Annotated in this window: 40 protein-coding genes and 1 pseudogene; 21 read left to right on the top strand and 20 right to left on the bottom strand. The window is 71.6% G+C overall.

Features of this window, described 5'->3' with window-relative positions; translation table 11 throughout:
* Nucleotides 1-94 precede the first annotated feature (94 nt).
* Together ACZ4NT_RS28190 and ACZ4NT_RS28185 are read right to left on the bottom strand one after the other, a co-directional pair.
* The gene (locus ACZ4NT_RS28190) at nucleotides 95-406 is read right to left on the bottom strand and encodes a hypothetical protein (RefSeq protein WP_467728143.1); all 312 of its coding nucleotides are present in this window, start codon (nucleotides 404-406) and stop codon (nucleotides 95-97) included.
* Nucleotides 369-1,328: a M48 family metallopeptidase gene (locus tag ACZ4NT_RS28185; RefSeq protein ID WP_467728142.1), complete on the bottom strand. Its 960-nt coding sequence runs from the start codon at nucleotides 1,326-1,328 to the stop codon at nucleotides 369-371. Before ACZ4NT_RS28185 ends, ACZ4NT_RS28190 begins: the two co-directional genes overlap by 38 nt.
* 425 nt (nucleotides 1,329-1,753) lie before the next feature.
* Here ACZ4NT_RS28185 and ACZ4NT_RS28180 point away from each other — a divergent pair, with 425 nt between their 5' ends.
* A complete protein-coding gene (locus tag ACZ4NT_RS28180; protein WP_467728141.1) occupies nucleotides 1,754-2,401 on the top strand; it encodes a hypothetical protein in 648 nt (215 codons plus the stop codon).
* Between the two features lie 525 nt (nucleotides 2,402-2,926).
* Here the strand turns inward: ACZ4NT_RS28180 and ACZ4NT_RS28175 are convergent.
* Nucleotides 2,927-3,301 carry an HGxxPAAW family protein gene (locus ACZ4NT_RS28175; RefSeq protein ID WP_183117232.1) on the bottom strand — a complete coding sequence of 125 codons (375 nt, stop codon included), beginning with the start codon at nucleotides 3,299-3,301 and terminating at the stop codon, nucleotides 2,927-2,929.
* A gap of 94 nt (nucleotides 3,302-3,395) precedes the next feature.
* Between ACZ4NT_RS28175 and ACZ4NT_RS28170 the strand changes: the two genes are divergently transcribed.
* Complete coding sequence (locus ACZ4NT_RS28170; RefSeq protein ID WP_183117233.1) at nucleotides 3,396-3,869, top strand: MarR family transcriptional regulator; 474 nt, start codon at nucleotides 3,396-3,398, stop codon at nucleotides 3,867-3,869.
* 51 nt (nucleotides 3,870-3,920) lie between these two features.
* On the opposite strand, the gene ACZ4NT_RS28165 is transcribed toward ACZ4NT_RS28170, so the two are convergent.
* The gene (locus tag ACZ4NT_RS28165) at nucleotides 3,921-4,808 is read right to left on the bottom strand and encodes an SDR family NAD(P)-dependent oxidoreductase (protein ID WP_467728140.1); all 888 of its coding nucleotides are present in this window, start codon (nucleotides 4,806-4,808) and stop codon (nucleotides 3,921-3,923) included.
* A gap of 260 nt (nucleotides 4,809-5,068) precedes the next feature.
* Between ACZ4NT_RS28165 and ACZ4NT_RS28160 the strand changes: the two genes are divergently transcribed.
* From ACZ4NT_RS28160 to ACZ4NT_RS28145, 4 genes are all read left to right on the top strand, one after another.
* Nucleotides 5,069-5,755 carry an SMI1/KNR4 family protein gene (locus tag ACZ4NT_RS28160; protein WP_467728139.1) on the top strand — a complete coding sequence of 229 codons (687 nt, stop codon included), beginning with the start codon at nucleotides 5,069-5,071 and terminating at the stop codon, nucleotides 5,753-5,755.
* Nucleotides 5,756-5,952: 197 nt separating this feature from the next.
* Nucleotides 5,953-7,182: an NAD(P)/FAD-dependent oxidoreductase gene (locus ACZ4NT_RS28155; protein ID WP_467728138.1), complete on the top strand. Its 1,230-nt coding sequence runs from the start codon at nucleotides 5,953-5,955 to the stop codon at nucleotides 7,180-7,182.
* A gap of 185 nt (nucleotides 7,183-7,367) precedes the next feature.
* Entirely contained in the window at nucleotides 7,368-8,264 is an 897-nt protein-coding gene (locus tag ACZ4NT_RS28150) for an RNA polymerase sigma-70 factor (protein WP_121409011.1), read from the top strand.
* Nucleotides 8,265-8,437: 173 nt separating this feature from the next.
* Nucleotides 8,438-10,606, top strand: a complete 2,169-nt coding sequence (locus ACZ4NT_RS28145; protein WP_467728137.1) for an FUSC family protein — start codon at nucleotides 8,438-8,440, stop codon at nucleotides 10,604-10,606.
* A 20-nt stretch (nucleotides 10,607-10,626) separates the two neighbouring features.
* Here the strand turns inward: ACZ4NT_RS28145 and ACZ4NT_RS28140 are convergent, their stop codons facing one another.
* The 3 genes from ACZ4NT_RS28140 to ACZ4NT_RS28130 all read right to left on the bottom strand — a co-directional run bounded on the left by ACZ4NT_RS28140 (nucleotide 10,627) and on the right by ACZ4NT_RS28130 (nucleotide 13,855).
* The gene (locus ACZ4NT_RS28140) at nucleotides 10,627-11,475 is read right to left on the bottom strand and encodes a carbohydrate ABC transporter permease (RefSeq protein WP_121409013.1); all 849 of its coding nucleotides are present in this window, start codon (nucleotides 11,473-11,475) and stop codon (nucleotides 10,627-10,629) included.
* Nucleotides 11,472-12,443, bottom strand: a complete 972-nt coding sequence (locus ACZ4NT_RS28135; protein ID WP_467728136.1) for a carbohydrate ABC transporter permease — start codon at nucleotides 12,441-12,443, stop codon at nucleotides 11,472-11,474. Before ACZ4NT_RS28135 ends, ACZ4NT_RS28140 begins: the two co-directional genes overlap by 4 nt.
* 92 nt (nucleotides 12,444-12,535) lie before the next feature.
* On the bottom strand, nucleotides 12,536-13,855 hold the full coding sequence (locus tag ACZ4NT_RS28130; protein WP_467728135.1) for an ABC transporter substrate-binding protein: 1,320 nt from the start codon (nucleotides 13,853-13,855) through the stop codon (nucleotides 12,536-12,538).
* 268 nt (nucleotides 13,856-14,123) lie between these two features.
* Here ACZ4NT_RS28130 and ACZ4NT_RS28125 point away from each other — a divergent pair, with 268 nt between their 5' ends.
* The gene (locus ACZ4NT_RS28125; RefSeq protein WP_467728134.1) at nucleotides 14,124-16,526 is read left to right on the top strand and encodes a glycoside hydrolase family 2 protein; all 2,403 of its coding nucleotides are present in this window, start codon (nucleotides 14,124-14,126) and stop codon (nucleotides 16,524-16,526) included.
* The gene (locus tag ACZ4NT_RS28120; protein WP_121409017.1) at nucleotides 16,523-17,560 is read left to right on the top strand and encodes a LacI family DNA-binding transcriptional regulator; all 1,038 of its coding nucleotides are present in this window, start codon (nucleotides 16,523-16,525) and stop codon (nucleotides 17,558-17,560) included. Before ACZ4NT_RS28125 ends, ACZ4NT_RS28120 begins: the two co-directional genes overlap by 4 nt.
* 71 nt (nucleotides 17,561-17,631) lie before the next feature.
* Here ACZ4NT_RS28120 and ACZ4NT_RS28115 read toward each other — a convergent pair whose 3' ends face one another.
* Together ACZ4NT_RS28115 and ACZ4NT_RS28110 are read right to left on the bottom strand one after the other, a co-directional pair.
* The gene (locus tag ACZ4NT_RS28115) at nucleotides 17,632-18,975 is read right to left on the bottom strand and encodes a cellulase family glycosylhydrolase (protein WP_467728133.1); all 1,344 of its coding nucleotides are present in this window, start codon (nucleotides 18,973-18,975) and stop codon (nucleotides 17,632-17,634) included.
* Between the two features lie 641 nt (nucleotides 18,976-19,616).
* On the bottom strand, nucleotides 19,617-20,552 hold the full coding sequence (locus ACZ4NT_RS28110) for a GNAT family N-acetyltransferase (RefSeq protein WP_467728132.1): 936 nt from the start codon (nucleotides 20,550-20,552) through the stop codon (nucleotides 19,617-19,619).
* Nucleotides 20,553-20,696: 144 nt separating this feature from the next.
* Here ACZ4NT_RS28110 and ACZ4NT_RS28105 point away from each other — a divergent pair, with 144 nt between their 5' ends.
* The 3 genes from ACZ4NT_RS28105 (at nucleotide 20,697) to ppk2 (ending at nucleotide 22,826) form a co-directional block, all read left to right on the top strand.
* On the top strand, nucleotides 20,697-21,227 hold the full coding sequence (locus ACZ4NT_RS28105) for an SMI1/KNR4 family protein (protein WP_467728131.1): 531 nt from the start codon (nucleotides 20,697-20,699) through the stop codon (nucleotides 21,225-21,227).
* Nucleotides 21,228-21,375: 148 nt separating this feature from the next.
* Nucleotides 21,376-21,825, top strand: coding sequence for a spore-associated protein (locus ACZ4NT_RS28100; protein WP_467728130.1), 450 nt, complete (start codon nucleotides 21,376-21,378; stop codon nucleotides 21,823-21,825).
* Between the two features lie 197 nt (nucleotides 21,826-22,022).
* A complete protein-coding gene (gene ppk2, locus ACZ4NT_RS28095; protein ID WP_121409022.1) occupies nucleotides 22,023-22,826 on the top strand; it encodes a polyphosphate kinase 2 in 804 nt (267 codons plus the stop codon).
* 63 nt (nucleotides 22,827-22,889) lie between these two features.
* On the opposite strand, the gene ACZ4NT_RS28090 is transcribed toward ppk2, so the two are convergent.
* Nucleotides 22,890-23,813 carry a universal stress protein gene (locus tag ACZ4NT_RS28090; protein WP_467728129.1) on the bottom strand — a complete coding sequence of 308 codons (924 nt, stop codon included), beginning with the start codon at nucleotides 23,811-23,813 and terminating at the stop codon, nucleotides 22,890-22,892.
* A 211-nt stretch (nucleotides 23,814-24,024) separates the two neighbouring features.
* Here ACZ4NT_RS28090 and ACZ4NT_RS28085 point away from each other — a divergent pair, with 211 nt between their 5' ends.
* Nucleotides 24,025-24,540: a GNAT family N-acetyltransferase gene (locus ACZ4NT_RS28085; protein WP_467728128.1), complete on the top strand. Its 516-nt coding sequence runs from the start codon at nucleotides 24,025-24,027 to the stop codon at nucleotides 24,538-24,540.
* A gap of 662 nt (nucleotides 24,541-25,202) precedes the next feature.
* On the top strand, nucleotides 25,203-27,890 hold the full coding sequence (gene ppdK / locus ACZ4NT_RS28080) for a pyruvate, phosphate dikinase (protein ID WP_467728127.1): 2,688 nt from the start codon (nucleotides 25,203-25,205) through the stop codon (nucleotides 27,888-27,890).
* A gap of 122 nt (nucleotides 27,891-28,012) precedes the next feature.
* On the opposite strand, the gene ACZ4NT_RS28075 is transcribed toward ppdK, so the two are convergent.
* Together ACZ4NT_RS28075 and ACZ4NT_RS28070 are read right to left on the bottom strand one after the other, a co-directional pair.
* On the bottom strand, nucleotides 28,013-28,306 hold the full coding sequence (locus tag ACZ4NT_RS28075; protein ID WP_121409025.1) for a hypothetical protein: 294 nt from the start codon (nucleotides 28,304-28,306) through the stop codon (nucleotides 28,013-28,015).
* 118 nt (nucleotides 28,307-28,424) lie between these two features.
* Nucleotides 28,425-28,613, bottom strand: coding sequence for a hypothetical protein (locus ACZ4NT_RS28070; protein ID WP_121409026.1), 189 nt, complete (start codon nucleotides 28,611-28,613; stop codon nucleotides 28,425-28,427).
* A 401-nt stretch (nucleotides 28,614-29,014) separates the two neighbouring features.
* Here ACZ4NT_RS28070 and ACZ4NT_RS28065 point away from each other — a divergent pair, with 401 nt between their 5' ends.
* On the top strand, nucleotides 29,015-30,484 hold the full coding sequence (locus ACZ4NT_RS28065; protein WP_121409027.1) for a multicopper oxidase domain-containing protein: 1,470 nt from the start codon (nucleotides 29,015-29,017) through the stop codon (nucleotides 30,482-30,484).
* Nucleotides 30,485-30,567: 83 nt separating this feature from the next.
* Here ACZ4NT_RS28065 and ACZ4NT_RS28060 read toward each other — a convergent pair whose 3' ends face one another.
* Nucleotides 30,568-31,122 carry a heme-binding protein gene (locus tag ACZ4NT_RS28060; protein WP_121409028.1) on the bottom strand — a complete coding sequence of 185 codons (555 nt, stop codon included), beginning with the start codon at nucleotides 31,120-31,122 and terminating at the stop codon, nucleotides 30,568-30,570.
* Nucleotides 31,123-31,442: 320 nt separating this feature from the next.
* Here ACZ4NT_RS28060 and ACZ4NT_RS28055 point away from each other — a divergent pair, with 320 nt between their 5' ends.
* The 3 genes from ACZ4NT_RS28055 (at nucleotide 31,443) to ACZ4NT_RS28045 (ending at nucleotide 33,864) form a co-directional block, all read left to right on the top strand.
* Nucleotides 31,443-32,642 (top strand): sensor histidine kinase, encoded by a 1,200-nt coding sequence (locus tag ACZ4NT_RS28055; protein ID WP_467728229.1) that lies wholly within the window; start codon nucleotides 31,443-31,445, stop codon nucleotides 32,640-32,642.
* A complete protein-coding gene (locus tag ACZ4NT_RS28050; protein ID WP_121409030.1) occupies nucleotides 32,639-33,289 on the top strand; it encodes a response regulator transcription factor in 651 nt (216 codons plus the stop codon). Before ACZ4NT_RS28055 ends, ACZ4NT_RS28050 begins: the two co-directional genes overlap by 4 nt.
* 149 nt (nucleotides 33,290-33,438) lie before the next feature.
* A complete protein-coding gene (locus tag ACZ4NT_RS28045) occupies nucleotides 33,439-33,864 on the top strand; it encodes a VOC family protein (RefSeq protein ID WP_121409031.1) in 426 nt (141 codons plus the stop codon).
* 14 nt (nucleotides 33,865-33,878) lie between these two features.
* Here the strand turns inward: ACZ4NT_RS28045 and ACZ4NT_RS28040 are convergent, their stop codons facing one another.
* From ACZ4NT_RS28040 to ACZ4NT_RS28030, 3 genes are read right to left on the bottom strand one after another with little or no spacing between them, the layout of a single operon-like run.
* Nucleotides 33,879-34,754, bottom strand: a complete 876-nt coding sequence (locus ACZ4NT_RS28040; RefSeq protein WP_121409032.1) for a geranyl diphosphate 2-C-methyltransferase — start codon at nucleotides 34,752-34,754, stop codon at nucleotides 33,879-33,881.
* Nucleotides 34,755-34,802: 48 nt separating this feature from the next.
* Complete coding sequence (locus ACZ4NT_RS28035; protein WP_121409033.1) at nucleotides 34,803-35,861, bottom strand: family 2 encapsulin nanocompartment cargo protein terpene cyclase; 1,059 nt, start codon at nucleotides 35,859-35,861, stop codon at nucleotides 34,803-34,805.
* A 21-nt stretch (nucleotides 35,862-35,882) separates the two neighbouring features.
* Nucleotides 35,883-37,325, bottom strand: coding sequence for a family 2B encapsulin nanocompartment shell protein (locus ACZ4NT_RS28030; RefSeq protein WP_467728126.1), 1,443 nt, complete (start codon nucleotides 37,323-37,325; stop codon nucleotides 35,883-35,885).
* Nucleotides 37,326-37,726: 401 nt separating this feature from the next.
* On the opposite strand from ACZ4NT_RS28030, the gene ACZ4NT_RS28025 reads away from it, so the two are divergent.
* Both ACZ4NT_RS28025 and ACZ4NT_RS28020 read left to right on the top strand, forming a co-directional pair.
* The gene (locus ACZ4NT_RS28025) at nucleotides 37,727-38,110 is read left to right on the top strand and encodes a DoxX family protein (RefSeq protein WP_467728125.1); all 384 of its coding nucleotides are present in this window, start codon (nucleotides 37,727-37,729) and stop codon (nucleotides 38,108-38,110) included.
* A 120-nt stretch (nucleotides 38,111-38,230) separates the two neighbouring features.
* Nucleotides 38,231-38,554, top strand: a pseudogene (locus tag ACZ4NT_RS28020) (RNA polymerase subunit sigma-24); the annotation flags it as partial.
* A 57-nt stretch (nucleotides 38,555-38,611) separates the two neighbouring features.
* On the opposite strand, the gene ACZ4NT_RS28015 reads toward ACZ4NT_RS28020, so the two are convergent.
* Together ACZ4NT_RS28015 and argG are read right to left on the bottom strand one after the other, a co-directional pair.
* A complete protein-coding gene (locus tag ACZ4NT_RS28015; protein WP_467728228.1) occupies nucleotides 38,612-39,820 on the bottom strand; it encodes a PP2C family protein-serine/threonine phosphatase in 1,209 nt (402 codons plus the stop codon).
* A 411-nt stretch (nucleotides 39,821-40,231) separates the two neighbouring features.
* Nucleotides 40,232-41,677 (bottom strand): argininosuccinate synthase, encoded by a 1,446-nt coding sequence (gene argG, locus ACZ4NT_RS28010; RefSeq protein WP_121409037.1) that lies wholly within the window; start codon nucleotides 41,675-41,677, stop codon nucleotides 40,232-40,234.
* 174 nt (nucleotides 41,678-41,851) lie between these two features.
* Here argG and ACZ4NT_RS28005 point away from each other — a divergent pair, with 174 nt between their 5' ends.
* Nucleotides 41,852-43,567, top strand: coding sequence for a RecQ family ATP-dependent DNA helicase (locus tag ACZ4NT_RS28005; protein ID WP_467728124.1), 1,716 nt, complete (start codon nucleotides 41,852-41,854; stop codon nucleotides 43,565-43,567).
* A 34-nt stretch (nucleotides 43,568-43,601) separates the two neighbouring features.
* On the opposite strand, the gene ACZ4NT_RS28000 is transcribed toward ACZ4NT_RS28005, so the two are convergent.
* Nucleotides 43,602-44,792 (bottom strand): carboxylate-amine ligase, encoded by a 1,191-nt coding sequence (locus ACZ4NT_RS28000; RefSeq protein ID WP_467728123.1) that lies wholly within the window; start codon nucleotides 44,790-44,792, stop codon nucleotides 43,602-43,604.
* Between the two features lie 259 nt (nucleotides 44,793-45,051).
* Nucleotides 45,052-47,442: an excinuclease ABC subunit UvrA gene (locus tag ACZ4NT_RS27995; protein ID WP_121409477.1), complete on the bottom strand. Its 2,391-nt coding sequence runs from the start codon at nucleotides 47,440-47,442 to the stop codon at nucleotides 45,052-45,054.
* Nucleotides 47,443-47,866: 424 nt separating this feature from the next.
* Here ACZ4NT_RS27995 and ACZ4NT_RS27990 point away from each other — a divergent pair, with 424 nt between their 5' ends.
* A complete protein-coding gene (locus ACZ4NT_RS27990; RefSeq protein WP_121409040.1) occupies nucleotides 47,867-48,160 on the top strand; it encodes a zinc-ribbon domain-containing protein in 294 nt (97 codons plus the stop codon).
* Nucleotides 48,161-48,254 lie beyond the last annotated feature (94 nt).

Genomic DNA, 48,254 nt, shown 5'->3' with positions numbered 1-48,254 from the left:
TGCCAGAACCCTCCCCCCCCCCCCCCCCCCCTCTGTGTGTTCTTCTCTTTCCCCCCCCCCCCCCCCCCCCCCCCCCCCGCCACCCGCCTCGCCGTCAGCCGGCGTAGTCGCGGATGACCTGCCGCGCCAGGCGCGTCCGGGCCTCGGACAGTTCCGCCGCGATCTCGCTCACCGTCTCGCCGTCGAAGCCGACGAGCGCGGTCCGCGGCTCGCCCTCTCCGACGCAGCGCCTCCTGGCATGAGTCGGCGGGTGCGTCGAGTCGACGCTGTGGCCGCGCAGTGCACTGACCCGGCGCAGCCGCTCGTACTCCCGCTCCGGCACGGATCCGATGTGGGCGGCGAGGCGCTCCCACAGTCCCTGCCATGCGTCACGGCGAGAGGCCCCGCCGATTCCCGTCTGTGCCATGACGGACTCCCTGCGCAGTTCCACGGCCACGGAGTCGGAGACGAGGAGCAGGTCCATGAGTTCCACCGCCGCGTCGCTGGAGGCGATGCGGGCGGCGGTCCGGTCGGCGAGGTACTCGGCGCGCTGCGACGTGCGCAGGGTCAGGTGGTCGAGCAGTGCCAGCAGGCCACGGGCCAGCCAGCGCGGGGGGGATCAGCACCACATTGGCGAGACGTTCGAGGAACGGGGCGGACGGCTCGGGCGCCAGCATGTAGCACCACAGGGCGAGGGAGCGCAGGGCGCTGTCGACCGTCTTGGCGCGGCGCAGGTCTCCGTTGGCGTAGTGACCGAGTTCGTGGCCCAGCAGGGCGAGGCGCTGCCGAGGGGTGAGGATCTCCCAGAGACCGAGGCCCAGCCACAGCACACGCCGCTGCCGGACGCCCACGAGCCCCACACTCGCGTTGGCTTCGGGCCCGACGACGACGGCGTGCACGCCCGTGGTGCCGGCGGCCTTCGCGACCTCGTCGATCAGCGCGAACAGCCTCGGCGCGTCCGCCCGGCGCAGGACCGGTGCGTCGTCCGGGAGCGAGGCGAAGCGGGGCCGGAGGACGACGGCGAGGACGATGAGCACGACGCCGACCACCGGCTGCGTCACCGTGCTCCAGCCCAGCACCACCAACAGCACTCCGCTGACGGCGAGGGCCACGGTGAGGCCGTTGACGGCCCACGCGATCGCCAGCGCCAGAATGCCGGGCCAGTCACGCTTCGGCTCCGCGGCCCCGCCCCTCAGCATCTCCTCCAGCAGTTGCTGCCCGTGCCGTTCGGCCAGGCGGCGGCGCCGTGCCTCGATCCTCCCCGCCTTCGGCTCCGGCCCGCCGGGGTCCACGTTCCAGCCGCACTCGGCACACCACACGCTGAAGCGCGGATTCACCGGTACGTCCACGCCGCACTCCGGACACGCCTGTCTCCGCTCCGCAGCGGTCTGCGATCCCATTCCCCTGTCCCCACCCTGTCATCACGTTCGACGCCGCCCACGGATCACGCCGACGCGGGCGGGAGGGGGCGGCTTGCCAGCGCAGCGTAAAGGATGCCTGGTGGGAGGCGGTCCTGCCCTCGCATAACGAACACGCAACCGCGTCTCCGAGTCCCTCCACGCTCACGCTCGACACGGAGTGGTCGACACGGGTGCTCGGCCCGCGGTGCTCGACCCACGGTTCCCCCAACTCCCCTGCCGTGCGCCGGCCTTGTCCCGGCCACCGGAACAGCGGACGAGGATCCCTCGTGCGTACCGTGTCGCCCGGACGCGCGACGATGGTCCGGAGCAGTGCACGGTGACGGTGCGCGAAAGAACCCGGGGACGAGGGGGCAATGGTGGAGCGGCACGGAGGCCAGGAGGCACCCGTCGGCACGCGGCCGCTGGGGACGCGCGCCCTCGACCGCGAGGCAGGCCGGGCGCGGCACCTGCTGGCCGCGGGGGAATGGCGCCCCGCACCGGCCGATGCCACGGCGGCCGCGGCCGTCCTCGCTCGTCTACGCGCCCCACTCCCGACCCGACAGGCCGCCCCCGGGCAGACCGGGATGCAGGCCACGGACCGGGACCGGCGACTCCAACGCCTGTTGCGCACCACGATCCACCACCTCGACGCGGGCGCCGTCAGCCCGCCCGCCGCCGCCCTCCTGGCCGCCGTCGCCCGCGCGTTCCTGCCCTGGCACGGGACCCCGAACCCACCGGCCGCGGCGGCCGCCCCGCACTACGGGACGCCTGACGTCCCCGCCGCGCCACCGACCGATGCCGGGGAGGCGCTGCTCCCCGGCCTCATCGCACTGTTCACCGCGCTGGCCGCCCCGAACCCACCCGGGACCGCGCCGCTCACCCCTCTCGTCGAACCCTGGCGGGTCCGGTACACGGGTCGCTTTCCGCCGCTACGGCAGACCGGCCTTGGGCGTGTGGACGGCCAGGACGGTCGGCTGCCCGGCGTGCGGCGGCCAGGCGGGTCCATGGACGGTGACCTGTGACTGGCACACGGTCTCGCTGCGCTGCGCATGCGGGGCGGAGACCGGCGAACACGGCCTCGCCCTGTCGGAAGTCTGGTTGCTCCTCCCGGACATGGCCCCGGGGGCGTGACCGGACGGGACGGGCAGCCCGTCCCGGCAACGGCCGCCGGCGGTCACGGGGTGTCGGTATACAGGTAGAACTGTGCAGTCCATGCTGTGAGGTCCAGGGTGGACGGCCGGCACGATCATGCTCGGGGCGGGCGTGCTCCTGCTGCCCCTGACGGTCTTCGACCGCACGCTCGGGCAGGCGACGGACGGGGCGGCCACGAGCGACGCGGCGCGGACGCGGGAGTACATCACCCTTCGGGACCGCGGCCGGTCGCCGCCTCGTCGCTCCAGCCCTCGGCCGCACACGGGCTCCGCCACTCCCCAGGGCGTTGCCGCCTACCGACCCGGGCCACTCCCCCGGCCTCGGACCCCCGCGCCGCGGGGTAATCAGTCAGCACCGGAACGCGTCTCCGGCAGGCCGAGCGCCGATGGCGGACCTCAACGCCAACTCGCCTGCGGGGCAAGGGATGCCGTGGATGCCGGCTCATCACCCCGCGCACGCCGGCGGGGTCCGCGCCCCGCCGTCCGGCAGCCCACGCAGTCGAGGTGCCCCTGCGCCGCCGAACGGTCCCTCACGCGCCAGTGCTGCTCGGCCGGCGGACGCGGACCACTCGGCTTCCCCCAGCCACTCAGATGCAGGACCCAGGTCACGAGACCGGCAAAAGCGATCACGCCCAGGCCGAGCCAGAAGCCCGTCGTCCACGCGGTGATCATCGCGGCACCCGAGAGGCAGAATCCCGCGAGCGCCAGGCAGGTGCCGGTCCATCCGGCGACCGTATGGCCGAGGTCGTGGTCGCCGTGCAAGCCGCTCATGGAACTCCTCGGATCGATCTCTCGGTATCTTCGGCACGTGAGCCGGACGGTTTATCTCACGAGCTAAGTAACTTAGATGCTAAGGAGAATCTCGGTGAAGGGCAAGCCCCGCCCCGAAGCGACACCGCAGCAGGCGCTGGACGCGATGGACCAGATGATCGCGCTCGCTCTCGTCTCCCAGCACGACATCGCCCAGCGACTGGGGCTGAACGTCACCGATCTGACCTGCCTGGGGCACGTCATCGGAGCCGGCGAACGACACCTGAACGCGGGCGACCTGGCCGAGCGCGCCAATCTCACGACGGGCGCCGTCACCGGCGTGCTCAACCGCCTGGAACGTGCCGGATACGTCCACCGCCGACCCGACCCCGGCGACCGCCGCCGCGTGCGTGTCGTTCTCGACGAATCGGCCGCGGCCCGCGTCTTCGCCGTGTACGGCCCCCACTACGAGCGGCTCGGCGCCCTCTTCGCGGACTACACCCCCGACGAGACGGCCGTCCTCGCCGACTGGTTCGTGCGCGCACGGGCCGCGATGCAGCTCTCGCTGGACGAGATCAGGGAGCAGTGACCCGACGGCGGGGAAACACGCGGGCCGGCGGGCTCGATCGCGCCCCCTCCGTCAGGGCGTGAGCAGCCGGTCCTGCTCCACCGGCGGGGTGCCGTCGTGCCAGGGCAGGGCCTTGCCGAAGCGGACCAACTCCCCGTACAGCGCCGGGTCGGCCCCCTGGGCGAAGACCAGGTCGAGCACCGCGCGCGCTGCCTCGGCGGGTGACTGCGCGTGGCTGTAGTCGCTGAACCAGGGCCGGGACGTGGCGGTGTCGACCATGCCGGGGCACACCGAGGCGATCAGGGTTCCGGTGGCGAGGTCGTGCTCCCGGCGGCCGGCGGCGAAGGCGCGCACGGCGGCGACCTGGGCCACCTTCGAGGGGACGTTCAGCCAGCGCGGCCAGCCCGCCTCGGCGGCCGTGCCGTCGTGGACGGCGGTGCGCCAGACCTCGACGGCGCGCTCGACCTCTTCGAGGCTCGCTCCTTCGAAGAGGGGGTGCAGACGGGCGTCGAGGTGACCGAGTGTCCCCAGGCTGCTGGCCACCACGAGCAGTCGGCCGCCGGTCCGCAGTACGGGCCCGAAGGAGCGCAGGACGGCGTGGGTGGCGGTGTTGGAGACGTCGATGAACTCGTCGGCCCGAGCGGCCTGCGACTCATGGGGCAGCAGTCGGGCGACCGCGTTGGAGACCACGACGTCGACCCCGCCGTGGTGGGCCCGCAGGTCCTCGGCGAGGTCCGCGACGGCGCCGGGGACCGTGACGTCGAGGACCCGGCCCTCCACGCGGGCACGTGTGCCCGGCAGCCCGGAGACTGCGGCTGCGGCGTCCGTCACGCGCTGCCGATGACGACCGGTGAGCAGGACCAGGTCGTCCGAGGCCATACGGGCCGCCAGCCCCTCGACGAGGGCGCGTCCGAGCCCCTGGTTGGCGCCGGTGACGAGAGCGATGCGAGAAGTGGTCATGCCTCTTACGCTAGGAACGCCGCATCCATGAGTCCAACGAGAGTTGAGCACACCTGGTATGCGTCCACGGCATGGACGGGCTCCCCGTGGCCCACGGCGCAAGCCCCTCATCCGCACCGCCCCGGGCGGCCGGCGCGAAGTCGCCATGCAGGGGGCGGCCGCCCCGCCACGCGCGACCGGATTCCTCGGAGCGCGAGCCCCGGGCCGCCGCGCGTCCTGCCCGCGGGACGGGTGTCCGTCGGGGGCGCTACGGTCTGCACATGCTTGATCAGTGGGCGGGGATCCGGGAACGTGTCGAGGCGCTGGGCGCCCGGGCGGCGGGCAGTGCGGTGTTCGGTGCGCTGGGGCACGAGTGGGCTCTGGAGGAGCCGCTCACCGCGAGCGAACTCGCCGACCTTGAGGAGCAGACCGGCGCGACGCTGCCCGAGGAGTACCGGACGTTCCTCCTCCAGGTGGCAGCGGGCGGCGCCGGTCCCGCGTACGGAGTGTTCCCCGTGCGGCGTGTCCAGGGCCGGTGGCGCTGGGAGGGCGACGGCGCCGATCTGGCCGATCTCTCCCTGCTCGCGCAGCCGTTCCCCGAGCGGGGGCCGGACGCGGATGCCCTGGAAGAGCTCCTCGCCCGGCGCCCCGACGAGGAGGACTTCGACGAGATCGAGGAGTTCGACGACGCCATCGAGGCCTGGGACGAGCAGTGGGACGCCCTCATGTTCGCTCCCGAGCGCACCGCCGGCGCCGTCGTGATCTGCCATCGCGGTTGCGCCCTGCGCGAGTGGCTGGTCGTCAGTGGCGTCCACCGCGGCACCGTCTGGTCCGACGGCAGGGCAGACGACACGGACCTGGCGCCGCTGCTGGACGACGACAAGAGGCCGATGACCTTCGCGCGGTGGTACACCCGCTGGCTGGAGCAGGCCGAGCGCGCGGTGCCGACGGCGGCCGAGGGCGCCTGACAGGAGCCGGGGAGGCGCGCGGCAGGCCCGGCGGGTACCAGGCCGGCGCGATGAGCCACCCCGGGGCCACGGAAGTCCGCGGAGGACGGCACGGCGGACCGCGCCGGCACCCGTGACGTGACCTGCCTCACACGTTGTCACAGCCTCCGAGGGTGCGGTGTCTCATGACCGAACCCATTGGAGACGAGGGAGACACCATGGCTGACAACACTGAAGTGGTCGTGATCGGCGGCGGGTACGCGGGTGTCATGGCGGCCAATCGCCTGACGCAGCGCGACGACGTGACCGTGACGCTGATCAATCCCCGCCCGACCTTCGTCAACCGGGTCCGACTGCACCAGCTGGTGGGCGGCTCCGACCCGGCGGTCGTCGCGTACCGCGAGGTCATGGCCGAGGACGTCACCCTCGTGGTCGACACCGTGACACGCATCGACGCACCCGAGCGCCGGGTGACCCTGGCCTCGGGCGGCTCGGTGGGCTACGACTACCTGGTCTACGCCGTGGGCAGCGGAAGCGCCGACCCCGGCGTGCCCGGTGCCGCCGAGTTCGCCTACCCGATCGCCGGCCTGGAGGAGGCGCAACGGCTGCGGCCGGCCCTCGACGCCGCGCCCGCCACGGCCCCGATCACCGTCGTCGGAGCGGGACCCACCGGGATCGAGACCGCCGCGGAGCTGGCGGAGCCGGGTCGCCGGGTGACCCTCGTCTGTGGTGGTGTGCTGGGCCCGTATCTGCACCCGCGCGGTCGGCGTTCGGTAGCCAAGCGGCTCGCCGGGCTGGGCGTGACCGTGGTGGACGGACCCGACTCGAAGGTCACGGCGGTGACCCGCGGCACCGTACGGCTGAGCGGCGGCGACGAGCTGCCGAGCGCGGTCACCGTCTGGACCGCCGGATTCGGCGTGCCGGACCTGGCCGTTCGCAGCGGGCTGCGGACCGACGCCCTGGGCCGGCTGCTCACGGACGAGACATTGACCAGCGTGGACGACGACCGCATCGTCGCGGCCGGGGATTCGGCAGCACCGTCGGGCCTGCCGCTGCGGATGAGCTGCCAGGCGGCCATCCCGCTCGGGGCACGCGCCGCGGACACCGTGCTGGCGCGCCTCGCCGGGGAGGAGCCCGCGACGCTCAACCAGGTGTTCGCCGGCCAGTGCATCAGCCTGGGACGCCGGGCCGGCATCTTCCAGTTCGCCCATCGGCACGACGTCGCGCGAGGAATCCACATCGACGGCCGGTCCGGCGCGAAGCTCAAGGAGTTCGTGTGCAAGGGCATCGTGAAGCATCTGGCCGGCGAGGCGGCCAAGCCCGGTTCGTACAGCCTGCACCGCGCCTCGGGAGGCCCGAAGCGACAGGAGATGCTGCAGGCCGCGCGTGCCCAGGCGCCCGCCTCCGCCGAGGGGGCGGCGCGGTCGGAGAGTCGTGCCACCCGGTGACGTGCCCACTCGCCGAACAGGTGCGTGCATAGGATCACCGACATGACGCTGCGTCCGGTGTCCCCGCCGACCCGAAGATCCTCAAGTCACGTATCTGCACATCCTCCTGACGGGGGCTCATTCGGACACGAACGCTTCGGAGCCCGCGGGAGCAGGGCCCGGACACGCCGGGAGGACATCGAAACGTGAACCATCAGGACACCGATCCGGCGACCGAGACCTTCGTCGCCCACCGCAACCTGCTCTTCACCGTCGCCTACGAGATGCTCGGATCCGCGGCCGACGCCGAGGACGTCCTCCAGGAGACCTGGTTGCGGTGGGCCGGGGTCGACCTGGAGCAGGTGCGTGACCAGCGCGCCTACCTGGTCCGGATCACGACCCGGCAGGCGCTCAACCGGCTGCGCACCATGCAGCGCCGACGGGAGGCGTACGTCGGCCAGTGGCTGCCCGAACCGATGCTCACGACCCCGGACGTGGCCGAGGACGTCGAGCTCGCCGAGAGCGTGTCGATGGCGATGATGCTCGTCCTCGAAACCCTGGCACCCATGGAGCGGGCGGTGTTCGTGCTGCGCGAGGTCTTCGACGTCGGCTACGACGAGATTGCCGAGGCCGTGGGGAAGAGCCCGGCCGCCGTCCGCCAGATCGCGCACCGTGCCCGCCGGCACGTCGACGCGCGCCGCCCCCTCAAGGGGGCCTCCCCACGGCAGAGCCGGGCCGTCATGGAGTCCTTCCAGCGCGCACTCGAAAGCGGGAACCCGCAGGACCTCCTCGACGTGCTCGCACCACAAGTCGTCCTCGTGAGCGACGGCGGCGGCATCAAGCGGGCGGCCCTGCGGCCGATCGTCGGCGCCGACAAGGTGGTCCGCTTCTACTTCGGCGGCACCAGCAAGATCGACGCGACCCTCACCACCACCCCCACCGTGGTCAACGGCTCCCCCGCACTCGTCGTGCGCCTGGACGGCGAGTTCGAGGGCATCATGGCGATCCGCGTCGAGGACGACCGCATCACCGGCCTCTACTTCGTCCGCAACCCGGAGAAGCTGACCCGGGTCGAGTCCGAGACCACGCTCACTCTGCGATGACGATGACGGGGAGGACTCCCGCGGACCCGGAGTGATCCGAACGACACCCCCGGCCGGGCGCGGTGTCCTCCCCGCCGGTCCCCCGGGCACCGCGCCCCACGTGGCTTCCCGCGCCCCGGCAGGATCGGTGGTCCCGCGCGACACTGGAGTCACGCGCGTGGAGAGGAGCGCCCATGCCCGAGTGGCATCTGCTCCCCGCATCCGCCGAGACGCGTCGGCATGCGGTTCATGTCACCGCTGCCGCCGCTGCCGGGTTCTACCCGGCGATGTATCTCCTGGACCAGCCGGTCACCGGCGTGTACGCCCTGTTCGCGCCCATCGCCTTCGGAGTCCTGTCCCCGGTGCCGGGCTCCAGTCGGCAGCGCGCCGCCACGGTGCTGCGCGCCCTCCCCGCCGCCGCCGTCCTCGTCGTGCTCGGCACGGTCCTGGCGGTGGCCACCCTGCCCGCCGTCGCCGGGATGCTCGTCGTGGGATTCGCCCTCACCTTCGGCACGGCGTGCGGTCCGAGGATGGCGGGTACGGCCCCGGGTCTGCAGCTCTTCTACATCCTCGCCTGCTTCCCGCCCTACGAGCCCGACACCCTCCCCCAGCGGCTCACCGGGCTCGGCATGGGCGGAGCGGCTCTGATCCTGTGCACGCTCGTGCTGCTGCCGGACCGACGGGAGCCGTCGTACCGCCTCCGGGTCGCCGACGCCCTGGACCTCGCCGCCCGCACCGCGACCGCCGTCGTACGCGCCGGGGAACCGGGGCCCCGGCCGGCCGCACAGCTGCGGTCGGCGGGCCGGGAGCTGCGTCTGTCACGGCAGCCGGCCGGGGCACGCCCGACCGGGCCGGGCCGGGCCGACCGCGCCCTCGCCCAGGCGGGCTCCGCGACCCGGCGGCTGCTGGACCAGCTGGCCGCCCTCACCGAACGGGCGCCCGCGGCCACGGACATGGCGTCGGAAGATCTTCTGCGCGGCATCGCGGCGGCCTGCACCGGCACCGCGGACGTGCTGCGCGGCACCCGGCCCGCCGCCGGGGCCGAAATCCTCGAGGAGATGATCAACCAGTTCCTCGTGTCGCGCGGCAGAGCCACGACCACGCGCACGAGTCCCTCGCCGGACGTCCTGAGGCGGCAGTCGATGGTGTTGACCGCCGCCGTGTCGGCCGTCACCGCGCGCACCGCCACCGCGCTGGCGGTCGGCGGCCGCCGACCGGTGTACGGCTTGCCCCACGAACAGTTCTGGTACGCCGAGACGGGGACCGTCCGCCTCTGGACCGTCCGCATCACCGGCAACCTGACCCGGCGCTCCGTCGTCTTCCAGAACGCGCTCCGCACGGCACTCGGTCTCGCCCTCGCCCGGCTGGTGGCCGGTTCGCTGGACCTCACGCACGGCTTCTGGGTCCTGCTGGCCGTGCTCACGCTGGGGCGTACGACGGCGGGCGCCACCTGGTCCGCCGCGCGGGCCGCCGCGGCCGGCACCCTGGCCGGGGCGCTGGCCGCCGGCCTGCTCATCATCGGGGCCGGCGGAAGCACGGACGTGTACGCGTATCTGCTGGTGCCGGTGATGCTGGTGGCCTTCACCGTGGGACCCGCGAACGGACCCGCGTGGGCGCAGGGCATGTTCACGCTGGTGGTCTCCACGGCGTTCGCCCAGGTGGCGCCCGTGACGTGGCGGCTGGCGGAGGCCCGCTTCGTCGATGTCCTGACCGGCAGCGCGATCGGGCTGCTGTGCGGTCTCCTCGCCTGGCCGGCCGGCGCCCGTGCCGAGATCCAGCGCAGCATGACCGCCCTGCTCCGGGACACCGCGCCGCTGGTGCGGGCGACCACGGCCGCCGTGACCGGCCGGGGCGGCCCGGCTCCCGACGTGACCGGCCCGGGCGGCCCCGCCTCCTCGCAGGACGGCTCGGACCGGGCGTTCGCACCGATCCGGCACCGGCTGCGTCTGGCGGAGGGCGCGTACGCCCAGTACCGGACGGAACCGGCGGCACACGCCGCCGACTCCGGTCCCGACTGGCTCGCCGTCATCAACTACGGTGTGCGGGCCCTGGTCGGTGCCTACTGGCTGCCGCGCACGGCGGGCGCACACTCCTTCCCCCCTGCCGCCCTGCGGTGGATGCACGAGGCCACCGAAAAGGTGGCGACGGCGACGGACCGAGCCGCCGACTTCCCGGTCGACGGCATCCGTGTCCGCCTCGCTCAGCTGCCCTCCTCCGTCGTCCTGCGCGCCCCACCGCCCGTCCTGCCGCTCCTGACCGACGTGGAGGTCTGGCTGGGCGCCCTCGTCACCGACCTGGAGGCCGGGGTCGGCGGGCACGGCGACTCCGCCGCGGAGCCGGATTCCGTCGTGGCGGGCGGGTGACCGCGAGCATCCGGCGGGCGTCACTTCGTCGCACCCCGCGCGAAGCCGTTGTAGATGTAGCGCTGGAGAAAGAGGAACACGAGCAGGGTCGGGACGATCACCAGGATCGTGCCTGCCGAGATGTCCTCCCAGTGGGCTCCGAAGGGCCCCTTGAAGCGGAACAGGGCGGTCGAGATGGTGCCGAGGTCCTCCGAGGGCATGTACAGGAACGGGATGTAGAAGTCGTTGTAGACGGTGATCCCCTTGATGATCACCACGGTGGCGACGGCCGGCTTCAGCAGCGGCAGGATGATCTTCCAGTAGATGGTGAACGCGTTGGCCCCGTCGAGGCGGGCGGCCTCGTCGAGCGAGACCGGAATCCCGCGGATGAACTGCAGGAAGATGTAGATCGAGACGATGTCCGTCCCCATGTACAGCAGGATGGGCGCCCAGAGGCTGTTGAACAGGCCGAAGCTGTTGACCACTTGGAAGGTGGCGACCTGGGTGGTGACGCCGGGGACCAGGGTCGCGAACAGGAACAGGGCCATGACCGGCTTCTTCGCCCGGAAGGCGAAGCGGTCGATGGCGTACGCGGTCATCGAACCGATGAGGACCGTGCCGGTGATGGAGAAGAGCAGGATGAACGCGGTGTTCCCGAAGGCGGACAGCAACTTGCCGTCGGTGAACGCCGTCGCGTAGTTCCCGAAGTTGAGCCAGTCGCCGGGCGGGGTCAGTGCTCCGCCGTCGGTGACCTCCTTGGACGTCTTGAGCGAGGTGAGCAGGACGACGCCGAGCGGCACCAGGACGATCAGCGACGCGAGGATCAACGACAGGTAGGTCAGAGCCGGTGCGATCCGGCGCCGGCGCCGGACGGGCAGGGACGTGGTCATACGAGGTCCACCCTCTCGTCGGGCACGAGGCGGCGCTGGATCCAGGTGATCAGCAGGATGATCAGGAGCAGGACCACGGCGGCGGCCGACGCAAGGCCCGTCTTGTTGAACTGGAAGGCGAGCTTCACGGTCTGGATGACGAAGGTCGACGTCCCGGTCGCGCCGCCGGTCATGATGTAGGGGATCTCGAACACCGACAGGGACCCGGAGATCGCCAGGATGACGCTGAGGCTGAGGATCGGCCGGATGCTCGGGGCGATGAGATGGCGGAACTGCTGCCACCGGGTGGCACCGTCCAGCTCCGCCGCTTCGTACAGTTCGGCGGGGATCGACTGGATCGCGCCCAGGAACAGTACGAAGTTGAGTCCGGCGTAGCGCCACACGGACACTCCGGCCAGTGAGGTGTTGGCCGACGCCGGGTCCCCCAGCCACGCGTGGTCGGAGCCGGCGCCGAACCAGGACAGCACCGAGTCCAGCGTGCCGCCGTCCTGGAAGAAGTAGAGGAAGACGAACCCGATGGCGACGCCGTTGATGAGGTAGGGGAAGAACAGGATTCCCTTGAAGAGGTTCCGGAAGCGCAGGTCGAAGCTGAGGACGGTCGCGAAGTAGAGGGCGACCACGATCTGCACGGCGGAGGCCGCGAGGTAGTAGAAGCTGACGAAGAACACCCGGAACAGCTCGGGCCGGGTGAAGATCTGCCGGTAGTTGTCGATGCCGGTGACGCTCCGGTCCGGGCTGACGCCGTCCCAGTCGGTGAAGCTGTAGAAGATCATGTTGCCCACGGGCACGTAGGTGAACGTGATCAGCAGGACCAGGGGGACCGCGAGGAAGAGCCACGGGGTGAGGCGGCGGAGCAGGGGCCCGCCGCGCCGGCCGCCGCGCGGGGTCGTGGGGCGGCGTGCCGTCCTGCGGGGCGGTGCGGCGGTGCGCGGCACCTTCGCCGGTGCCGTATCGGTCGTCTCGGTCATGACGGGCCTTTCGTCGTCCGCTGATCTGCGACGGGCGGTCGGCCCCGTCCGCCGCTCCGGGCGGGGCCGTGTCGGCTCGGAGCCGGCTGAGGTCAGGAACCGGCGGCTTCGGCGGCCTCGTTCCACCTCTTGTCGAGGTCGGCGAAGAAGGCGTCGAGGGTGCCCTTCTGCGCGCCGCGGGCGACGTCGACCAGCTTCTGGCGGTAGTCCGGCTTGTTCAGGCCTATCTCGGCCGCGTTGTCGATGGAGTTCACGTCACCCGTCGCGGCCTCGGAGCGCTCCAGGAAGGTGACATCGTTGTCAACGAAGTCCTTGAGCGTGCTGGGCATGGGGGCGGACTTCAGTGTGGGAACGGCGCCTTCCTTGGCCGAGAAGCCGGACTTCTCCGTGAACCAGTCGATCCAGGCGCGCGCCGCCGCCTTGTGGTCGGAGTGGATGTTGACCGCCTGCTGGTAGTCGGAGGCGACCACGGCGCAGTACGTCGCGTCCTTCTGTGCCGGGAAGGGCATGTAGCCGATGTCGTCGGGGTCCGTGCCGGCCTTCTCGGCCGCGTCGCGCATCTGCGTGATGGCCCAGGAACCCAGGTGCATGGTGGCGACCCTGCCCTGGGCGATCATGCCCTTGGACGCTTCCCAGTTGGTGGTGCTGGGGTCCTTCTCGGAGAGACCGCCCTCGACGATGTCGTGGAGGAGCGAGTCGATGGTGTTCAGGTCGCCGCCGCGCTTCCACGGGGAGACGGCACCGGCGAGCTTGTCGTTGGCCTTGGCGTCGCAGGTGACCGAGCCGATGTCGTTGCTCCACGCGGTCAGCGGCCAGCCGTCCTTGAAGTTGGTGTAGTAGGGCACCGCGTCCGTTTTCGCCTTGATCGCCTTCAGGTCGGCGGTGAACTGCCCAGGCGTGGTGGGCCAGTCGGTGATGCCGGCCTTCTTCCAGACCGCCTTGTTGTAGAGGAAGCCGTTGGCGGTGCCGAAGCTGGCGATGCCGTAGACCTTGCCGCCGACCTCGGTCTTGTCGCTGAAGCGGTACTTGCCGCCGAGGTGCGCTGCCGTGCCGAGCGGGGCGAAGAACTTCGGGTAGTCGTTCTTGGCGATGACGCCGGGGATCATCAGGACGTCGCCGTAGTCCTCGGTGTTCATCCGGATCTTGACCTCGCCCTCGTAGTCCGTGAGGGCCTCGAACTTCACCTTCACCTTGGGATAGGTCTTGTTGAACTCGGCGGCGTACTTGTCCATCGTCCCGTTCTGGACGAGATCGGTGCGGTGCGTCAGGACCTTGATGGTGCCCGAGGCGTCGGCCGGATCGGCGGGTGCCTTCGCCGTCCCGCCGGAGGCCGCGCCCTGGCCGCTGCATCCCGCGACGGTCAGGATCGTGACGGCCAGAAGCGCTCCCGTGAGCGTCTTCCTGTTCCCCATGTGCCCAGCTCCTTCAGGTTGGCGGCTCAGCTCTGCGGGTGGGATGTCGGCACTATGTCAGCCGTGGGTTAACCGGTAAAGCTCAGATTTCCAGCACGATGCTCAATCGTTACCCGAGTCCATCAACACCCTGTGCCCACATGGGGTGATGACCCTTAATCCGTGCAGGCGCAGGACTAGACCGGTTTATGGACACGGACCGATCTGAGGGTTAGGTTGTCGGCCGTTGTCCATCCACCTGCCTGAGTCAGGCGATTGGAGCCGCACCATGAAGGACGTCACCCCGCTCACCGGGGGCTGGAGCCTGCGCCATGGCGACGAACTGCTGGAGGCCGCGGTGCCCGGCTGCGTCCACACCGATCTGCTGACCGCCGGGGCCATCCCCGATCCGTTCCTCGGCCGCAACGAGACCGACCTCGCCTGGATCGGCCGCCGGGACTGGACCTACACGCACGCGTTGTCGTACGACAGCGCCCACGAGCGGACCGACCTGGTCTTCGACGGCCTGGACACCGCGGCACACATCGCCCTGGCCGGCCGGCCGGTCGGCTCGACCCGCAACATGCACCGCCGCCACCGGTTCGACGTGACGGGGCGCACGGGGGAACTGGAAGTCCGCTTCACATCCGCTTACGACGAGGCCGCGGCGGTTCGGGCGCTCACCGGTGAGCGCCCGAACGTCTATCCCGAACCGTCGCAGTACATCCGCAAGATGGCGTGCAACTTCGGCTGGGACTGGGGGCCCACGCTGGTGACTGCCGGCATCTGGCGCCCGGTGCGGCTGGAGCACTGGTCCACGGCCCGCGTCGCCCGGGTGCGCCCCGTGGTCACGGTGGACGGGGGCAGCGGTCTGGTCGAGGTGCATCTGGAGATCGAGCGGACCGGGCAGGGGCAGGGGCGGACGCTGCGCGTCGAGGCCCGGGTGGCCGGCGCGCACGCCGAGGCCGCCCTCACCGCCGACGAGGCGGTGCTACGGCTGGAGGTGGCCGAACCGGACCTGTGGTGGCCGCGCGGATACGGCGAACAGCCCCTCTACGACCTCCACGTCGCGCTGAGCGACGAGGCGGGCCGCCCGCTCGACACCTGGCAGCGGCGGATCGGCTTCCGCACGGTCCGACTCGACCGCACGGCCGACGAGCACGGCACCGGCTTCACCCTGGTCGTCAACGGAGTGCGCGTCTTCGCGCGCGGGGTCAACTGGATCCCCGACGACGCCTTCCCCTCGCGTATCACTCCCGACCGCTACCGCACCAGGCTCACCCAGGCCGCCGAGGCCCACGTCGACCTGGTGCGGGTGTGGGGCGGCGGCATCTACGAGGACGACGCCTTCTACGACGTCTGCGACGAGCTGGGCCTGATGGTCTGGCAGGACTTCCTCTTCGCCTGCTCGGCCTACCCCGAGGAGCAGCCGCTGCGCGGTGAGGTGGAGGCCGAGGCCCGCGACAACGTTGTCCGACTGATGCCGCACCCCTCGCTCGTGCTGTGGAACGGCAACAACGAGAACTTGTGGGGGTTCCGCGACTGGGACTGGGAGGCCCCGCTCGCCGGCGACTCCTGGGGAGAGGGCTACTACCTGGGCCTCCTCCCCCGGATCGTCGCCGAGCTGGACCCGACCCGCCCCTACGCGGCGGGCAGCCCCTGGTCGGGCTCCTGGGACCACCACCCCAACGACCCCGCCCACGGCACCCACCACTCCTGGGAGGTGTGGAACCGGCAGGACTACAGCGAGTACCGGTCCAATGTGCCCCGCTTCGTGGCCGAGTTCGGCTGGCAGGCACCGCCCGCGCAGACCACCCTCCGGCGCACCCTGCCCGGCGAGCGGCTCGCTCCCGACTCGCCCGGCATGCTCCACCACCAGAAGGCCGATGACGGCAACGGCAAGCTGGACCGCGGCGTCGCCCGTCACTTTCCCCTGCCCGAGGGCGACTTCGACCGCTGGCACTACCTCACCCAGCTCGTGCAGGCCCGGGCGGTGGCGGCCGGCATCGAGCACTGGCGCTCGCACTGGCCCGTCTGCGCCGGCACGGTCGTCTGGCAGCTGAACGACTGCTGGCCCGTCACCTCCTGGGCCGCGATCGACGGCGACGGCCGCCTGAAACCGCTCTACCACGAACTGCGCCGCGTGTACGCCGACCGGCTCCTCACCCTGCAGCCCGTCGCCGAGGGCCTCGTGCTCGCCGCCGTCAACCAGTCCGCCGCTCCCTGGCGCACTGCGGTGACGCTGCGCCGGTGCGGGTCCGACGGGACCCTGATCCGCGAGAGCGTCGTCGACGTGACGGCCGATCCCCGTTCGGTCGCCCGGCTTCCCGTGCACCGGGACCTCGTCCCGGACGAGCAGTCCGCCAAGGAATTCCTGGTGGCCGACGCGGACGGGCTCCGCGCACTGCACTTCCCGGTCCCCGACAAGGACTTCGCCTCCCCCCGGCCCGCGTACGACGTCGACGTGGAGCCCGTGGCCGGGCAGCGGGATAGAGTCGATGTCGTGGTGACCGCCCGTACCCTCGTCCGAGACCTGCTGCTCCAGCCCGACCGGCTCGACCCGGCCGCCGTCTGCGACCGCGGCCCGCAGACCCTGCTGGCCGGTGAGCGCACGCGCATCCGCGTGACCGGGTGCGGCACCGTGGGCATCGAGGACGTCCGGGCCGCCCTTTTCTGCGTGGACACCGTATGAGCAGCCCGGCGGAACGGGTCACCATCAAGGACGTCGCCGCGCGGGCGGGAGTGTCCAAGGGCGCCGTGTCACTCGCCTTCAACCACAAGCCCGGTGTTTCCGCGGCCACGCGTGAGCGGATCTTCGAGGCGGCCAGGGAACTGGGCTGGGCGCCCAGCGCCACCGCGCGCAGCCTGTCCAACCAGCGGGTGGACATCGTCGGGCTGGCCCTGTGCCGGCCGGCACGGCTGCTCGGACTCGAACCCTTCTACATGGAGTTCATCTCCGGCATCGAGAGCATCCTGGCCGAGCGGTCCTGCTCGCTGCTGCTGCGGCTGGTGCGCGACCTGGACGAGGAGATCGCCCTCTACAAGGCCTGGTGGGGTGGCCGGATGATCGCCGGAGCGATCCTGGTCGACCTGCGCGAGGACGATCCCCGGCTGCCCTCACTGCAGGGAACGGGCCTGCCCGCGGTCGCGGTCGGCCACCCCTCCCTGACCGGCCCCTTCCCGGCCGTGTGGACCGACGACGCCTCCGCGGTCGCCGAGGCCGTCCGCTACCTGGCGGCTCTGGGCCACCGCCGGATCGCCCGCGTCGGTGGTCCCGCAGACCTCGGGCACAGCGCCATCCGGGCGCGAGCGTTCGCGGCCACGACGCGGGCCCTCGGGCTGGAGGAGGCGCCGCAGATCGCGACGGGCTTCGACGAGAAGGAGGGCGCCCGCGCCACCCGCTCGCTGCTGCTCGCCGCGGATCGGCCCACCGCCATCGTGTACGACAACGACATCATGGCGGTTGCCGGTGCCGGCGTCGCGGCCGAGATGGGCTTCGCCGTCCCGGACGACCTGTCGCTCATCGCCTGGGACGACTCCCAACTGTGCCGGATCACGCATCCGACGCTGTCGGCGATGAGCCACGACGTGCACCACTTCGGTGCCGAGGTGGCGCGCGTCCTGTTCGACGTGATCAACGGGACGCACAGCGGGGCGCACCAGGCGCCGACGCCCACGCTGACGCCGAGGGGCTCCACGGCCCGGGCGCCGGGGACCGGGTCGTAGGCGTCACGAGCGAGCAGGGCCGCGCCCCCGGAGGGACGTGGCCCTGTGTGAGCACTGCGTATGTCGGCGTGTCAGGTCATCGTGCAGCCGGTGCCGTTGAGGGAGAACGACGCGGGAATTCCGTTGGCTCCCGTGGAGGAACCGTTGAAGCCGAAGGTCACCGTGCCACCGGCCGGAATCGTCGCGTTCCAGGACTCGTTGGCGGCCCGCACCTGGCTGCCCTCCTGGGTGGCCCGGGCATTCCAGGCCGAGTTGATCTTCTGCTGCCCCGGGAAGGCGAAGTCGAGGCGCCAGCCCTGTACGGCGGTCGTGCCGGTGTTGCGGATGGTCACGTCCGCGTTGAACGTGCTGCCCCAGTCGCTGAGCCGGTAGCCGACCGCGCACCTCCCTCCTGAGGAACCGTCACCGGGAGCGGAGGAGAAGACACCGGCCTCGCGTGCGGTCTGCTTGATGCCGTTGGCGCCGTCGAACAGGCGCCGTCCCCAGGCGGTGAGCCGGGAGGCGTCGAAGTCGGCGGCCAGGTCGAGATATTCGACCCCACCGCCGTTGCCGCTCCAGGACCAGCTCAGGTAGCCGACTCCGAGCCGCTGGGCGGCGGCCATGATGGCGTCCTCGTCGGGATCACCGTCCGAGTGCGCGTTGCCGAACTCACCCACCACGATGGGGAGATGTTGTGAAGTAAACCGGTTCAGGTAGTCGTTCACCTCGGTGGCGGTGTCGAAGACGCCGTACATGTGGATCGAGAACACCGTGTTGCGGTCCGGGTCGGCGGTGAAAACCTTTGCGGCGTTGTCCCGCATGGTGAAGGACCAGTCCTGGCCCCAGTTGGGCGCGTCGGCCATGAGGGTGTGATCGAAGCCCGCGCCCCGCATGCGGGCGATCGCGTTCTGGGTGTCCGACGTCCACGCCTGGTAGCCGGAATTGCCGTGGGGTTCGTTGCCCAGATTGAGGATGACGTACTTCTCCTGGCCCTTCAGTACGTCCTGGATGCTCAGCCAGTAGTCCACGGCCCGGGACAGGGAGACCGCCCCGGCCTGCTCTCCGTAGCCGGTGGTGTCGTGCGCCTCCAGCAGGCAGATGAGGCGGTTCTGTTTACACTGGGCAACGACCGCGGCGACGTCCGCCGCGTCGTTCCGGGTCCAGCGGTCGCCCGTGGCGAGGACCACGCGCACCGAGTTGGCGCCCAGCGCCTTGATGTCCTTCAGCGCCTGGGGTGTCCTGGTGGGATACCAGGTGTGGGCATGGTTCACGCCGCGCAGGACGAAGTCCTTGCCGTTCGCCTCCAGCAGGCGGCCGTCACTGACATGGAACCCCGGTTCCGCCCGGGTCTGCGCCCGGGCGACGGTCGGGGTGGCCAGCAGTGAGGCCGCGAGGGCCAGGAGCGCTCCCGCCGCGCCGGCCAGTCTTCTTCTCATTGCCGCTCCTCAGGTCGTCGCTCGCGCATGTGCCGCGGCCTGCGGCGCGTGGGCAATCGCCGCCCCCTCCTACCCGGCCGGCCCGGACCGGCCGGGTCCGGGCCAGTTCGCTCGGTTCGGTTCGGGGAAAGGGAGTGCGCGCGAGCCGGATGGAGTCCCGCTGCCCGGGCATTCGACATTCGGCTCGCACCGGACAGCGGGACGTCAAGTCGCCGAAGAGCGCCACCACTTGAATTCCATCAGCGCGAACAGGGGTGGTGGTGAACGCCTTCGATCGGCGATTGGGAGAGAGGCTAGAAGCAGACGTCCCCAGGGGCAACCATCGGAGCCAAACCGGTTAAGTTTAGTAGGAGTTCAGTGCGGATGGAATGGCGGAGTGGCTCGGAATGGTGTTTCCGCGTCCGAAATACTTGCCCTCGCGTGCGCCGGTGGGGCGACGGAGCGTGCTCACCCTCGGCCGGGATTCCTCCACCGGGGTGGAGGAATCGAACCGATGGGAGGATCTCGACCCGAGGAGGGACCTCGGCCCCAAGCACGACGCCGGCCCGGCGGAGGGACCTCACCCCGGCGGAAGCAGGTCCCGGCCTCTAACGGGTCGCGTCCGCGGCCGTCCCGTCAGCGGAGCAAGCGAACGGGTCGGATCACCGCGTGGGCGCCTCCAGGACCAGGCGGATCTCCGTCACCTCATATCCCGCGCGGTCGAAGGCGGCGGCCATCGGAGCGTTGACGGTGTCCGTCGTGGCGGTGATGCGGTCCGCGCCCTGGCTCGCGTGGAAGTCGGTGATCTCGGCGAGGATCTCGTCGATGAGTCCCTGGCCGCGCTGCTCGGGGACGATCCCCAGGTAGCCGACGTTCCGGTGGTACGGCGTCGCGGAGGGGACGGCGAGGCCGGCGAGGGTGCCGTCCGGAAGGTGGGCGAGGCGCCACCAGGACCGCTCTCCGGGGCAGTCGAGGTAGAACGCCACGTCCTCGCGGGCCAGTTGCTCGGCGTCCATGGAGCGGAGTTCGTTCTGCGTATGGAGATCCAGGCTGCCGGAAGACACCTTCATGAAGGCGTCGAGGAACTCCTCGTCCGCCCCCTCCCGGAAGACCAACTTCCCCGCGGACGAGGGGAGGCCGGCAGCGGGGGTCCACTCGTAGCGCAGACGCTCGATCTCGTTGGTCAGCCCGGAGTCGCGCGCCGCCTGCCGGCGCCAGGCCACCGCCTCCACCAGAGCCGGACTGTTCCGCCAGTCACCGGGCAGCGAGATGTTGTATACCGGGGACGCGCCGAAGGCGGCATGGCCGGCGGCGAGCAGTTCGGAGGCCAGGGCGGCGGGGTCGGCCGCGCCGGAGCGCACCTGGAGGCAGTCGAGGGCGATCGGCCGGGCGCTGTCGGCACGGCCCCACCACAGGGCGCGGGCCAGTATCTCCCCGTGCTCGTCCTCGGCGAACCAGGTCCACTCGGGGCGGAACTGGTTGCGCGCGAGTTCTTCCCGGATCCTGTCCGAGGTCAGCCCGGGGACCGGCCCCTCGATCGGGTAGGCGACGGCGCGGTTCAGGTCTACGGGGTCTGCGGTGGCAGCGCGGAAGATCATCCGGTCATGATCACAGCCCGGGGCACCGCGAACCACGCCTTTTCCGCGGTGAACCGCGACGGGGACGTGTCGGGGTTTCCGGTGGCGGGTGGCGGGAGTTCGGGCCGGAGACGGGCGGGGCCTCGGCGGCCCTAGGATGCGGCCGTGGCTCGATTCGACGAGGTCAAGGCCTCCTTCTGGGGCGACAGCCCCTACGGAATCCAGGCGCCGTTGACCGATGACGGGGTCCGGGAGGCAGAGGCCGAGCTCGGTGTGCGCCTGCCGTCCGTCCTCCTGGAGATCCTGCGCGTACAGAACGGCGGCCGGGTGGCCGTTCGTTGGAGCGCGTTCCCGACCGAAGTGCCGACGTCCTGGGACGAGGGCCATGTCCCGCTGGACACCGTGATGGGGATCGGTCGCCGGGAGAACCAGCCGTCGCTGCTGGACACGCCGTACCTGCTGCAGGAATGGGGGCTCCCCTCTCTGCTCGTCCTGCTCTCCGGCGACGGGCACTGCTGGATCGCACTCGACTACCGGCTCTGCCGCCGGCAAGGAGAGCCTTCGGTGACGTGGTTCGACACCGACCGGAACACCGAGCTGCCGTTGGCTCCGGACCTGAGAACCTTCGTCGAACGGCTCACTTCCGCCGAGAACTTCGATACCCGCAGTACGGACGGTACGCACGAGCCGTCGTGACCTCGGCGCGCTCCTACTCCCCCCGGCGCCGCCCTCCGGGCCGTTTCTCTTGTTTTTTGGTTACGGCACAACCATCCGGATGTCTTGCAGGTCACATCTGGCAGGAGCAACCGACTCCTTCGGCTACATACAGTCACAAGGGGGAAATATGCGATTCACCCGTTCCGCTCTGGGCGCGGCCGCCTTAGCGGCTCTGTCCCTGGGGGCAACGACCGCTCTGGCGGCACCGGCCTCCGCCGCACCCAACACCACTCCGCAGAAGGTGTGCGGAAGCGGCTACAAGACCGTGAACTCGGCACCCGTCGGCTCGCTCGGCACCGTCTATCTGACGTACAACTCCAGCAACGGCAAGAACTGCGTCGCCACCATCCGCAACAACCCGGGCACCGCCGTGGACATGTCCGCGTGGGTCTACATTCCCGCGACGGACGCGTACGACGACGACTACGGGCGGTACACCTCGTACGCTGGACCGACCTACGTCTACGGCAAGGGCTTCTGCGTGGACTGGGGCGGCCAGATCAGCAACGTGTACGTCCAGGTGACCGGTTCCAACTGCGCCGCCCTCAAGGAGCACCGGGCGACCTTCACCCGCTGACCCGCCTCCGCAACCCGGCTCGCCCCGACGGAATACGCGCGGTTCCGTCGGGGCGGGCACGTGTGTCCGAGTGCCGTCAGGACACGCTCCCGCCCGCACGTCCACGAGGCGTGACGCCCCGCCGGACAGTACGGTGCTGTCCGGGTGCCCGACGACGCCGGCACCCGGCCCGGACGAGTGCGTGGTGAGGAGCCCGGATGGCCGGAAAGAAGGCGGCGGGGCTGCCCCGCAAGGCCTACGAGAAGGAACTGCTGCGCCTGCAGACCGAGTTGGTGAAACTTCAGGAGTGGGTCCGCGCGCAGGACATCAGGCTGGTCGTCGTCTTCGAGGGCCGGGACGCGGCGGGCAAGGGCGGCACCATCAAGCGCGTCGCCGAGCACCTCAATCCCCGCGTGGCACGGATCGCCGCCCTGCCGAAGCCGACCGAGCGGGAACGCAGCCAGTGGTATTTCCAGCGGTACGTGCAGCATCTGCCGGCCGCCGGCGAGATCGTGCTGTTCGACCGGAGCTGGTACAACCGGGCCGGTGTCGAGCACGTGATGGGTTTCTGCACCAAGGAGGAGCACCAGCGCTTCCTCCACCAGTGCCCGATCTTCGAGCGGATGCTGATCGAGGACGGAATCCTGCTCCGCAAGTACTGGTTCTCGGTGAGCGACGCGGTCCAGCAGGAGCGCTTCCGGCGCCGCCTGGAGGATCCGCTGCGCCGCTGGAAACTCTCCCCGATGGATCTGGAGTCGATCACCCGGTGGGAGGCGTACTCCCGCGCCAAGGACGAGATGCTGGTGCACACCGACATCCCGGAAGCACCGTGGTACGTGGTGGAGAGCGACGACAAGCGCCGGGCGCGGCTCAACACGATCGCGCATCTGCTGGACTCCGTACCGTACCGGGAGGTCCCTCCGCCGGTGCTGGAGCTGCCGCCGCGCCCTGCCTCGACGGGCTACGAGCGCCCACCGCGCGACCTGCAGACGTACGTCCCCGATCACACGGCGGGACTGTGACGCGTCGGCGCCCTCTCCTGCCTCCACCGTGAGCGGCGGGCGGTGTGCCCGCGGGGCCGTGCGTCAGTCGTGCGCGACGACGGCGACCGGGACCGGGGCGTGGTGCAGGAGTGCGTGGGTGACCGGTCCGACCTGGGCCACGACCGGACCGCGGTGGATGCGCCGGCCGACCACCACGAGCGAGGCGGTGCGGGCGGCGTCGACGAGGTGACACGCGGGGTTGCCGGTGCGGGAGAGCTCGACGACCTCGACGGCCGGATACCTCGCGCGCCAGGCGAGCAGTGCCCGGGTGAGCTCGGCGGCCTTCTCCCGGGCCGTCTCGTCGTGGCGTTCGACGCCGTCGGCCACGCCGTAGACGTAGAAGGGCGGCAGGTTCCAGCTGTGCACCACGTGCAGGGCCGTGTCCCGGCGAGCGGCCTCCTCGAAGGCGAAGGCGATCACGGTGCCGTCCGGGCTGTCGAGGTCCAGGCCCAGCACGACGGGGCGGAACGCGGTGGCGGCGGACGGGATATCGGTCGCGTCCGGTGCGTGTTCGTCGGATGCCTGCTCGTGGGCGCGGACGAGGACCACGGGCACCTCGACATGGGCGATCACGGCCATGCTCACGGAACCCACCAGGAAGCCGCCCAGGCCGCTCAGGCCCCGCGACCCGAGGACCAGCAGGGCAGCGTCCTTCGCCGCGTTCACCAGGACCTGGGCGGGCTGGCCGGGGATCCGCTCCTGGGTGACGGCGACGCCCGGGTGCCGCAGGCGCAGGCCTTCGGCGGCGTCCCGGGGAAGCCGGTCCGCCCGGTACCGGCGTGTCCCGGCCCGGAGCAGCGGTGACCCCACGGTCACGGGCTCCCGTGCCACCGGCGCCGCCACCCGCTCCTGTACGTGGATCAACCTCAGGGGCAGGCCGTGCAGCTCGGCCTCACGAGCCGCCCACTCGGCGGCGGCACGGCCCTCGGACGAACCGTCCAGACCCGCCATGATGTCGCGTCGCATACGGACCGCCTCCTGTGTCCGCTCCCTGCTTCCAGGGTCACGGGGAAAGCGGTCACGCGACAGGGGCCGCAGGTCCCGTCTCCCCGCCGGTCGGCCCATGGGTGCCGGCGACCGGCCCGCCCACCCCTCGGCGTGGCACGCACGGTCGCTGTCGCATGACCGCACCGGGGACCCGTACGGCGTGCTGGTGGGGGCGTGTGATGCTGGCGTCATGAGCGATCACCGCGAGGTTGCCTTCCTCCACTGGCCGGGCCCCACTCCTTCGGTGGCGGACGGGCTCGCGGAGTTGCTCACGGCCTACCACCTGCGGACCGAGGCCGAGAAGGGCGAGCCCGTCGAGGACGTACGGGGGCTGCCGGACCGCTATCGCGCGGAGATCGCCGATCCGCGGAGCGCGTTCGCCGGCGCCGCTGTGCTCGTGGCCGTCAGCGGTGACACCCCCGTCGGCTGCGTCGCGGTGACCTCCCCCGTCGGCGGTGGGGCGGAGATCAAGCGGCTCTGGACGGACCCGGGCCACCGGGGCCGGGGGATCGCGTCCGGCCTGCTCCGCGCCGCGCTCGCGCACGCCGCGCGGAGCGGCGCGGACATCGTCAGGCTGTCGGTGTGGAACTGGCGTACCGAGGCCGTCGCCTTGTACGAACGGTTCGGATTCACGGTCACCGACTCATGGGACGAACGGCACCGGCTGGTGTGCATGGAGCGCGCCGTGCGAGCGGCTGACCGGTGACCTCCCGGCCCGGCGGGCCACGGGGACGGGCGGGTGGCCGGCCGGGTCGCTGTTCGGCCGCACGCCGGCCGCACTCGCCGCAGGCCGGGCGGACGGTGACCGCCGGCGCAGCCGGGGTTCGCTGACCGGCGAAAGTGGTCGTTCCGTCTCCGAGCCCCGGTCGCAGCGACAGCGCACGGCACGGCACAGTCCCAGCGGGCCTCCGGGTGCCGTCCACCGTCAGCTTGCGGTGGAGGTTCGGCAGCACATCCGTTCCGCCGACACCGCTCTCCCCCACACCCGTCGGGGCGTGGACGCGGCCGCCATCATGTCCTGCGCCCGGACGGTTCCGGCGGGCGCGCGGCCGCCGGCCGTGGCAGTGAGGCCGTTCCGGGTTCAGAGTGGGAGATACGGCCGTCCGGGCCGCGTCGCAACGGGGTGCCGCGCGGGCCACCGGTCCGCACCGTCGCGCCGGCCGCCCCGACCGTCCCCGGCGACAAGGGCCGACCGGCCCCCGGGCCGGGACACCCGGGTCCTGCCCGCCGTGCGAACAGCAGTCCGAGACTGGAGCAGCACCGTCAGAGGCGTTCGGAGGCACTCGAAGGCCCCCGGTACGGCCGGCCCGTCCTCGCGACGTGACGCCGCCCGTCCGTCGACTTCCCGCGGAAGGAAGAGCAGCCGCCATGACCCGTTACGTGTACGAGTTCTCCGAAGGCGGCCGCGACCTGGCCGAGCTGCTCGGCGGCAAGGGCGCCAACCTGGCAGAGATGACGCGGATGCGCCTGCCGGTGCCGCCGGGATTCACGGTGACCACCGAGGCGTGCCGGGTCTACCTGCGGACGGGTGCCGAACCCGAGGGGCTGAGCCGCGAGGTCTCCGAGCATCTGACCCTGCTGGAGCGGGCCGCCGGCCGACGGCTGGGGCAGGCCGACGATCCGCTGCTGCTCTCCGTCCGCTCGGGAGCCCGGTTCTCCATGCCCGGCATGATGGAGACGATCCTCGACGTCGGTCTCAACGACGACTCCGTGGTCGGTCTGGCCAAGACCTCCGGGAACGAGCGCTTCGCCTGGGATTCCTACCGCCGCCTCGTGCAGATGTTCGGCAGCACGGTGATGGGCGTGGACAGCGCCCTGTTCGAGGACCTCATGGCCGGGCTGAAGGAATCGCGGGGCGCCCCCGACGACCTGCACCTGGACGCGCACGACCTCGCCCGGCTGGTCGAGGACTACAAGAGCCTGATCAGGCGGGAGACCGGCGACTGGTTCCCGCAGTCCCCCGCCGAGCAGCTGAGCCGCGCGATCCGTGCCGTCTTCGCCTCCTGGAACGGCGCCCGCGCCCGCCTGTACCGTCGCCGCGAGCACATCCCCGACGACCTGGGCACCGCGGTCACCGTGCAGACGATGGTCTTCGGAAACCTGGGCTCCGACTCCGGCAGCGGTGTCGCGTTCACCCGTGACCCCGCCACCGGTCGGCCCGGCCTGTACGGCGACTACCTGCCGAACGCCCAGGGCGAGGACGTCGTCGCGGGCATCCGCAACACCGTCCCGCTGGACGAGCTGGGACGTCTCGACCGGGCCGCTTTCGACCGGCTGCGCGCTCACATGCGGACGTTGGAACAGCACTACCGGGACCTGTGCGACATCGAGTTCACCATCGAACGGGGCACCCTGTGGATGCTGCAGACCCGGGTCGGCAAGCGCACCGCCGAAGCGGCGTTCGCCATCGCGGCGGAGCTGGTCGACGAGGGGCTCATCGGCTCCGAGGAGGCCCTGGGCCGGGTGAACGGCGAGGGTCTGGCCCGTCTGATGTTCCCCCGCTTCGACACCGCCGACGCCGGTCCCGCGCTCGCCCACGGCATCCCCGCCTCGCCGGGCGCCGCGGTCGGAGCCGCCGTCTTCGACTCCGCGGAGGCGGTCCGCCGGGCCGCGGCCGGCGAGCAGGTCGTCCTCGTACGGCAGGAGACCACCCCCGACGACCTGCCCGGCATGGTGGCCGCGCAGGCCGTCCTCACCAGCCGCGGAGGCAAGACCAGCCATGCGGCCGTGGTGGCCCGCGGGATGGGGAAGGTGTGCGTCTGCGGTGCCGAGGAGCTGGTGGTGGACACCGCGGCCCGACGCTTCACCACTCGGGGCGGCACCACCGTGGAGGAGGGCTCGGTCCTCTCCGTGGACGGCTCCCGGGGCACCGTGCACCTGGGTGCGATGCCGCTCGTCGACTCGTCCGTGATGCGCTATTTCGAGACCGGTGACCGCACGGAGGGCCTGGTCGATGCCGTGGCCCGCGCCATGGACCGGGCCGACGGCGTACGGCGGCTCGGGGTCCGGGCGAACGCCGACACCCCCGAGGACGCCGCGCGCGCCCGCCGGTTCGGGGCCGAGGGCATCGGGCTGTGCCGCACGGAGCACATGTTTCTGGGAGACCGCAGGCAACTGGTCGAGGCGATGATCCTCGCCCGCACCGACAGCGAGCGCGAGCATGCGCTGGCCGCCCTGCTCCCCCTGCAGCGCCGGGACTTCGTCGGCATCCTGGAGGCGATGGACGGCCTGCCCGTCACCATCCGCCTCCTGGACCCGCCGCTGCACGAGTTCCTTCCCGACCGCACCGAACTGGCCGTGCGTGTCGCGGCCGCCGAGGCGCACGGCGATCCGGCGGACGCGCACGACGGCGAGCTGCTCGACGCCGTCAACCGCATGCACGAGGAGAACCCGATGCTCGGCCTGCGCGGTGTCCGCCTCGGCCTGGTGGCACCCGGGCTGGTCGCCATGCAGGTGCGGGCCGTCGGTGAGGCGGTCGTGGAGCGCAGGCGGGCGGGCGGCGACCCGCAGGCGGAGATCATGGTGCCGCTGATCGACACGGTCGAGGAACTCCGGCTCGTGCGCGAGGAGGTGGCGCAGGTCCTCGCCGACGTCTCCCGGTCCTCCGGCGTGAACGTCGACTGCCCCGTCGGCACGATGATCGAGCTGCCCCGAGCCGCGCTGACGGCGGGCAGCATCGCGAGGGAGGCGGACTTCTTCTCCTTCGGCACGAACGACCTGACCCAGACCACCTGGGGGTTCTCCCGTGACGACGTGGAGGCGGCGTTCTTCTCCGCCTACCTCGACAAGGGCATCTTCAGCGTGTCCCCGTTCGAGACGATCGACCGTGAGGGTGTGGGCCGCCTGGTGCGGATCGCCGTCGAGGAGGGGCGGGCGGCGCGCCCCGGCCTGAAGATCGGCGTCTGCGGTGAGCACGGCGGCGACCCCGAGTCGGTGCACTTCTTCCACTCCGCGGGCCTCGACTACGTCTCCTGCTCGCCGTTCCGGGTTCCGGTCGCACGACTGGAGGCGGGGCGGGCCGCGCTCTCCGACACCGAGGAGAGCACCGGCGGGTGACCCGGCGACGGGTCCGCGTCACCCGCCCGGGGCGACGGTGAAGAGATCACCGTCGCCCCGGGCGCAGCGGGGCTCGACGCCGGGTCGAGTACGGAAGGAGATCCGGTGGCCGGGCAGTCGGTTCAGGCGCTCGCGTGGCGGCCCGCGGCCAGCCCCCGTCCGCCGGCGTGGCGGCCGCTCGTGCGCGCGCCCGCAGTGCCCCGGCGCCACAACCACAGGGACGTCACGGACAGCAGTCCGGCGAAGACCGCCAGGAAGAGCACGGACACCCACATCTGCCGACTCCCGGGATGCTCCAGGCCCAACCAGATCGCCGACGCCGCCCAGAGGAGGACGCTCGCCGCATAGAACATGCGGATCCGGCGCAGCTGACGCACCGCCCGCGCGGGGATGGGGTGATCGTTCGTCGATGCCATGCGCCCCGTGTACCCACAAACGCGTCACCCATCGGGCCGATCGAGACGCATCGCGAAAAAGGCGGCCACCAGGCCAACTCCGCGACCGATCAAGGCCGGAGAGGGCGGCACCGTCCCCTCATCGGGGCTGATCGCCTCGTCCCTCGAAGTCACGCCGCACCGCCGCGCCCTGGTCCTCGACCAGGCCCGTGTCCTCGGGCAGCTGCAGAACGGCACCGCAGTGTTTGCACAGCCTTCCGTCCTCGGCCGGCGTCCCGCATGCCTTGCAGAACCGGTTGACCTGCTCGCTCTCGTTCTCTCGCGTCACGACACATCCTCCTGGGTGTGGAAACCGTGCAGTCCGCCGGTTACCCCTCCCGCTCACGGTGATTCCCGGCCGAGCGCGACTCGGGCGTCCCCGCGGACGGGACGGCGGCGTCGCCCGGGCCGGAATGCGGCAGGCCGCCGGGACCCGGCGGAGAGGCGAGACGAATTCCCTGTTCAGGGACGCACAGCGGGGGGAGCCGGAGCTGCCGCCGGTGGAAAACAGGTTCCGCCCACGGTGATGCAGCCCCCCTGGTCCGGCAACCGGGTTCTCGGACAATCGCGCCCCCCGGTGGCGGAATCCCTTCTTCCTCCAGTGCCGCTCCAGGTCGCCCTGTTGAAGTCGGCAGCGCCGCGTCTCTCCCCCCACGGTCCCGACGCGGACCGCCCGACCAGGGAGAAGTCATGCCCACCAGACGCTCAGTCCTTCACGCGGCCCTCGCCACGGCCGCTTCCGGCGCGCTCACCGGGGCCGCCCTCACTCCCCTGCTGACGCACCGCCGCGACCAGCCGGCGACCGTCCCGGCCGCCGAGGCCGCCGCGCTCGCCATACAGAAGTTCGCCCTCCCCATGCCGATCCCGGCGACCCTCACCCCGTACTCCACGACCGACGGCGTCGACCGCTACCGGATCACGATGCGCCCCGCCAAGGCCCAGATCCTGCCCGGCATCCAGACCGACGTCCTCACCTACGACGGCCACTTCCCCGGGCCCGTCATCCGGGCCCGCTCCGGTCGCCCCGTCAAGATCCTGCAGACCAACCAGACCGACATGGGCACCTCCGTGCACCTGCACGGCGCGTCCGTCCCGCCCGGCGAGGACGGCTCCCCCATGAGTCCCATCAACCCCGGCACGTCGCGCTGGTACACGTACCCGAACAAGCAGCCGCACGCGTCGCTCTGGTTCCACGACCACGTCCACCACATGGAGTCGGAGCACGTCTACCGCGGGCTCGCCGGGACGTACCTCCTCACCGACGCCACCGAGCAGGCGCTCCCCCTGCCGGCGGGCCAGTACGACGTGCCGGTCGCCCTGCGGGACGCCCACCTCGACGACAGCGGCCAACTCGCCTACAAGATGCTCGACTTCCCGAGCCGCACGACGCTCCTGGCCAACGGTGTGGCCTATCCCTATTTCCAGGTCGCCGCGCGCAAGTACCGCATACGCCTGCTGAACTCCTCCAACCTGCGTTTCTTCAAGCTGCGCCTGGCCGACGGCGGCGAGATGATCCAGATCGGCTCGGACGGCGGACTGCTCCCCGGCCCGAGCCCCACCACGAGCATCTCGCTCTCCCCCGCCGAGCGCGCCGACGTCGTCATCGACTTCTCCCGCTACCCCGTCGGCACCCAGATCGTGCTGGAGAACACGCTCCTCAACGGCGCGAGCGCCGACCTCGTGGGCCAGGTCCTGCGCTTCGACGTGGTCCGCACCGCCGACGACCCGAGCAGCGTCCCCTCCGTGCTGCGCACCCTGCCGCCGCTGCCCACGCCGACCGTGCAGCGCAATGTCGTCCTGCAGCTGGAGGAGACCGGCCTGCCCGACGCCAAGGGCTTCATCAACGGCAAGGTGTACGACCCCGAGCGCATCGACACCTCGATCCGCCACGGCGCCAGTGAGGTCTGGACGGTCACCAACCCCAACCGCTTCTCCCCGCACAACCTGCACCTGCACCTCGTCCAGTTCCGCATCATCGAACGGAACGGGCAGCCGCCGGCGCCCGGTGAGGCGGGCCTCAAGGACACCGTCGCCGTCATGCCCGGCGAAACCGTCAAGCTCCAGGCGACCTTCGACACCTACCGGGGCGTGTACCTCTACCACTGCCACCTGCTCGACCACTCGGCCATGGGCATGATGGCCCAGTACAAGGTCTCCTGAGTCCGCCCCGCAGCCACCGCCGAGCTCCTCGGCGGTGAGACGCCCGAGGGCGGGCGGCGGTGACGCCGCCCGCCCCGAGCCGGTCACCGCCCCAGAGCCGCCACACCGGCCGCGGCGAACTTCTCGTCCAGGTCGCCCGACGGCGCACCCGCGACGCCGACCCCGGCGACCGGGGCACCCTTCACGGCGACGGGCGTACCGCCGGCCAGGAACAGCGTGCCCGGGATGTCCTTCAGGTTCGGCGTCTGCGCCAGGCGCTCGGAGAGCTTCGAGGTGGGCGCGTTCCAGGAAACGGCCGTGTACGCCTTGCGCTGCGCCGAGTCGTAGGACTGCGGGCCCGCGCCGTCTCCGCGGAGGGTGACGATGGTGTTCCCGTTGCGGTCGACGACGGCGACGGTGACCTTCTGGTTCTCCTTCTCCGCGGCGTCGAGCGCGGCCTGTGCCGCCTTGGCCGCCGCGTCCACCGAGAGGTGGCTGGACGTGACGGTGCCGCTGCTCCGCACGTCCGCCGCGGGAGCCGCGCCGGTGGCGGCGGGCGCCGCTGCGTTCGCGGCCACCGTGCCGAACGTACCGGCGGCGACGGCGGCGATCACGGCGCTGCCGGCGGCGACGCGGGCACGGCGGGAGAGCTTCTTCATGGGATCGACTCCTGGTTCGGGAGGGCGGTTCGTTTCTTCCGCTCTCCAGGCTGCTGCCGCACCGGGGCCCGCGCGGTCGGCGCTTCGGCTGGTCGCCGCCAGCCGGCCGGTCGACGCCCGGGTCAGCCGATCGGATGACCCCGGGGTGGCCCGAGCCGCCGACAATGGGAGTGTTTGGGCAGGCCGGAGCGGTGAGGGAGGGGGACGTGGTGGGCACGGACACGGGCCAGGCGGACACCGGGGCCGCGAGCGCGCCGCACGGTGCGGGCGCGCGCACGGACGAACGGTACGCCGCGGACACCCGTCGCCTCGGAGCCGTGATGCACGGGGCGTTCTTCCTCCTGCTGGGCGGCGCGCTCGCGCGGTTCCTGCTCCGCCACCCCGGCGACGCCCGCACGCCGTGGATCGTCGCCCTCTCCGTCCTGCTGGCGGTTCTCTACGCACTGCCGTCGTCCGAGGCGGTACGCCGGCACCGGGAAGCGTTCGCCGGGCCCTCGGACCCGTTCGGCGCGGACGCGCGGCCCACGGCGCTCCGGATCGTCCGGCTGGCCGTGGTCGTCGGGGTCTGGATGGTCCTCGTCGTGCTCGCGCCCAGCTTCGCCTGGTGTGCGGTGCCGCTCTTCTACACCGGTCTGCGGGTGCTGCCCGCCCGGGCCGCCCTCGCCCTGGTCGTCGTGCTCACGGTGTTCGTGGTGGCCGCGCAGCTCCGCCTGGCCGACGGTTTCGACCCGAACCTGCTGCTCGCCCCGCCGGCCGTCGCCGCGATCGCGACCGCCGTCTTCCTCAGGATGGAACGCCAGACGGTGCGCCAGCGGGCTCTCATCGACGATCTGATCCGTACCCGCCGCGACCTGGCCGCCTCGGAACGCCGCGCGGGCACGCTCGCCGAACGGCAGCGGCTGTCCATGGAGATCCACGACACGCTCGCCCAGGGGCTGTCGAGCCAGCAGATGCTGCTCCAGGCGGCCGACCGCATCTGGGAGTCCGATCCGGCGAAGGCGCGCAGGCATGTGCGGACCGCCGAATCCGTCACCGAGTACAACCTCGACGAGGCCCGGCGCTTCGTGCACGATCTGGCCCCGGCCGACCTGGCCCGCGGCGGCGACCTCGGCCAGGCTCTGCGCGCCCTGGCCGCACGCGGGTCCGGCGAGCACCTCACCGTCCACGTCCGGGTCGACGAGGGCGATGCCGACCGCGGGCTCCGGCTTCCGGAGCGGGTCCGCTCCGCCCTGCTGCGGATCGCCCAGGGGGCGCTGGCCAACGTACGGGAGCACTCCGGTGCGCGGACGGCCACGCTCACCCTCACGCTGCTGCACGACCAGGTCGTCCTCGACGTCGCCGACGACGGCCGGGGGTTCGATCCCGCGGACCTGCCCGCCGCCGCGTCCGGCGTGCGGGGCCACGGGATGGCCGCGATGCGGGCCCGGGTCCGGCAGCTCGGCGGCACCCTGACCATCGAGTCGGCGCCGGGTGAAGGCGCCGTCCTGACCGCCGCGATCCCTCTGGAGCCCTCCCGATGACCGATGCGCCCGGCACATCCGGCCCCGTCCGCATCCTGCTGTGCGACGACCACGTCGTCGTCCGCGCCGGACTGCTCGCCCTGCTCGACAGCACCCCCGACATCGAGGTCGTCGGGGAGGCGGGCACCGGGGAGGAGGCACTCGCCCTGAGCGCGAAGCTCCGCCCCGACGTGGTGCTGATGGACCTCCAGCTCGGGAGCGGTATCGACGGGGTGGAGACCACCCGCCGCCTCGCCGCGACGCCCGGTGACGGCCCGCGCGTCCTCGTCCTCACGACGTACGACACCGACGCGGACATCACCCGCGCCATCGAGGCGGGAGCGACGGGCTATCTGCTCAAGGCCGAGCGGCCCGAGGAACTGTTCGCGGCGATCCACGCGGCCGCCGAGGGCCGTACGGCGCTGTCGGCACCCGTCGCCGGCCGTGTCATGGCCAACATGCGCAGCCCTCGGCCGGCGCTCACCGACCGCGAGCGGGACATCCTCGCGCAGCTTGCGCAGGGCCTCGGCAACCGTGAGATCGCGAAGGCCCTCTTCATCAGCGAGGCGACCGTGAAGACCCACCTCGGGCGGATCTACGCCAAGCTCGCGGTCGACACCCGGGCCGGTGCGGTGGCCGTCGCGAAGGAGCAGCGGCTGCTGCCCTGAAGCGATGCAGCACCCGTGGGAGGGTCCGCGTCCGCGGTCGCGGTCCCGCGGAGCAGCGGCCACACCCTGACCGCCACTGCTGCGACCGTCGTCTCAAGGCGCCGGGACACCTGAGATCCGGCCAGGATGCTGTACGACAGGAGCGACCCATGTCCGTCACCACCGTCACCCATCTGAACTTCCGCGGCGCCGCCCGCGAGGCACTCACCTTCTACCGGTCGGCGTTCGGCGGGGAGCTGGCCCTCGTCACGTACGAGGACGCCGGGAACGTCCAGGACCCGGCCGACACGGGCCGGGTGATGTGGGGCCAGGTCGCCGCCGGCAACGGCTTCCGCGTGATGGCCTACGACGTGCCCGCCCGCATGCCCTGGGACCGGGGCGAGAACGCGTTCTTCGTCTCCCTCCGCAGCGAGACGACGGACGAGGCCACCACGTACTGGAAGAAGCTGTCCGACGGCGCGACCGTCCTGCATCCGCTCTCACCGGCCCCGTGGGCACCCCTGTACGGGATGCTCACGGACCGGTTCGGCGTGACCTGGGTCGTGGACGTCGTGAGCGAGTACGACGGCTCCTGAGGATCCGACCGGGTCTAGACCCGGTCGGCGGCGATCAGCAGGTACTGGAAGCTGCCGTTGCGGTAGGCGTCCAGGAAGGTGTCCTCGATGCCGGTGACCAGGTGGTCGGCCTGCCCGCGCAGCTCCCAGTACGGAATCGTGGCCGCCGTCAGGTCCTCGACGTGCACGGGTACGAGCCGGTGGCGTGCCATGGCGCGGAAGTACTCGGAGCGCGGGTGGATGTCGCAGATGTAGTGGGCGTTGATGAGGGACACCTCGCGGGAGGCCCGGCCGTACGTGTCGTTGTAGCAGCCGGTGATCACCACATAGCGTCCGCCGCGGCGCAGCAGCCGGGCGTGCTCGGCGAACAGCAGGTCGAGTTCGACGTACATGGTGGACTCGTTGTTCCACGAGGCGGCGTAGGCGCCGGAGGGGAGTCCGGTGTCGAGCATGTTGCGGTGGTGGTAGCGCACCTTGCCGTCGATGCCTCGTTTGCGGGCCTGTTCGTTGGCGAACTCGGCCTGCTTCGCGGAGAGGGTGACGCCGTCGGTGTGGCAGCCGTGCCGCAGGTGTGCGACCACACTGCCGCCGCCGCGCCCGCAACCGGCGTCGAAGACACGGTCGTCGGGGGAAAGGTCGCCGAGGTGGGAGGCGAGGAGTTCGGCCTGGGCGTGTTCCAGCCGGTGCAGTTCATGGGTGATGCGCTCACGTCGCCGGTCCGGGTCGGGCTCGTCCAGCACCGAGACGTCGGCGCCGCCGATGCCGTAGTGGTGGTGGTAGAGGTCGTCGATCCTTCCGAGTTCGAGGTTGACCGGGTTCTCCTCGGCGTTCCAGTAATCCGCGACGCGGCTTTGGTACGTGGACTGGGCCGGCACCGGTGCGGACGTGGCTGCGGTGGGGACGGTGGTCAACGATGACTCCTTGCTGTGGTGCTGGTGTACGGTCCGGACATGCTGCGCCTACCAGTAGTTGGGCAGGCTGTAGCGGTGGCTGTTGGTGGCGTGCCACTCGTGGTTGCCGGAGACCCAGTCGGCGAGGCCGCGGGCGTACCGCTCGACGAGGGGCGAGGCGGCCGACAGTGCGGCGGCCTCCGTCTCGAAGGCGTCCATGATCTGGTTGTGGATCTCGACGCTCCTGAGGTAGGCGGCCTTGAGGCCGCACTGGTCGTTGGCCGCGACCACCTGGGGCAGGTTCAGGTGGTCGGGGTCGCTGGCCAGTTCCTTGGTGTACGAGTACAGGTCGTTGACGATCGTCGTGGCGTTGCAGGCCAGTGCGGTGATCCGCTGGATCTCGGGGCGGGCGTACACCGCTTCGGGCAGTTCGTAGCCGTCGACGGCGTCCACGATGGACAGGCAGGGGCGGAAGTTGTTGAACTGCCGCATCACCAGGTACTCCCAGATGCGCGGCGCGTGCCGGGTCTCCGCCCAGGCGGCCTCGGCGAGATAGCCCAGATGCAGCCGTGCGATGTCGTGCACGAACCTGCTGGTCTGACTGGGCGTGGCCAGGGCCGCGTAGTCCTTCAGCGCCCAGTGGTACGAGCGCAGCGGGCCGTCGGCCTGCACCCCTTGGCGCCACTCCCCCTCCAGTTCGGGGGTGCTGTGGAAGGGGTCGAGGGCGGACTGGGCCATGACGAGCCGGCCGCCGAGGCCGCTGCGTGCGGCGCCTTTGCCCTCGTCCTCCTCGCAGTAGCAGCTGTCGACGATGTTCTCGGCGAGGAGGAGTTTGCCGGCGACGGTGAGGCGTTCGAGGTCGGCGGCCCCGGGGTGCTGCAGTGCCACCGCCCGGCCGAACTGGAACTGGGTGAAGTCGCCCGTCCATTCCGGTGGGAACAGGTCGAGCCCGCGGGCCCAGGCCTCCAGTCTCCGGTCGATCTCCGCGGCCTTGTCCGGGTCCGCGGGGGCGGCGGGCCGGTACTTCAGTCCCGGTACGGCTCCGCCGCGCCGGGTGCGCAGGGTGTGAGCGGTGCGGGGAGGGCCGGGGGGCGTGAACGCGGGGGCTGCGTCCGTGGGCGTGCTCATGGATGCGGTGCTCCACTTGCTTCAGTCGGCGGGGCGGCCGAGCCGGACGTTCTCCAGGACTCCGGCCGCGTCGGGCACGAGGATGGCCAGGGAGTAGTAGGCGGTGACGAGGTACTTGACGAGGGCGGTCCGGTCGACGCCCATGAAGCGGACGTTGAGGCCGGGGTGGAACTCTTCGGGGATGCCGGTCTGGTAGAGGCCGACGACACCCTGGTCGGCCTCACCGGTGCGCAGCGCGATGATGCTGGTGGTGTGCGACGCGGAGGTCGGGATCTTGCCGCACGGGAAGATCGGGATGCCGCGCCAGGCGAGGGCCTTGTGGCCGTTGAAGGTCGTGGAGGCCGGCATGAGGCCGCGCTTGCTGCACTGCCGGAAGAACGCGGCGATCGCCTTGGGCGGGGCGAGGATGAGTCGGGTGTCCCGGCGCATGGACAGCAGTTCGTCCATGTCGTCGGGCGTGGGAGGGCCAGTGGCGGTGCTGATGCGCTGTTCGTGGTCCACGTTGTGGAGGAGCCCGAACTCCCGGTTGTTCACCAGCTCCCATTCCTGGCGTTCGCGCACCGCCTCGATGGTGAGCCGGAGTTGCTCGCGCGTCTGGTCCATCGGGCTGCTGTAGAGGTCGGCGACCCGGGAGTGCACGCGCAGGACGGTCTGGGTGAGGGACAGCTCGTACTCGCGCGGAGCGAGTTCGTAGTCGACGTATCCGCCCGGCAGCGTGGCTTCGCCGACGTGGCCTGCTCGCACCGGCATGTCGGCCTCGCCCGCGCGGTTCGCGGGGCGCTGGCTGTCCGCCGCGTACGCCTCCAGGTGGGCGGCGAGCGAGGGAGCCCGGCCGCCGAGTTCCTCGACCGCCTCCCGTGGCAGTACGAGCAGCACGCCCGCCGTCTCGGCCCGCACCGAACTCGGCCACACCGCTCCGGCCCGCCCCAGGGCCGCGTCGCCCGTGAGGTCTCCGTCCGTGACGACGCCGGTGACCTGCTCGTCGCCGTACGGCCCTTCGGTGAAGCGGGTGAACCGGCCGTGCGCGACGAGGTGCGTCCCGGTGACGGGCTGCCCGGCGCGGGCGACGACCTGGCCGGGCTCGACGGCACGTGCGGTGAACCGGCGGGCCAGCTCGTCGAGGACTGCCGTGTCGCCGTATCCCCGCAGGGCGGCGAGCTCGGTCAGAGTCCGGGGGATCACCCTGATGTCGTCCGCGCCGTTGTGCTCGAAGCGGACACGTCCGGAGCCGGGGTGCAGGCGCAGACGCCGGTTGACGCGGTAGGCGCCGCCCTTGACGTCGACCCACGGCAGCGTCTTCAGCAGCCAGCGCGAGGAGATGGCCCGCATCTGGGGCTCGGATTTCGTCGTGGTCGCCAGTTGGCGCGCCGCCTGTGTGGCGAGGCTCGTGCGCGCCGGCTCCGAGGACGGGTTCGGAGCAGGTTGGTCGGTGGCGGGACCAGTGACGCTGTCCGGTGCTGACACATGCCCTCCGGGAGATGGACGGAAGTGATGCGCCCGGTGGTGAGCGAGGTGTCCGTGCGCAGGAACCAGCGAAACAGGCGGGGCGGCGTGTCAGTAAGGCGCGAAAGAGGGCGGTTTGGCACGAGAGAGGCATAAACACCGGTATGAGGCAGGCGGCGCACAGTGGATCACGTCGCGCGCCGCACCAGTACGCCGGGCCACCGGCTCCCCCGCGCGGAGGACTTCGCGGTGACCCCGCGCAGCCGGCTGGACCGGTCCGCGCTCCCCGCCCGTCCCTGACCGGAACCGGGGTAGGCCGCGGCGGTTCCCCGTCGCCGCGCGAGGGGCGACCCGTGATGTCACAGCGGAGCGGGCTGTCTCGTCCTACGAGGTGCAGGCGAACCTCGATCAAGGAGCAGGACATGAACCTCGCACTGTGGATCACAGCCGGACTGCTGGCCGCGGTGGCTCTGGCCGGCGGCGTCAGCAAGGCGTTCGTGCCAAAGGAGAAGCTGGCCTCAATGCATGGCGGCGGGTGGACGGCGGACAACGGCGTCGCCTTCGTCAAGACACTCGGCGCCCTCGAACTCCTGGCCGCGGCGGGCCTGGTCCTGCCCGCAGTGCTCGGAGTCGCACCGGTCCTCGTACCGGTGACCGCCGCCTGCTGGGTCCTGCTCATGGCCGGCGCCATGATCACCCACGGCCGCCGGGGCGAGTCGGCGTTGGTGCTGCTGAATCTGGTCTATCTCGCGCTCGCGGCGTACGTCGCGTGGGGCCGGTTCGGTCCCGAGTCCTTCGCCGGCTGACCGCACGGGTGCGATCCGAGTGCCGATCCCGAAAGGTGCTGATCATGCGGGTGTTCGTGGCAGGCGGGACGGGGATGCTGGGACGGCGTCTGATACCGCAGCTCGTGGCGCGGGGCCGACGACGGCGGCGACGGCAAGGCGCCGCAGCTGGCCAGGGCCGTGAGCGGTGCCGGGAACGAGGCGAGGCTGCTGGGCTCGGTGTTCCCGCGGGTGGCGCGGATCGAGGTGACGTTCGAGCCCCACGAGGTCAACGGCCGACCGGGCGCGATCTTCCGTGACCGGAACGGCAGGGTCCTCCACACGCTGATGCTCGACGTGCTGGACGGGCGGGTCCAGACCATTCGCTCGGTGATCAACCCCGACAAGCTCGGGCACGTGCGCCCCGTGGCGGACGCCTGGGCGGTCCATGAGGAAGCACGGCGGACACCTCGGCCGGCCCGGTGATGGCGACGCTGGCCGGCAACCACCGCCGCGGGCCGGAAACGTCCGGCGAGCCGGTCCTCAGAAGGGCGCCGACGGTGACGGGGAGGCGTCCTGCAGGTTCGCTCCGGTGTCGGCGTGGCGCCGGGAGTGTCTGGGGCCGCGCCAGTCCAGGCACATGATCGTCGCGTCGTCCTGGAGGTGGCAGTCGTTCGAGGCGACGACCTGGGCGATCATCGTGCGGGCCGCCTCGCGCGGATGCAGGTCGCTGGTGTACTCGATCAGGCTGTGCAGATCCACGCCGCTCGCGCCGCGTTCGAGCATGCCGTCGGTGAGCATCACCAGGCGGTCGCCGGGCTGGATGTCCAGCCGCTGGACCCGGTAGTCGTGCGGGAACTGGAAACCGAACGGCATGTCGACATCGACCGCGAGCTCCTCCACCCTTCCCTGGCGCAGCCGCAGCGGCCAGGGGTGGCCCGCGTTCACGAATTCGGTGCTGCCGTCGAGCAGGCTGATGCGCAGGAGCTGGCCGGTGACGTACTTCTGGCCGCCGTGGTCCAGCATCGCCTGATGCGCCTGGCGGGCCTGTTCGACGAGTCCCGCACCCGCGCGCCTGGCCCGGCGCAGGGCGCCCACGGCCAGCGTGGCGAGCAGCGCGGCGTCGACGTCGTGGCCCATGGCGTCGGTGACGGACAGCTGCACGGTGTCGCGGTCGATCACGTAGTCGAACGTGTCGCCTCCGACGTGGTCGGCCGGCTCCAGGGACCCGGCGACCGTGAACTGTGCGGCCTCGCAGGCGAGGGACGCCGGCAGGAGACGGTGCTGGATCTCGGCCGCCAGGCTCAGCGGGCTGGTGCGGCGGCCCCACTGGTACACGTCGGTGAAGGACCGGTTGGCGATGACGATGTAGGCCAGTGCGTGCGCCGTCTCGTTGATCTCCCGCATCGCCGCGGCGCCGGGCGCGGAGGGGAGGAAGAGTTCCAGGAGCCCTATGGCGTCCCCGCGGTTGGTGACCGGGGCGATGACCCGCACCGTGCGGCGGTCGTCGGCGGCCTCCGTGGCGGACTTCTGGGTCCGGATCACCTCGTCGTACAGGGTGCCGGCCAGGTCGATGCGGCGGGCCGGCTCGTCGGTCTCGACGGTCCCGGCGGCGCCGAGGCGCACCACGGAGCCGCCGGTGAAGTCCGTGATCAGGAAGGACACCATGGTGGCGCCGAGGCTCTGCCGGAGCATCCGGGCGACGACGTCGAGGGATTCCACCGGCGCCGCGGTCTCCGCGGCGGCGAGCATGCCTGCGAGCCCCGTGGAGCGGTCGCGCCGGTCGCCGTCCCGGGACGGTGGGAGCGTTGACGTGGGCGCAAAGCCCGGCGGATGTGCGCTCACCTGAAATCTCCTGTCGTCCGGCCGCCAGGGACCGTCTCCCGCCGGATGGCACTGGCGGCCGGCGGTCCCGGCGGCGATGATGCGACCGGATGCGCACCCGGCAGCAGCAATCCTCACCCCTCTGCCCGGCCGGGCCGTTTTCACTCGACGTGGCCGTCCGGTCGCCCTCGACGGGCGGTCGCCCGAGCAGTCGCGTCGAATGGTCGACGGACCGGCGCCCGTGGCCCCGCCCGGACGTCCGCGCGGGGACGGCGAGAGCCGGCCCGGCGGGCGCCGGACCGGCTCTCGTACGAAGCGTTCCCAGGGGAAGGGTTGCGGTCAGTCCGTGCCGGACTCCATCGCGGCGCGGTCCAGCATCTCCTCGTCGCCGGAGACCTCGCCGCGCGAGGCGATGGCCTCGGCACCGCCCTCGGGCATGGTGCCGATCAGCCCCGTGGCGGCCGCCTGGGCGGCTCCGATGGCGGGGTTGGCGGTGCCGATGAGGCCGAGGCCCGCGTACTGCTCCAGCTTGGCGCGCGAGTCGGCGATGTCGAGGTTGCGCATGGTCAGCTGGCCGATCCGGTCCACGGGCCCGAACGCGGAGTCCTCGGTGCGCTCCATCGACAGCTTGTCCGGGTGGTAGCTGAAGGCCGGGCCGGTGGTGTCGAGGATCGAGTAGTCCTCACCGCGCCGCAGTCGCAGGGTGACCTCGCCGGTGATCGCCGAGCCGACCCAGCGCTGGAGCGACTCCCGGATCATCAGCGCCTGCGGGTCGAGCCAGCGGCCCTCGTACATCAGCCGTCCGAGGCGACGGCCCTCACTGTGGTACTGCGCGAGGGTGTCCTCGTTGTGGATGGCGTTGACCAGGCGCTCGTACGCGGCGTGCAGCAGGGCCATGCCGGGTGCCTCGTAGATGCCGCGGCTCTTGGCCTCGATGATCCGGTTCTCGATCTGGTCCGACATGCCGAGACCGTGGCGGCCGCCGATGGCGTTGGCCTCCATGACCAGGTCCACCGGGGAGGCGAACTCCTTGCCGTTGACCGTCACGGGGCGGCCCTGGTCGAAGCCGATGGTGACGTCCTCGGCGGCGATCTCGACCGTGGGGTCCCAGAACCGCACACCCATGATCGGCTCGACGGTCTCCACGCCCGTGTCGAGGTGTTCCAGGGTCTTGGCCTCGTGCGTCGCGCCCCAGATGTTCGCGTCGGTGGAGTAGGCCTTCTCGGCGCTGTCGCGGTAGGGCAGGTCGTGGGCGAGCAGCCACTCCGACATTTCCTTGCGGCCGCCGAGCTCGGTCACGAAGTCCGCGTCCAGCCAGGGCTTGTAGATCCGCAGGTGCGGGTTGGCGAGCAGTCCGTAGCGGTAGAACCGCTCGATGTCATTGCCCTTGAAGGTCGAGCCGTCGCCCCAGATCTGCACGTCGTCCTCGAGCATCGCCCGCACCAGCAGGGTGCCGGTGACGGCGCGGCCGAGGGGCGTGGTGTTGAAGTACGCGCGGCCGCCCGAGCGGATGTGGAACGCGCCGCAGGTCAGCGCGGCCAGGCCCTCCTCCACCAGCGCCGCCCGGCAGTCGACCAGACGCGCGATCTCGGCGCCGTAGGTCTGCGCACGGTCGGGCACCGAGGCGATGTCGGGCTCGTCGTACTGGCCGATGTCGGCGGTGTACGTGCACGGGACGGCGCCCTTGTCGCGCATCCACGCGACCGCGACCGAGGTGTCGAGGCCGCCCGAGAAGGCGATTCCGACGCGCTCGCCGGCGGGAAGGGAGGTGAGGACCTTAGACATAGGAAGAGTATGCACCCTCACGCATGATCATGCAAAACCGGGAGCCTGCGACGCGGGTCGGCCGACCCCTGGGACTGGGCGGCCCCGTCGGCGGGTACCCGGCGCTCTTGGGGGCGTGAGCGGCACGTCGTGCCGTAGGTGACGGAACGCCGCCCGCACAGCGAAGGAGCGGACATGGGCGGAGAGGCAGCACCGACGCGGGGCAGGCACGCCGCCCGGCTGCGGGCGACCGCTTCCGAGGTGTTCGGCTGGGAGTCCCTCCTGCCCGGGCAGCTCGCGGCGATGGAGTGGGTGCTGGAGGGGAAGGACACCCTCGTGGTCATGCCCACCGGCGCGGGCAAGTCCGCCGTCTACCAGGTCCCCGCGGTGCTGCTGGACGATCCGGTCGTGGTGGTGTCGCCGCTGCTGGCGCTCCAGCGGGACCAGATCGCCGGCCTGCCGGACGGCGGCCGGGCGCCCGGCGCCGTCGCGGTGAACTCCGACCTCTCGGCCACCCGGACGGAGGCGGCCTGGGAGGCCGTGGCCGGGGGCGACGCCCGGCTCCTGTACCTGTCGCCCGAACAACTGGCCCGCGAGGACGTGCTGGAGCGGCTGTCCGGGCTGCGCCCCGCCCTGTTCGTGGTCGACGAGGCGCAGTGCGTGTCGTCCTGGGGCCACGACTTCCGGCCCGACTACCTGCGCCTGGAACAGGCGGCGAAGCGGATCGGGCGGCCGCCGCTGCTCGCGCTGACCGCGACGGCGGCGCCGCCGGTGCGCAACGAGATCGTCCAGCAGCTCGGCATGGACCGGCCCCGGCTGCTGGTGGCGGGCTTCGACCGGCCCAACATCAGGCTGGAGGCACGCCGGTTCCTGGACGACGACGACCGGCGGCGGGCGGTCGTCGAGAGGGCGGCGGGCGAGCCGAAGCCGGGCATCGTCTACGCGGCAACGCGGAAGGACACCGAGTACTTCGCGGGTGAACTGGCCTCCCTCGGGTTCGCCGCCGAGGCCTACCACGCCGGCCTGCGCGCCGCCGAACGCTCCCGCATCCACGACGCGTTCCTGTCCGGGGAGGCCGACGTGGTCGTGGCCACCTCCGCATTCGGCATGGGCATCGACAAGGAGGACGTACGGTTCGTCCTGCACGCCTCCCTGCCCGGTTCCCTGGACGCCTACTACCAGGAAGTGGGCCGCGGCGGGCGGGACGGCGAGCCGGCCCTGGCGGTCCTGCACTACCGGCCGGAGGACACCGGTATGCAGACCTACTTCGCCGTCCGCTCCCCCAGCCGTGACGTCCTCGCCGAGGTGGCCGACGCCGTCCACGACCGCCGTGAGGACCCCGCCGGCGTCGAGGACCTGCGCCAGGAGACAGGCCTGTCCCGCAACCGCGTCACCGCCGCGGTCAACCTGCTGGAGGAGGCCGGTGCCGTCACCACCGGCGAGGGGGGCGAGGTCCGTCCCGCGCCCGCCACGTCCCCGGACGAGGCCGTCGAGCAGGCCGCCGACGCGGCCGAGGCGCATCGCCGTACCGACCGGTCCCGGGTCGACATGGCCCGCTCGTACGCCGAGACGACCGGCTGCCGACGGCGCTTCCTGCTCGGCTACTTCGGCGAGGCGTACGAGGCACCGTGCGGCAACTGCGACGTGTGCGAGGCTCAGGCCCAGGACGGCACCGGCGCGCCCGACGACACCGCGCGGTCCGCGCATCCGGCGGCGGCCGATTACCCGGTGGGCGCCCAGGTGCGACACGGCCGGTGGGGGAACGGAACGGTACTGAGCGAGGACGGGGACCGCATCACCGTACTGTTCGACCAGGCCGGGTACCACACGCTGTCCCTGGACGCGGTGGCCGGCCGCGACGACCTGCTCACGGTGCTCCGACGGCCCGGTGACGAGCGGGCGGCCCGGTGACTCCGTACGCCTGCGCGCTCACCCGGACCTCGTCTCAGCCGCCGGCGATCCGTGCCGAGTCCGGGCCGAACGGCCCTTCGGCGTCCGGCGACCGCACCGGCGTGACGCGCTCGCGGTCGAGCCCGTTCGGCTCCCTGCGTTCGCCCCGGGTCTCGGCGATCGCCAGGTCGACGCAGGCCAACAGGTCCTCCTGATCGGCCACCCGGCGCATGCGGTGGGCCGCGCTGCCCTCCGCCAGGGCCTCTTCGGTGAGCGCGGAGACGGTCTTCCAGTCCCCGTTGGCCTCGAGCTGGGAGCGGACCCGTTCCAGGAGCCCGCGGACCACCTGCGGCGCGGGGGCCTCACGGCGGGTGTCCGGGTCGATCAGGCCGTTCTCCAGACCGGACCTGGCAGCCCGCCAGTCCGCGGCGCGCAGCCACTCGTGCCGTCCCGGGCACGGGGACGCGCCGGGGGCCGACAGCCGCTCCTGGGCCCACATCACCAGGGCGCGGAACAGCCCGGCGACGAGCACCACCGTCTCCGCCCGGGGGCAGGCGTCGCAGATCCGCAGTTCCAGAGTCCGCTGGTGGGCGGAAGGGCGTACGTCGTAATAGATCATCCCCGCGTCGCTGATGACGCCCGAGCCGATGAGTTCGCTCACGGCCGCGTCGTACTCGGCCCCGTCGGCGAAGCAGCCGACCGGGCCCGCGGTCGGCCACCGCTGCCACAGCATCGTGCGCCAGCTCGCGTACCCGGTGTCGACGCCCTGCCAGAACGGGGAACTGGCGGACAGCGCGAGCAGGCCGTGCAGCCACGGCGACACCTCGCACATGACCCGCACGGCCGTGTCCCGGTCGGGAACGTCGACGTGCACCTGGGCGCCGCAGATCAGCTGTTCGTCGGCGACCGCGCGGTATTCGTCGACCATGTGGCGGTAGCGGACACCGGGGGTCGCCGGCACGGCGGACATGCGACGGACCAGCGGAACCGTACCTGCTGCCACCACGGCCAGCCCCTGTGCGGTGGCCGCGGTGTCCAGGCGGCGTCGCGTGGCGGTCAGGTCGGCGTGCAGGTCGTCCAGCGAGGCGTGCACGGCGCTGTTCGTCTCCACGACGGACTGCTTGAGCTCGGTGGTGAAGGTCCCCGTGGGCAGCCGCTCCAGCAGGGTGCCGGCACGCGGAACCAGCAGGCCGGTCTCCACCTCGACGACGTGGAATTCCTCTTCCACTCCGATACGCACGGTCACGGCCCCTCCTGGAGGTGACGGGCGGCGCCGGGCTGCCCGCTCCGCAGATCCGAGCTCCGCCGACTGCACACGGCGGTGGCTTGTGCAAGTCGGAGTGCCCAGGTCGCCGCCTAATATGCGTGACGCCGCGCACGGGGGGCCTGGCACGTCGCGACTCCGTCCGGCTCGCGGACGGAGTCGCGAAGGGTGCCCCACGACAAAGGTCCCGTCGGGGGCGGCACCGACGTGCCGCCCCGACGGGACCTTCCCGGGCGTGCACTCAGGCGCCGACGTACTGCGCGAGGTGCTCCCCGGTGATGGTGGAGCGGGCGGCGACGAGGTCGGCGGGCGTGCCCTCGAAGACGACGCGGCCGCCGTCGTGGCCGGCGCCCGGGCCGAGGTCGATGATCCAGTCGGCGTGCGCCATGACCGCCTGGTGGTGCTCGATGACCACGACCGACTTGCCGGCGTCCACGAGCCGGTCGAGCAGTCCGAGCAGTTGCTCGACGTCGGCGAGGTGAAGGCCGGTGGTGGGCTCGTCGAGGACGTAGATCCCGCCCTTCTCCGACATGTGCGTGGCCAGCTTGAGCCGCTGCCTCTCGCCGCCGGACAGCGTGGTGAGCGGCTGGCCGAGACTCAGGTAGCCGAGGCCGACGTCCGCCAGATGGGTCAGGATCCTGTGCGCGGCCGGGGTGCGCGCGTCGCCCTCGGCGAAGAACGCCCCGGCCTCGGTGACCGGCATCGCCAGGACCTCGGCGATGTTGCGGCCGCCCAGGCGATAGTCCAGGACCGACGCCTGGAACCGCTTGCCCTCGCACTCCTCGCAGGTGGTCGCGATGCCCGCCATCATGGCCAGGTCCGTGTAGATGACCCCGGCACCGTTGCACGTGGGGCAGGCGCCTTCGGAATTGGCGCTGAAGAGCGCGGGCTTGACGCCGTTGGCCTTCGCGAACGCCTTGCGGATCGGGTCGAGCAGACCCGTGTACGTCGCCGGGTTGCTGCGCCGGGAGCCCTTGATCGCTCCCTGGTCCACCGCCACCACGCCGTCCCGTCCGGCGACCGAGCCGTGGATCAGGGAGCTCTTGCCGGAGCCCGCGACCCCGGTGACCACGGTGAGGACGCCGAGCGGGATGTCGACGTCGACGTCACGCAGGTTGTGCGCGCTCGCACCGCGCACCTCCAGCACACCGGTGGCCTTGCGGATGTCGTCCTTGAGCGCGGCCCGGTCGTCGAAGTGGCGGCCGGTGACCGTGCCCCCGGCCCGCAGCCCCTCCACGGACCCCTCGAAGCAGACGGCGCCGCCCCCGGTACCCGCGCCGGGACCGAGGTCGACGACGTGGTCGGCGATCACGATCGTCTCCGGCTTGTGCTCCACGACCAGCACGGTGTTGCCCTTGTCGCGCAGGCGCAGCAGCAGGTCGTTCATCCGCTGGATGTCGTGCGGGTGCAGGCCGATCGTGGGCTCGTCGAAGACGTAGGTGACATCGGTGAGCGAGGAGCCGAGGTGGCGGATCATCTTGACCCGCTGTGCCTCACCGCCCGACAGCGTGCCGGCCGGGCGGTCGAGGGACAGGTAGCCCAGCCCGATCTCGACGAACGAGTCGAGTGTCTGCTGCAGCGTCGCGAGCAGGGGTGCCACGGACGGCTCGTCGACGCCGCGCACCCATTCGGCGAGGTCGCTGATCTGCATGGCGCAGGCCTCGGCGATGTTGACCGTGCCGATCCGCGACGAGCGGGCCGCCTCGCTGAGCCGGGTGCCCTCGCACTCGGGACAGGTGGTGAACGTCATCGCCCGCTCGACGAACGCCCGGATGTGGGGCTGCAGTGCTTCCTTGTCCTTGGCCAGGAACGACTTCTGAATCTTCGGGATCAGACCCTCGTACGTGAGGTTGATGTTGTCGACCTTGATCTTGGTCGGCTCCCGGTACAGGAGGTCGTGCAGTTCCTTCTTGGTGAACTTGCGGATCGGCTTGTCCGGATCGAAGAAGCCGCAGCCCTTGAAGATGCGGCCGTACCAGCCGTCGACGCTGTAGCCGGGGATCGTGAGGGCGCCCTCACTGAGCGACTTGCTGTCGTCGTACAGCTGCGTCAGGTCGAAGTCGGTGACGGTGCCCCGGCCTTCGCAGGCGGGACACATGCCGCCGGTGATGTGGAAGCTGCGCCGCTCCTTCACCTTCTTCCCTGCGCGTTCGAGGGTGACGGCACCCGCGCCGCTGATCGAGGCGACATTGAACGAGAACGCCTGGGGTGAGCCGATGTGGGGCTTGCCGAGCCGGCTGAAGAGGATCCGCAGCATCGCGTTGGCGTCGGTGGCGGTGCCGACCGTGGAGCGGGGGTCGGTGCCCATCCGCTGCTGGTCGACGATGATCGCGGTCGTCAGGCCGTCGAGCACGTCGACGTCGGGGCGTGCCTGGGTGGGCATGAAGCCCTGCACGAACGCGCTGTACGTCTCGTTGATCATCCGCTGGGACTCCGCGGCGATCGTGCCGAAGACCAGCGAGCTCTTGCCGGAGCCCGAGACGCCCGTGAAGACCGTCAGCCGGCGCTTCGGGATCTCGATGGTGACGTCCTTGAGGTTGTTCACGCGCGCGCCGTGCACACGGATCATGTCGTGCGTGTCGGCGGGGTGCGGCGCAGGCGACTGCGTGTCCGTCCTCGTGGCCATGCTTATCGTGTCTCCATCTGTCGGGCGGCGGGGCCGTCTTCGCGGTCCCGCCGGCGTCGCCTGGCTCGTTCGTTCAGCCTTGCACAGTTCGTCCACGTCATCCTGGCGTCGGCGGCTGCGCCCTGCCGGTCACGGTAGGCGCGACCCGGGAGCCGGCGCTTCTCGGATCCTGACCGATCCGGCGCACCGCCTCGCGACGCGGCGTCACGCACCTCACCGTACGTCGCCGCCGCGAGCTCTCCGGGGCGTTCCCCTCCGGCGGGGGTCCCCCGGAGCGGTCGTCGCGGCTGCCGCAACTCGTGCCCGTGCCGGGGCAGTCGCGGCACCTCTCTGTGGTCCGCGCCCACCGGCATGAGAATGTCCTCAGTGAACGCACGCTTCGTCACTTGCGCAGGAGAGCCGGCCGCCGCCGGACCGGGAAGGGTCACGCATGATCATTTTTGGCACCAAGGGATATCTGTACCAGCTGGCGATACTCACTCTGGTGTGTGGCCGGTGCGGGAACCCGTCCGCCCACACGCTTCGCAAGCGGGTCACCAAGTTCACCCTGTTCTTCGTGCCGCTGTTTCCCCTCTCGACGAAGTACCAGACGCAGTGCACCTTCTGCGGCGCGGAACAGAAGGTGACGAAGGAGCAGGCGGCGCAGCTCGAGGCGCAGGCGGCGGGCGCCGCCGGCGGCGGTCAGCCGTACGGACAGCCCCAGCAGCAGCCGTACCAGTCCTGATCGCGGGCGGAAGACGCCGGTGTCCCGGGAGCTGGTCCGCTCCCGGGGCCCCGGGATTTTTCGCCCCCCGCCCCGGGGTGGTTCCCTGGCGGGT

The sequence above is a fragment of the Streptomyces sp. NPDC026417 genome, from assembly GCF_055567695.1.
Note: the sequence above shows the minus strand (reverse complement) of the source record. Positions and strands in the feature narration are given on the sequence as shown.

Excerpts from the sequence above, each read along its gene's own strand:
- ACZ4NT_RS28190 (WP_467728143.1), bottom strand. The coding sequence starts at position 406 with ATGGCACAGACGGGAATCGGCGGGGCCTCTCGCCGTGACGCATGGCAG.
- ACZ4NT_RS28180 (WP_467728141.1), top strand. The coding sequence starts at position 1,754 with ATGGTGGAGCGGCACGGAGGCCAGGAGGCACCCGTCGGCACGCGGCCG.
- ACZ4NT_RS28175 (WP_183117232.1), bottom strand. The coding sequence starts at position 3,301 with ATGAGCGGCTTGCACGGCGACCACGACCTCGGCCATACGGTCGCCGGA.
- ACZ4NT_RS28165 (WP_467728140.1), bottom strand. The coding sequence starts at position 4,808 with ATGACCACTTCTCGCATCGCTCTCGTCACCGGCGCCAACCAGGGGCTC.
- ACZ4NT_RS28160 (WP_467728139.1), top strand. The coding sequence starts at position 5,069 with ATGCTTGATCAGTGGGCGGGGATCCGGGAACGTGTCGAGGCGCTGGGC.
- ACZ4NT_RS28155 (WP_467728138.1), top strand. The coding sequence starts at position 5,953 with ATGGCTGACAACACTGAAGTGGTCGTGATCGGCGGCGGGTACGCGGGT.
- ACZ4NT_RS28145 (WP_467728137.1), top strand. The coding sequence starts at position 8,438 with ATGCCCGAGTGGCATCTGCTCCCCGCATCCGCCGAGACGCGTCGGCAT.
- ACZ4NT_RS28140 (WP_121409013.1), bottom strand. The coding sequence starts at position 11,475 with ATGACCACGTCCCTGCCCGTCCGGCGCCGGCGCCGGATCGCACCGGCT.
- ACZ4NT_RS28135 (WP_467728136.1), bottom strand. The coding sequence starts at position 12,443 with ATGACCGAGACGACCGATACGGCACCGGCGAAGGTGCCGCGCACCGCC.
- ACZ4NT_RS28130 (WP_467728135.1), bottom strand. The coding sequence starts at position 13,855 with ATGGGGAACAGGAAGACGCTCACGGGAGCGCTTCTGGCCGTCACGATC.
- ACZ4NT_RS28125 (WP_467728134.1), top strand. The coding sequence starts at position 14,124 with ATGAAGGACGTCACCCCGCTCACCGGGGGCTGGAGCCTGCGCCATGGC.
- ACZ4NT_RS28120 (WP_121409017.1), top strand. The coding sequence starts at position 16,523 with ATGAGCAGCCCGGCGGAACGGGTCACCATCAAGGACGTCGCCGCGCGG.
- ACZ4NT_RS28115 (WP_467728133.1), bottom strand. The coding sequence starts at position 18,975 with ATGAGAAGAAGACTGGCCGGCGCGGCGGGAGCGCTCCTGGCCCTCGCG.
- ACZ4NT_RS28110 (WP_467728132.1), bottom strand. The coding sequence starts at position 20,552 with ATGATCTTCCGCGCTGCCACCGCAGACCCCGTAGACCTGAACCGCGCC.
- ACZ4NT_RS28100 (WP_467728130.1), top strand. The coding sequence starts at position 21,376 with ATGCGATTCACCCGTTCCGCTCTGGGCGCGGCCGCCTTAGCGGCTCTG.
- ppk2 (WP_121409022.1), top strand. The coding sequence starts at position 22,023 with ATGGCCGGAAAGAAGGCGGCGGGGCTGCCCCGCAAGGCCTACGAGAAG.
- ACZ4NT_RS28090 (WP_467728129.1), bottom strand. The coding sequence starts at position 23,813 with ATGCGACGCGACATCATGGCGGGTCTGGACGGTTCGTCCGAGGGCCGT.
- ACZ4NT_RS28085 (WP_467728128.1), top strand. The coding sequence starts at position 24,025 with ATGAGCGATCACCGCGAGGTTGCCTTCCTCCACTGGCCGGGCCCCACT.
- ppdK (WP_467728127.1), top strand. The coding sequence starts at position 25,203 with ATGACCCGTTACGTGTACGAGTTCTCCGAAGGCGGCCGCGACCTGGCC.
- ACZ4NT_RS28075 (WP_121409025.1), bottom strand. The coding sequence starts at position 28,306 with ATGGCATCGACGAACGATCACCCCATCCCCGCGCGGGCGGTGCGTCAG.
- ACZ4NT_RS28065 (WP_121409027.1), top strand. The coding sequence starts at position 29,015 with ATGCCCACCAGACGCTCAGTCCTTCACGCGGCCCTCGCCACGGCCGCT.
- ACZ4NT_RS28060 (WP_121409028.1), bottom strand. The coding sequence starts at position 31,122 with ATGAAGAAGCTCTCCCGCCGTGCCCGCGTCGCCGCCGGCAGCGCCGTG.
- ACZ4NT_RS28055 (WP_467728229.1), top strand. The coding sequence starts at position 31,443 with ATGCACGGGGCGTTCTTCCTCCTGCTGGGCGGCGCGCTCGCGCGGTTC.
- ACZ4NT_RS28050 (WP_121409030.1), top strand. The coding sequence starts at position 32,639 with ATGACCGATGCGCCCGGCACATCCGGCCCCGTCCGCATCCTGCTGTGC.
- ACZ4NT_RS28045 (WP_121409031.1), top strand. The coding sequence starts at position 33,439 with ATGTCCGTCACCACCGTCACCCATCTGAACTTCCGCGGCGCCGCCCGC.
- ACZ4NT_RS28035 (WP_121409033.1), bottom strand. The coding sequence starts at position 35,861 with ATGAGCACGCCCACGGACGCAGCCCCCGCGTTCACGCCCCCCGGCCCT.
- ACZ4NT_RS28025 (WP_467728125.1), top strand. The coding sequence starts at position 37,727 with ATGAACCTCGCACTGTGGATCACAGCCGGACTGCTGGCCGCGGTGGCT.
- ACZ4NT_RS28015 (WP_467728228.1), bottom strand. The coding sequence starts at position 39,820 with ATGCTCGCCGCCGCGGAGACCGCGGCGCCGGTGGAATCCCTCGACGTC.
- argG (WP_121409037.1), bottom strand. The coding sequence starts at position 41,677 with ATGTCTAAGGTCCTCACCTCCCTTCCCGCCGGCGAGCGCGTCGGAATC.
- ACZ4NT_RS28005 (WP_467728124.1), top strand. The coding sequence starts at position 41,852 with ATGGGCGGAGAGGCAGCACCGACGCGGGGCAGGCACGCCGCCCGGCTG.
- ACZ4NT_RS27990 (WP_121409040.1), top strand. The coding sequence starts at position 47,867 with ATGATCATTTTTGGCACCAAGGGATATCTGTACCAGCTGGCGATACTC.